Source organism: Streptomyces sp. NPDC003032 (genome assembly GCF_053591415.1).
Map to the genome: position 1 here is coordinate 1 of NZ_JBSFTT010000047.1, position 42,445 is coordinate 42,445.

Below are 42,445 nucleotides of genomic sequence, written 5' to 3' on the forward strand. Positions count from 1 at the left end.
CCACCATGCACAACCTCGCCCTCGCCGCATGAACCAGCAGACCAGCCGCCCACTTCGCGCTGGGTGACCACGGCCTTCTGCAACACCCTTTAGGCCGACGCGCGTTCAGAGGCCGCCAAGGCGGCGCTGGGCGTGCACGACACTCCGAGCTGAACATGGACGCCCGGCTGTGTTGAATGGAACCCGGAGCGTACGCACACGCGGAGGCCGAGATGTCCGAGTACCAGCACTATCAGTTCCTTGCCGTCGACCGGCCGTTGTCCGACGAGCAGGTCGCTGAGGTCCGCGAGTTGACCTCCCGCGCTGCTCTCACCCGCACCACGTTTGTGAACAGCTATCAGTGGGGTGACTTCAAGGGCAGCTGCGACCAGCTCATGGAGAAGTACTACGACGCCCACCTCTATTTCGCGAACTGGGGCTACCGCAAGGTCATCCTGCGATGGCCCGCCGAGCAGCTCCCCTTGCATATCGCCGAGCGGTACTGCACCGGCGCATCAGCTGACGCCCGCCAGCACGGCGGACACGTCCTCATCACGCTGGTCTCCGATGACGAGGACGGGGAGTTCGACGACTTCAACGACCTCTTCGACTTCGGCGACTACGCAGACACCGGCCGCGAAGAGCAATGGCTTCCCTCGATAGCCGAAGCGCGCCTCGACGTCGCGGCCGGGGACCTGCGTCTGCTCTACCTGGCCTGGCTGCTCTGCCTCAACAACAACGACCTGGACGACGACGATGTCGAGCCCGTGCTGCGGCGCACCTGATCGAGTACGGGCTCCCAGGCTGTGGCGCGCCGGCCTCCGGGGCCGCGTACGGGGCGGGCGGTGCGGACGACGAAGCGGGCGGCCTCCTCGAAACCGAGCGGCTGGATCTCGATGACCGCGGCCGAAGTGAGTACGTCGCCGGCCTCGACGACCTCGCCGTACACACGGCGCTGCGGCAGGTCAGCAGGAGCGGGGAGTCCGCGTCGAGTTCGGTGTTCAGGCGCCAGACGGCCTTGGCGCGCAGGGGCGGTGGCATTTCGTCGAGTCCGTCGACGACGGGAAGGATGCGGCCGGTGGCCACGAGATCCCGGGCGGGCACGGAACCCGAGGTTCCCTCGGTCCCCAGTGTGGGGTAGGCGGCGATGAGGTCGTCCGCGAGCCATTCACGCAGGCTCTGGCGGTCGGGCTGCCACGTGGACGCCTGGAAGAGAACAGGGACGGGATCACCGGTGCCGCGGCGTTCGAGCAGGTCGAGGGTAAAGCACATGGCGAACACGGTCTTCCCGCTGCCGGGAGCGCCGAGGACGACAAGGCGGCGGGAGGGCACAAGCTCGTACAGCTGGACGATCTCGGGGAGTCGCCCGAACAAGTCGGGGCGTCGGGCGTCGTCCTCGGGCGGTCGGCCGATGGTGTCGTCGAGGTCGGACAGCCACGCAGCGGCTGGGGCCCAGTGAATCGGGAGGGACTCGGGGTCCTGGAGCCGACGCAGCCGCCACTCCGACTGCCACTGCTCTCTCACGGCCCTGGCGAGAGCGTCGGCCGCCCGGTCCAATTGCTCGTCGGGCGGGGTCAAGCCGGGGGAGAAGCCGTGCTGTGGACAAGGCCCGCGAGTGCGACGAAGAAACCCAGGAGGGACACGAGCGGTCCCGTCGCATTGAGACCACCGCGTGCAGCGACCGCGGCGACGGCACCCGTGGCGATCACCGCGCCCACCCACAGCCCACGCCGCCAGTACCTCATCCGTCGCGTCCCCCATCCCGTGCTACATCGGTACGCGACATCGTCCCTGGGCAGTCACGCCACAGGGCGACCTTATTCCCCAACCGCCCCGGCTGCGGCGAGCACTCGTCAACGGGGGGATCCCTCATCGGAGGGTCCGGCTCACAACGGTCGAACCACTGCCGTACGTACTGTGCTGCTGCTGGCCCGGCTCGGGCCACTGCGAGTCCAGTGCCCTACGCACCAGCTGTCGGCGCAGCGCTGTTCACCCTGGCGTTCGTCGCCCAGGTGCAGCGCCTGGCCCACCGCCATCGACTGTGCGGGCGCGCGGGCGACAATGGCGTAGCTCGGGGGTCGGCCTGCCGGTCACGAGTTCGTCTGCGATGAGTCGTCCGACGGTGGGCGCCAGGGTGATGGCGGAGTGCATGACGGCGACGTAGACAGATCGATCGTGTGTCGCGTACCCGATGGCGGGTCCGTGCGCGGGCGTTGGGCGTGCGCCGGTGCGGTAGCCCAGCAGGCGGCACTGGTCGCTTCCTTGGAAGGCCGCTTTCAGGTGCTGGAGCGCGTCTTGAGCGGCCTGTGCTGATGATGTTGCTGTGCCTTCGGCGTGGGGCACGACCAGCAAGAGGTCGCCGTCCCGTACCTCTCGGACCTCGAAATCAGGATTTGCCACGATGGTCTTGACCAGGCCAGGCGGTGCTGTGACCCGCGCGAGGGTGGCCGGGGAGGCGGCGATGGCCAGGTCGGCCGATAGCGGCTCGCAGAGCTTGGGGACTCCTGTTCCGGCAGCGAGTACGACGGTTGCGGCGGCGTGGACTCCGGTCGAGGACAGCACTCCCTCGACGCGTCCGTTGGTCACGTGCAAGGAGGTGACCGCGGTGTTGTGGAGCACGGTTGCTCCGTGGGCGCCGGCGGCTGCCACGAGTGCGTGGGTCATGGCCGTTGGGTCGACGCCTGCGTCGCTCGGGGTGTGGATGGCGTGGTCGGGTGGGTGCCGGAGGTTGGGCTCCAGGGCTGCGATGTCGCTTCGTCCGATGCGCAACTGGCCTGGGCCCGGCCGTGAGTCCTGCGCCGGGGTGTCGGCCCAGGACAGCGAGCCGGTCCGGCGGACGGTGACATGGGGCAGTTCGTTCTCCAGGCGTCGGTAGTCCGCCAGGACGTGTTCGCGAAGGTCTTGAGCTCCGCCGGGCCAGTGGCCTCCCGCGCCGCGGACCCAGGCGAACGAGTCCTTGGTGACCCCGGTGGCCGACGCAGGGCCTTGCTCGATAGTTCCGCCGCGGTGCACTCCTTACCCTTCTGCGTAAGAATCTTGGCCAGCGTTTCCGTGGCAACGTTCGTCAGACGGCCCCAACAGAGTGCCTGCACAGGAGTCACCTTGGTTGAAATCAACCAGATCTCCTGAACATCCCCGAAATCGGGATAATCCGGGTCGCTTTTCACGGGGCCAAAGAGTTCGACAGCTGTCCGCTCTTCCAGTGCATCCGCAATGCACGCTAACGGAAGTCGCGGGATGCCCTTTAATGTCGCACGGTCCACGAGCGAGTAGGAGACGACGAACAGTAGCTACGCGAGGCGCCTTTTAAGTGGGCTCTCCTCGACGCCCCAAATCGTCCTTCCAGGCAGCGATCTTCGACTCATCCCGCTCGCCGGCTTGCGGGCCGGGGTGTACTCGACGCCGGCCACCTCCCGGCATCCCTCCGGCGTAGCGCGGCCGATACCAACCTCACGGCCCGACGTAACCCACGCGGTTAAAGATCGCTACGGGAAACCTTTAGTAGAGCAGGTTGAAGTATTCCTGCATGCCCGCCAGGCGGTCGCTGTCGAAACCGGCCCAGCAGAGGAGGACCTCGTCACCAGAGTGATAGTAGGTGCTGAACCCTACGGGGCCATTTTCGCCTTCTTCGCGGTAGCAAATATCCACGCGGTCTTGCTCGCAAGATCTCCACCACACGCTGGAGGACACGAGTTCGGTCTCCGGTGTGGCGTGATGGCCGTATTTCGTCACGGTGTCGCGCACATGGCCTTGGCCGACGGTTGGCAGAACCTGGGAGTCGCGGCAGCGCATGGGGCGGCCCTGCCCAGGCGTCAACCAGCACTTCCGTTGGTCCGTTGGGCAGGCGCACGCCGATTGGCCGGATCTGTGTGTTGAGAGAGAGGGGGGTGGTGTTCCGGTCAGTCGTGGAGTGGGCGAGCGATGCGGCGGTGGCGCGTAACCGACCGGGGCGCGTCGGCCGTGGATCGGATACGCCCACGGCGTGTTGAGCCACCGTCCCGTCCGCGGCGCCCGCAGTGTCCGCTGGCTGAATCATCACCCCAGATCGGGGGAGATCTCGGCCGAGATGCCGACGGTGCGGTGGAGCGTCGATCCGGTCCGGACCGGGCGTGTTCGGCGTGCCCGTACGCGCACTGGCCGCGTTCTTTTCCGCACAGTCCGGTTTGCGGCGGAGTTGCCGGGGCACACGCGCCGTTGCGGCATTTGGCGGTCGGCCTTGATGCGCGGTCGGCGGAGCGAAATGGCGAGCGGTGACGCAAAAGCACCGGCGGAGCACTCTCCGTGCAACCTCAGGGGGTTGCTTGCACGTGACTCGCCGTGAAGACTGTGGCCGAGTTCTATCGAAACGAAGATGTTCCGAGGGGGGCGCATCATGCCAATCGTGGCACGGCACGCGCTGCGATTGCGTACTCCCGCACACCCGTTTCGAACGGCCGGGACTGGAGGTCCGCTGTCCGTCCAGGAGCCGGGAGGGGCCCGCGCGTATCCGGTGCGCGGGAGGTATCGCCGAGGGGGATGGTTATGTCGGGTTGGCACGCCGCACGACGGGGCAGACTGCGGGGCCGTGGTCGACCGTGCAGCCGCGGCGGCATCCTGCACCGCATGTGCTGAGGCCCGGGAGTCCGTTTCGGTGTCGGACTGACGCCGATTGACCGCCCCGACGTACGAGGACGTACGAGGACGTACGAGGACCCCGCGGGGCACGTGCCGTTCTTGGTCATGTCCAGGCGACAGTGACACAGCCGTGTCCAGGGCTGTGCCGCCCCGGCCGACCCGGTCCACCACACCCCTGTGCGCGTGACTCCACCGTGCCCGCACGCGCCAAGCCGCTAGCAAGGGAGACAAGGTGATCAGCAAGCAACCGACGGGCGAGCGACCCCTCTTGGAGGAGTTACCCGACCGCTGGCGGGGCTTACGCGAGACCGGGCCGGTGCGGTACGACGAGACCCAGCGCGTCTGGCAGGTGCTTGACCACGAGACCGTCTCCGCCGTGCTCGCCGACCCGGCGACGTACTCCTCGGAGCTCTCCACTCTCGCACCCACCCAGTCCGACTTCGAGACCTTCACCCAGGGCAACTTCGTCGGCATGGACCCGCCGGAGCACCGGAAGCTCCGCGCCTTGGTGAGCCAGGCGTTCACTCCGCGCGTCGTACAAGGACTCGAACCCCGCATCGAGGCCGTCTGTGCCCGGTTGCTGGACGCCGTGGGCGATCGCGACCGGTTCGACCTGGTCGACGCGCTGGCCTATCCGCTGCCGATCATCGTCATCGCCGAACTCCTTGGCATCCCCGCGGAGGAACACCGGCTCTTCCAGGAGTGGGCCAGCGTGCTGTTCGGCGGCGACCAGCTCGGCGAAGCGCCCGACATGGCCGACCTGGAGCGGGCGCTGGAAGCCATCGCTCCCACCGTGCGCGAGATGAACGGTTACATGCTGGAGCACATCCGCGCCCGCCGCGCCGACCCCGGTGACGACCTCACCAGCAGACTCATAGCCGCCGAGGTGGACGGTGTCCGCCTCGGCGACCAGGAGATGGTCGGCTTCGTAGCCTTGCTGCTGGTGGCCGGGCACATCACCACGACCGCGCTGCTGGGCAACACGATCGTCACCTTCGACCGGTACCCCGACACGGATGCCGCGCTGCGCGCCGACCCCACGCGCGTCCCGGCCGCCGTCGAGGAGGTCCTGCGCTGGCTGCCGCCCTTCCCCGAACTGGGCCGCAGGGTCACCCGGCCCGTGGTCCTCGGCGGACACGAGATCCCGGCCGACACGATGCTGATGGCTCATCTCGGCGCCGCCAACCGGGATCCCGCCCGGTTCACCGCCCCCGACGTCTTCGACGCGGCCCGAAACCCCAACCCCCACTTGACTTTCGGGCACGGCATCCACTTCTGTTTCGGCGCGCCGCTGGCCCGGCTGGAAGCGCGGATCGCTCTTCACATGTTGCATGAACGATTCCGCAAACTGGTGATCCCCTCCTACGAGGACATCGTCTACCAGAACCCGGCCGTCCTCATCGGCGTACGACATCTGCCTGTAGAGGTCGGCAGACCGTAGTCCCCGGCGCACGCAGCGCCCCCCGGCCGGCCCGCACCGCTCGTTCCCGGGCTGGATCGGCACACCCCGCACATGAGACCCATCCAACGGGAGTCCCCTTCTCATGCCGTACACCATCCCCCCCGCCCCGGTCGCCTTACGGGCACCGTCCGTATTACGCCGTGAGCTGCAAGACCGTCTCGATGACCTGGCCCGGACCCACCGGGTGCCCGGCGCCCAACTGGCCCTGGACACCGGCAGCGACGTCGTCGCCGTGCACACCGGTACCGCCGACGTCACCACCGGCAGCCCCTTCACCGCGGACACCGCGGTCCCTCTGGGATCACTGACCAAGCCCTTCACCGCCGCGCTCGTCATGCTCCTGGCCGACGACGGAGACCTCGACCTGGACGAGCCGGCCGCCGAGCACCTGGTCGAGCTGGCCGACACCCCAGAAGTGACGATCCGCCAACTCCTTTCCCATACCGGCGGCTTGCCCACAGGGCCCGACTCCGACACCGCCGCCGCGACCACCCCCGCGCGCTATTTGACGGCCGTCTGCACCGCCCGCGATCTGCTGTTCACGCCCGGGACCGACTTCTCCTACTCCAACGCCGGCTACGTCGCCGCCGGACGGCTGGTGGAGACGGTCACCGGCATGCCGTGGCACGAGGCCGTGCGGGCGTTGCTTCTCGAACCCCTCGGTGTCCTGCCCGCGTTCGTCGGCGACGCCGCGCCCGTGCGTCCGGTGGCCGCGGGGCACGCCGTCAACACCGTCACTGGGCAGGCCGTCGCCGCCCGGCAGAACCTGGCGTCGCTGGAGGCACCGGCCGGCGCGCTGCTCGTGAGCGCCCTGGACCTGGTCGCGTTCGGCAACGCGCTGACCGGCCGCTCGGATCTGCTGCCGCCCGCCGTCGCCAAGGAGATGCGCCGGGCCGAGACCGCCGCCGATCCGGGGACGCTCGCCGACGGCTGGGGTGCCGGACTCGCCCTGTACCAGCGGGACGGCCGGGCGTGGTGCGGCCACGACGGCAACGCCCAGGGCACGTCCTGCCACCTGCGGGCCGACCCGGAGAGCGGAGTCGTGGTGGCCTTCACGGGCAACGCCGGGGGCGCCACCGCTCTCTGGCGCGACCTCGCCGAGTACCTGGACCAGCTCACCGGCATCCGGGTGCCCGCCGAGGCGCTCACCACGGACCGCGGCCGTCCCGTCGGCCTGCCCGACTGCGCGGGCACCTATCGCAACGGCACCATGACCTACCGCGTCGTGCCCGGACCGGACGGTACGCCGGCCCTGTCCGTCGACGGAGACCTGCCCCTTCCGCTGGTCTGCTACGCCGACCTGTCCTGCGATCTGCGAGATCCGGCCACCGGGCGTGTCGAACCCGGTGGCCGGTTCCACCGCGATCCGGCCACCGGCACGATCGACCGGGTGCAGATATCCGGGCGCACCGCGCGCCGCGCCGACGACGGCTGAGTACGGTCATCGCCGCCCCGGGCTCCGACGGGCACGGCTTCCGGCCGGGGGCGGGTTGCCGGCCGCCGCCGGTCTTCGGCCTTGGTCGGCACCGGTTCCGTCCGGTTCGGTTCGATCTGGTTCAGTCCGGTTTCGCACGATCCGGTTTCGCACGATCCGGTTTCGCACGATCCGGTTCGGTCCGATTCGGTCCGGTTCGGTTCGGTCGAGGACTGATGGCGCGTCGGTTCCGGTTGCCTCGGGGGCCGGCCGCGGGCCCAGCACTCGTCGCCTGGGGGCTGGTACGTGTAGCCGCCTTGCCGTGTGGCACCGGTTCCGGTGGCGGTTCGACGTGGCCGGTCCGGACCGGCGGGGCCCCGTCGCTGGACCACTGATCGACGGTTCGACCTTCGGGTTCGGTGGTTCGGCCTCCGGGCTTGGCGGTTCGGCCAACCGGCTCGGTGGTCCGGTTGTGGGGCCCGGTGGGCTCGGGCGTCGCCGGTGGTCGCGGTCGAGCGGTCAGCGGATGCCTTGGCTCGCCCGGCGGTCCCGGTGGTGGGGCGCTCGCCAGGGTGGCCCACCACCGGGACTGGTGAGCCGTTCGTCGGAGGCACGGCTCAATCGCCGGCCCACGCCCGTCGGTCAACGCACCACCCCGCCGTACGCCGTCCGCTCCGCACCAGGTCACCATCCCGTTCCACCGCACCGTCGCACCACCCCGTTCCACTGCATCACCGCATCACCGCGCACACCCGGTGTGTCACGTCCGATCCAGCGCACCGTCCACGAGGCGAGGCCGGGATCGTCCGCGTGGCCCGCGTCGCATCGCCCCGCTCTCCAGAAGGACTTCACCCATGACGGACCTGCACGACAAGCCCGCACCGGCGTCCTCCCTGCCGCAGGGCGGCCCCACCGCCGACGCGCCGGAGAACGCGGCGGCTTCGGCGTATCCGACGCTCGGCGAGCTCTTCACCGCCTGGGTGACCCGAACCCCGGACGCACCGGCCCTCACCGACGGCCGACGGACCTGGACCTACCGTGAACTGGCCGACCGTACCGACCGGTTGGCCGCGCACCTGATAGGCCGGGAAGCGGGGCCGGACCGGGTGGTGGCCCTGGTCCTGCCGCGCTCCATGGAGCTGATCGCGGCGGAGCTGGCCGTCGCTCGGGCGGGCGCCGCCTTCCTGCCCGTGGACCCGGCGTACCCCGCTGAGCGCCGTGCGCTGATGCTCGCCGACGCCGCGCCCGCGCTCACCCTGGACGATCCGCGCCAGGTGCGCGAACTGCTGGAGACCGGAGAGGTAGCGGGACACACGGATGGCCCCGGCGTGGACGCGGACCACGCGGCGTACGTCATCTACACCTCCGGTTCCACCGGCACCCCCAAGGGCGTGACGGTGACCCACCGCGGCATCGGCGGCTTCACCTCGGCCGCCGCCGAGCGGTACACGGTGGGTCCCGGCGACCGGGTACTCCAGTTCTCCTCGCCGAGCTTCGACGCCTCCGTCCTGGAGCTGTTCGTCTCCGTCCTGTCCGGTGCCACGCTCGTCGTACCGCCGAACGGGCCCTGGCTGGGCGACGAACTCGCCGCGGTCCTGGACGAGCACCGCATCACCCACGCCCTCATCCCGCCCGCCGCGCTGGCCTCTCTGCCTGACCCCGCGCTGGGCACCGCCCGCCACCTGCGCACGCTGATCGTGGGGGCCGAGGCCTGCCCGGCCGGGCTCGTGGACCGCTGGGCACCCGGCCGCCGGATGATCAACTCCTATGGCCCGACCGAAACCACCATCGTCGCCACGTGGACCGGACCGCTCACCGCGGGCAGCGGTACGCCGACGATCGGCGGCGCTCTGCCGCACACCCGGGTGTACGTCCTGGACGCCGCGATGCGGCCCGTGCCGCCCGGCGCCGACGGCGAGTTGTTCGTGGGCGGTGACGCGGTGGCCCGCGGCTACCTGGGCCGCCCCGGGCTGACGGCGGCGCGCTTCGTCGCCGATCCCTTCGGCGCGCCCGGAGCGCGTCTGTACCGCACCGGTGACCGGGTGCGGTGGACCGCCGAGGGCGAGCTGGAGTTCCTGGGCCGCCTTGACCGGCAGGTGAAGATCCGCGGCTTCCGGATCGAGCCGGGCGAGATCGAGGCGGCGTTGCGCCGGGCCGGCGACGGCGCCGTCGGCGAGGCCGTGGTCGTGGTACGCGAGGACGTGCCGGGCCATCAGCGCCTCGTCGCCTACGTCACCGCAACCACGCAGGCTGCGCCCGCCAGCAGCCCCGCCAGCAGCCCCGCCACGCAGGCTGCGCCCGCCCCCCAGGCTGGGCCCGGCCGCGCCACCCAGGCTGGCCCCGTCAGCCCCGTCAGCCCCGTCAGCCCCGCCAGCTCCGTCAGTCCCGTCAGCCCTGCCGGCCCCGTCGGCCCAAGCGGCACTGACGGCCCCATCGTCGCCTCGACCGCCTCCGCCGCGCACCCCATCGACCCGGTCGTCCTGCGCGCCGCCATCGGGGCCATGCTGCCCGGGCACATGGTGCCGTCCGCCATCGTGGTGCTCGACCGGATGCCGCTCACCCCGCAGCACAAGATCGACCGGCGGGCCCTGCCCGCGCCGGAGCGGTCGGTGGCGGCCGGTCATGTGCCGCCGCGGTCGGCCCAGGAGCGCGCCCTCGCCGGGATCTGGGCGGATGTCCTGGGCGTCGACGCGGTCGGGATCACCGACGACTTCTTCGAATTGGGCGGTGAGTCGATCCTCGCCGCCCGTGTGCTCGCCCGCGTCCGGGACGACCTGGGCGTCCGGCTGACCGTGCGGGACGTGTTCACCGCGCGGACGATCGCCGCGCTCGCGCCCCTGCTCGCCGACCCGTCGGCCGCCGCGCCGCCGGAGCCGATCCCGCCGGCCCCCCGCGAGGCCGGACTGCCGCTGTCCAGCGCGCAGCGGCGGCTGTGGTACCTGGACGACCTCACCGCGGGCGGCACCGAGTACAACACCGGCGTCTCCCTCAGGCTGCGCGGCGCCCTGGACCCGGACGCGCTGCACCGCTCCCTGCTCCGTCTCGCGGCCCGGCACGACTCCCTGCGCACCACGTTCCCCACGGTCGACGGCCAGGGCGTCCAGCGTGTCGCGCCGGAGCCGGACGTACCCCTGCGGACGGCCGATCTCACCGGCGTACCCGACGCACGGCGCGCCGAGGCCGCCGAGAAGCTGCTCACCGAGGAACTCGGCCACCCGTTCGACCTGGCGGCCGGGCCGCTCACCCGTGCGCTGCTCCTACGGCTCGCCGCCGAGGACCACCTGCTGCTCCTGGCCCAGCACCACATCGTCACCGACGGCTGGTCGGTCGGCATCCTCACCCGCGAACTCGCCGCCCTCTACCACGCGGAGGCCACAGGTGAGCCGGACGGACTGACGCGACCCGGTGTCCAGTACCCGGACTTCGCGGTGTGGGAGCGCCGACAGCGGGCCGGTGACGCGGACACCGCCGACCTGGCCTACTGGAAGCGGCACCTGGCGGGCCTCCAGCACCTGGAGCTGCCCACGGACCGGCCGCGTCCCGCCGAGCGCACCACCGTCGGCGCGACCCACCGGCACGTGCTGCCCGAGGAGTTGACGTCCCGGCTGCGGCAACTGGCCGCGGGCCGCGGCACCACGGCGTTCACCCTGTTCGCGGGCGCCGCCGCGCTGCTGTTCTCCCGCTACTCGGGACAGCGCGACATCGCGCTCGGCACCGTCACCAACGGGCGCGGTCGCCAGGACCTGGAGGACGTACCGGGCTTCTTCGCCAACACCGTGGTGCTCCGCGGCGAAGTGGACGAACGCGCGACCGTGGACCGGTTCGTGGAGACGATGCGGTCGACGGTGCTTGACGCCTTCGCCCATGACGGGGTTCCGTTCGACCGGGTGGTGGAGGAGCTGGCCCCGCCCCGCGACCCGAGCCGCACCCCGCTGGTGCAGGTGCTCGTCGTACAGCAGACCGCCTTTACCGCACCACCGCTCGCCGGTGGTCTGCGCGTCACCGAACACCCGCTGCCTCGCCCGGCCGCCCGCTTCGACCTGGTCCTGGAGTTCGCGCCGGAGGCGGACGGCGGCTGTGCGCTGACCGTGGAGTTCAACAAGGACCTGTTCGACGCGGCGACCGTGACCCGGATGACCGGTCACCTGCATCGGCTCCTCGAGGGCATGGCGGACGGCCCGGGCCGCACGCTGGCCGAACTGCCCATGCTCGCGGCCGAGGAACAGCGCGCGCTGGTGGAGAGCTGGAATCCGCCCACCCGCGCGGCGCGGCAGAACGAGTACGGCACGCTGCCCGCACTGCTCCACGCCCAAGCGGCCCGGACCTCGGACCGTACCGCCGTCGTCTGCGGCGAGGTCCGGCTCGACTACGCCGAAGTCGCCCGGCGCGCGTCCCGCCTTGCCCGACTGCTCGTCGCGCGCGGCGCTGGACCCGAGACGTTGGTCGCGCTCTGCCTGCCGCGCTCCGCCGACCTCGTGCCCGTGCTGTGGGCGGTGCTCGCCTCGGGCGCCGGCTACCTCCCGGTCGACCCGGCCTATCCCGCCGAGCGGGTCCGCCTCATGCTCGACGACGCCCGGCCCGCCCTCGTCCTCGCCACCCGGGAGACCGCCGCCGCGCTGCCCCCGGAGTGCGTACCGCTGCTCCTGGAGGACCACGCCACCCCGAACGCGCCCGACGCCCAGCCGACCGACGCCGAACTGACGGACGCCGACCGGCTCCGGCCGCTGTTGCCGGACCATCCCGCGTACGTCATCTACACCTCTGGTTCCACGGGCCGCCCCAAGGGCGTGGTGGTCAGCCATCGCAGTGTCGCCGCGCTGGCCGAGTGGACGGGGGAGCGGTTCGGGCCCGAGGGCCTGGCCCATGTGATCGCCTCCACCTCCCTCAACTTCGACGTCTCGGTGTTCGAACTGATCTGCCCCCTGGTGGCCGGCGGCACCGTCGAGGTGGTCGCCGACCTGCCGGCCCTCGCCGACGGCACCGGGCCCCGGCGCGCCACACTGCTCAGCGGCGTGCCGTCCGTCGTCTCCCGGCTCGTCGCGGGCGGTACGGCACCCCTGACCGCCGACACAGTCGTCCTCGCCGGCGAGGCCCTGTCCGCGCAGACCGCGCAGGATGTGCGGGCCGCCATGCCCGGCTGCCGGATCGCCAACGTCTACGGCCCCACCGAGGCCACCGTGTACGCCACCGCCTGGTTCGCCGGTGACCGGCTGCCGGAGCAGGCCCCGCCCATCGGCGACCCGGTGGCGCTCACTCGCGCCTACGTACTGGACACCTCCCTGCGGCCGCAGCCCATCGGCGTCCCCGGCGAGCTGTACCTCGGGGGCGGCGGCCTGGCCCGCGGCTATCTGAACCGGCCCGGACTGACCGCCGCCCGGTTCGTCGCCGACCCGTTCGGCGCGCCGGGAGAGCGCATGTACCGCACCGGCGACCTGGTGCGCCGCCGCTCCGACGGCGTACTCGAATACGTGGGCCGGACGGACCAGCAGGTCAAGGTGCGCGGCTTCCGCATCGAACTGGGCGAGGTGGAGGAGGCGCTGCGCGGCTGCGCGGGCGTGGCCGAGGCGGCCGCCCTCGCCGCCACCGACGGCGACGGCAACCGGCGCCTGATCGGCTACGTCGTCCCGGCCGCCGGGCAGCACACCGAACCCGATGCGGTGCGCCGGGACCTCGGCCGTACGCTGCCCGACTACATGGTCCCGACGACCGTCGTCGTACTGGACGCCCTGCCGCTCAACCCCAACGGCAAGCTCGACCGCGGCCGGCTCCCCGGCCCCGGCCCCGCCGTGCGCGCGGTCCGCCACGTCGCGCCCCGCACACCCACCGAGGCCACCCTCGCCGGGATCTGGGCGGAGGTGCTGCGGGAGGAACGCATCGGCGTCGACGACAACTTCTTCGAACTCGGCGGCGACTCGATCCTCAGCATCCAGGTGGTGGCCCGCGCCCGGCAGGAGGGCCTGCCGCTCACCTCACGGGACCTCTACCAGCACCAGACCGTGGCCGCCCTCGCGCACTGCGCGGACTCCGCGGTGGGCCCGCGCGAAGCAGCGCCCGCACCGCAGGCGGCCACCGGCACGGCCCCCCTGACCCCCATCCAGCACTGGCTGTACGACGCCGTCGGCGAACGCGCCGGCCACTTCTCCCAGGCGCTGTCCCTCCGGATGCCCGCCGATCTGGACCCGGCGGCGCTGGAGGACGCGCTGAACGACCTGGTCGCCCACCACGACGCCCTGCGCTCCCGCTTCACCGGCGACGAGTCGGCGGGCTGGCACATCGACGAGCGGACACCCCGCCTCCGACTGGCCCACCACACCGGTCCGGAGACGGACACCCCGCACCTCGGCCCGTTCGATCTCGCCCGGGGACCGCTGCTGCGGGCCGTGCTGCACGACCCAGGCACCGAACCCGGCACCGACGCGTCCCGCGTGCTGCACCTCGCCGTGCACCACCTGGTGGTCGACGGAGTCTCCTGGCGGCTGCTGCTCGAAGACCTGGACCGCGCCTACCGGGCCCGCCGCGCGGGCGAGGACGGCGCCGAGGCACTGCCCGCGAAGTCCTCACCGCTGCGCCAGTGGGCCCGCAGGCTGAACGCCCACGCGGTGGACGGCGGTTTCGACGACGAGCGCGCGTACTGGGCCGAGGCGGTCCCCGCCGCCGGGCCCGCCCTGCCCGCCGAACTGACGGGCGGCCCCGGCACCTACGCCGAGCAGAGGTCGCTCACCGTGCGTCTCGGCGCCGAGGAGACCTCTGCCCTGCTGCGCACCCTGCCCGACACCTACCGCACCCAGGCCAACGACGTCCTGCTCGGCGCGCTCGGCCGGGCGCTGTGCGGCTGGAGCGGCCGGGAGCGGGTGGTGGTCGACGTCGAGGGGCACGGCCGCGAGGAGCTCTTCGACGAACTGGACATCAGCCGCACGGTCGGCTGGTTCACGACCCGGCATCCCGTCGCGCTCGCCGTCCCCGAGGACGCCGGCTGGGACACCGTACTGAAACAGGTCAAGGAGCAGTTGCGCGCCGTGCCGCGCAACGGCCTCGGCCATGACGTGCTGCTCCGGTCGGCCGGTCCCGGGGCGTCGCCGCGCACCGCGGCCGCGCAGATCAGCTTCAACTACCTGGGCCGCATGGACACGCCGGAGGGCTCCGACAGCCTCTACCGGGGCACCGTACGCCCGTTGGAACTGGACGCCGACCCGGCGACCGAGCGGCCGCACGCCCTTGAGGTCGTCGGCCAACTTGTGGGCGACTCACTGGAGTTCACCTGGTTCTACGCCGACCAGCCGGGCCGCGAGGACACGGTCGCGGGCCTCGCCGGGCGCTTCACCGACGCGCTCACCGACCTGGCCCGGCACGCCACCCGGCCGGGCGCCGCAGGGCGTACCCCGTCCGACTTCCCGCTGGCCCGGCTCGACCAGGCCGCCGTGGACCGGATCACCGGTGCGGACCCGGCCGCGGTGGCCGACGTCCTGCCGCTGACGCCCACCCAGGCGGGCATGCTCTTCCACGGCCTGTCCCAGGACGACCGCGGCGTCTACGTCCAGCAGTTGACGTTCGTCCTGGACGGCGTGCCCGACCCGGCGGCCCTTGCCGAGGCCTGGCAGCACGTCACCGGCCGCACCGAGGTGCTGCGCGGCCGGGTCGTCTGGCAGGACGTACCCGAACCGCTCCTTGTGGTGGAGCGCCACGCGGCCGTGCCCGTCACCCACCTGGACTGGCGCGACCTCACGGAGGACGAGCGCCGTGCCCGCCTCGACGACCTGCTGGTCCGGGACCGCGCCGAGGGCATCGATCTCGAACGGGCCCCGCTCCAGCGCCTCCTGTTCGCCCGCGTCTCCGCCACCGCCGTGCGCGTGGTGTGGTCCTTCCACCATCTGCTGCTTGACGGCTGGAGCATGTTCCAGGTGCTCTCGGACGTCTTCGCCCACCACGCCGGACCCGACGCCGCCGCCCTCCCGCACCGCCCGTCCTACCGGGAGTACGTGTCCTGGCTGCGGCGGCGCGACCGGGAAGCGGCCGAACGGCACTGGCGGCGCAGGCTGTCCGGCCTGACCGAGGCCACGCCGCTGCCGTACGACCGCGAGCCGCGCGAGGCCCACCGCGCCGAGTCCACGCACGCGGTCCACGGCACGCTGCCCGCGGCCGCCACCCGGGCGCTGGAAGAGCTGGCCCGCACCTCGGGCCTCACCCTGAACACCCTGGTACAGGGCGCCTGGGCGCTGCTCCTCGCCCGGCAGGCGGGCCGCGACGAGGTGGTGTTCGGCACCACCGTGTCCGGCCGGCCGGCCGAGCTGCCCGGCGCCGAGGCCATGACCGGTCTGTTCATCACCACCCTGCCCACCCGGGTCACCGTCCCCGGCCACGGCTCCCTGCTCGACTGGCTGCGCGCGCTCCAGCACGACCAGAGCGAGGACCGGCGCTTCGACCATCTGCCGCTCACCCGGCTGAAGACGTACACCGAACTCCCGGAGCGTGTCGGGCTTTTCGACAGCATCGTCGTCTTCGAGAACTATCCGGTGGACGACGACCTCGCCGCCACCCACGGACTGCGCCTGAGCGGCCTGGAAGGCGTCGAGACCACCAACTACCCGCTGAGCCTCACCGCTTACCCGGGCGCGGAGCTGGGCCTGCGCCTCGGCTACGACCCCGAGCTGTTCGACGCCGACACGGCCGGGCGCATGGCCGAGTACCTCACCGTCCTGCTCACCGGCATGCCCACCGGTTCACCGCGCCCGCCCGCCCGGCTGCCGCTGCTCGGCCCGGACCGCCGCGAACAGGTCCTGCGCACCTGGAACGACACCGCCACCGACCTCCCCGACAGCACCGTCGCCGACCTCTTCGCCGCCCAGGTGCGCCGCACTCCCGACGCCGTGGCCCTGGAAGCCGGGGACGAGCACCTCACTTACCGCGAACTCGACGCCCGTGCCAACCAGTTGGCGGCACGGCTTGCCGGGGCGGGCGTACGTCCGGAACACCCGGTCGGCGTCCTCATGGACCGCTCCGTCGAACTGGTCGTCACCCAGCTGGCGCTCGTGCGCACCGGCGGCGTGTACGTGCCGCTGGACGGCAGGGCACCGGCCGAGCGGCTGCGTCGGACCCTGGCCGAGGCCGGGGCGGGCCTGCTGCTCACCGACGCCGCCTGGGAGGCGACGGCCCGCGAGGTACTGCCCGGCGACAACGTGCTGCGCGCCGACGCCGCCTTCGGGTCCGCCCGGTCCGCCCGGTCCGCCAGGTCCACCGGCCTCGCCGACCTCACCGGCCTCACCGGCTCCGCGCCCGACCGGACCTTGCACCCCGACAACATCCAGTACCTGATGTTCACCTCGGGCTCCACCGGCACGCCCAAGGGTGTCGCGGTACGCCAGCGGGACGTCGCCGCGCTCGCCCTCGACCGGGCCTTCGCCGGGCACGACCGGGTCCTCGTGCACTCGCCGCACGCCTTCGACGCCGCCACCTACGAGGTGTGGGTGCCGCTGCTGCGCGGCGGTACGGCCGTCCTCGCCCCGCCCGCCGACCTGGACGCCGCCCAGGTCCGGCACGCCGTCACCAAGCAGCGGGTGAGCTGCCTGTGGCTGACCGCGGGACTGTTCCGCCTGCTCGCCCAGGAGGACCCCGGCTGTCTGCGCGGTGCCCGCGAGGTGTGGACGGGCGGTGAGGCCGTGCCGGGCGCGGTGGTGCGCCGGGTCCTCGACGCCTGCCCCGGACTGACCGTCGTCGACGGATACGGCCCCACCGAGACCACCACCTTCGCCACCCGCCGCGCCTTCCGCTCCGGCGACCCGCTGCCCGCGGTGCTGCCCATCGGACGCCCGCTCGACAACACCCGCGTGTACGTCCTCGACGGCACCCTTCAGCCGCAGCCGCCCGGCATCCCCGGCGAGCTGTACATCGCCGGCGCCGGCCTGGCCCGGGGCTACGCGGGGCGGCCCGGCGCGACCGCCGCCCGCTACCTCGCCGACCCCTACGGCCCGCCCGGCACCCGCATGTACCGCACCGGCGACATCGTGCGCTGGAGCGCCGACGGCGAGCTGCACTTCGTCGGCCGCGCGGACGACCAGATCAAGATCCGCGGCTTCCGCGTCGAACCCGCCGAGATCGAGGCGCGGCTCACCGCCCACCCGGCCGTCGCCGAGGCCGTCGTATCCCTGTACGAGGACGGCGGACGCAAACGGCTTGCCGCCCACCTCGTGCCGGCCGGCGCCGCCGAACTGCCCTCCGCCGCCGGGTTGCGCACTCACCTGGCGGCCGGACTGCCCGACTACATGCTGCCCGCCGCGTTCGTCGCCGTGCCCGAGCTGCCCCTGACGGCCAACGGCAAGGTCGACCGGCGGCGGCTGCCCGCGCCCGACTGGGCGGCGGGCGGCGAACAGGCCCACCGCGCCCCGCGCACCGAGGCGGAGCGCGTCCTCGCCGGGGTCTGGGCCGAGCTGCTCGGCGTGGCACAAGTCGGCGTGCACGACAACTTCTTCATGCTGGGCGGCGACTCCATCCTCAGCATCCAGGTGGTCTCCCGGGCCCGCGCCGCAGGACTCGCGCTCAGCCCCCGTGACCTCTTCCGGCACCCCACCGTGGCCGAACTGGCCGCCGCCACCGAGGGCGCGTCGCGCGCCGTCGCCGGTACCGGACCCGTCACCGGAGCGGCGGGCCTCCTCCCGATCCAGCACTGGTTCCTCGACCCGCGCCCGGCGCACCCCGCCTTCTTCAACCAGTCCGTCGTCATCGAGACGCCCGGCGCCGTCGACCAGGACGCCCTGCGCACCGCGCTGACCGCCCTGTGGACGCACCACGACGCTCTGCGCGCCCGGTTCCACCTCGACGACGAGGGCGCCTGGCGCCAAGACATCGCCGCCGCCGACGGTCCGGTGCCCGACCTGCTCCAGGTGCACGACATGGCGGACGAGGAGCGCGCCACCGCGGCGGCGCACAGCGGACTCCGCCTGGACACCGGGCCGTTGTTCACCGCCCGCCTGTTCACCGCCGACGGCACCCGGCCCGCCCGGCTGCTGCTCGTCGCCCACCACCTGGTGGTCGACGGCGTCTCCTGGCGGATCCTCCTTGAGGACCTGGAGACCGCCTACCGGCAGGCCGCCTCCGGCGAACCCGTACAGCTGCCCGCGCGCACCACCTCCGTACGGGAGTGGGCCGATCGGCTGCGCGACGACGACCGCTTCGCAGCGCAGCTCGGCCGCTGGGAGCGCACCGTCCGGGCCTGCGCCGACCCGCTGCCGGTGGATCTCGACGGCGGCAACACCACGGCCGACGTCCGCGAGGTCACCGTCCGCCTCGACCGCGCACACACCGACGGCCTTCTGCGCCGCGTCCCCGGCGTCTACCGCACCCGCGTCGACGACATCCTGCTCACCGCGCTGGGCCGGGTCCTCGGCGACTGGACCGGACGCGACACCGTCGCCGTCGGCCTGGAGGGGCACGGCCGCGAGGACCAGCTGTTCGAGGACGTCGACCTGTCCCGAACGGTCGGCTGGTTCACCTCGCTCTTCCCCCTCGCCCTGTCCGTCCCGGCCGGCTCCTGGGGCACCGCGCTGAAATCGGTGAAGGAGCAGCTGCGGGCCGTACCCGACCGCGGAATCGGCTACGGCGTGCTGCGCCACCTCGCCCGCGAGGAACGCGAGGGACGCGAGGAACGGCTCACCGGCGCGCCCGAACCCGGCATCAGCTTCAACTACCTGGGCCGCTTCGACTGGTCCGCCGACGAAGGCACCCTCGTCGCGGCGGTGCCCGGCGGCCTGGGCGGAGCCGAGGCACCGGACACCGAACGGCCGCACCTGATGGACATCGTGGCCCGGGTCGAGGACGACCGCCTTGAGATCACCTGGTACTACAGCGCCGGACGGCACCGCGAGGAGACCGTCACCGCGCTGGCCGAGAACATGCTGCGGGCGCTCGGCGACATCGTCGCGCACTGCGCCCTGCCGGACGCGGGCGGCCGTACCCCGTCGGACTTCCCGCTGGCCCGCCTCGACCAGGCCGCCGTGGACCGTATCGTCGGGGACGGCCGGGACGTCGCGGACATCTACCCGCTGACGCCGATGCAGGCCGGCATGCTCTTCCACAGCCTGATCGACGCCGACAACCGCACGTACGTCAACCAGGTGCAGCTCGTGCTGTCCGGCGTCACCGATCCGCACGCGCTCGCCGAGGCGTGGCAGCACACCGCCGACGCCAACCCGGTGCTGCGCACCCACCTGGTGTGGCAGGAGACCGCGGAACCCCTCCAGGTGGTCCGGCGCCGGGCCACCGTGCCCGTCACTCACCACGACTGGTCCGGATGGTCCGCCGAGCGCGGCGCACGGGAGCTGGACCGTCTGCTCGCCGAGGACCGGGAGGCCGGCGTCGATCTGGGCACCGCGCCCCTGATGCGGCTGACGCTGATCCGGCTGGCGGCGGACCGGGTCCGGCTGGTGTGGACTTTCCACCACGTCCTGCTCGACGGCTGGAGCGCGGCCCAGGTCTTCGAAGAAGTATGCGAGCGGTACGCTGCCCTGACCGCGGGGCACCGCCCCCAACTGCCCGACCGGCGGCCCTTCGCCGACTACCTGCGCTGGCTGTCCGAGCAGGACACCGACCGCGCCGAACGGTACTGGCGCACCACCCTCGCGGGCTTCCAGGCGCCCACCGAACTGCCCCGCGACCGGCGGCCCGCCGAGGCCCACCGCGCTTCCTCCTCCGGGTCCGTGCGGCTGGCCCTCGGCGCGGACGCCTCGGCACGGCTGCGGGAGACCGCCCAGCGGGCCGGACTGACCCTCAACACGGTCGTCCAGGGCGCGTGGGCGCTGCTGCTGTCCCGTTACGGCGGTGGCGAGGACGTGGTGTTCGGTACGACCGTCTCCGGCCGGCCCGCCGACATGCCCGGCGTCACCTCGATGGTCGGCCTGTTCATCAACACCCTGCCCACCCGGGCCCGCGTCGACGGGCGGCGCGCGCTCCTCGACTGGCTGCGCGAACTCCAGGACGCCCAGGCGGAGGCCCGGCGCCACGACTTCGTGTCGCTGGCGCAGGTGCAGTCGTGGAGCGACGTGCCCGGCGGTACCAGCCTGTTCGACTCCATCGTGGTCTTCGAGAACTACCCCTTCGACGAAGGCGCCATGGCCCGGCACGGTCTGGCGATGGAGGCGGAGCGGGACCTGGAGCCGACGAACTACCCGCTCAGCGTGGTCGTCGCGCCCGGTGAGAACCTGGCCGTGAACCTGGACTACGACCCGGCCGCCTTCGACGCCGGCACGGTGGAGGCGCTCGGCGAGAGCCTGCGCACCCTGCTGACCGGAATGGCCGACGCGCCGGACCGCCGCCTGGCCGACCTGGCCCTCCTCGACCCGGCCGAGGGCCGCGATCTGGTGACCCGGTTCGGTGGACGGGTGGCCGAGGCGCCGTACGACACCCTGCCCGAGGCGTTCCGGCGGCAGGCCGAGCGCACTCCCGACGCCCCGGCCGTCCGCCACGCCGACACCTGCCTCAGCTACCGCGAACTCGACGCCCGCTCCAGCAGGCTGGCCCGGCTGCTCATCGCCGCCGGTGCCGGACCCGAGCGCTTCGTCGCACTCTGCCTGCCCCGCACCGCCGACCTGGTCGTGGCGCTCCTCGCGGTGCTCAAGAGCGGCGCCGGGTACCTGCCGGTCGACCCGCAGTACCCCGCCGAGCGCGTCGCGTTCCTCTTCGAGGACGTACGGCCGGACGCCGTCATCACCGTCGCCGAGACCGCGGGCCGACTGCCCGCAGGGCCGTACACCCGAATCTTCCTCGACGAGCAGCCCGGCACCGACCTGCCGGACACCCCCGTCGGCGACGCCGAACGCCACACCACCCTGCTGCCCGCGCACCCGGCCTACGTCATCCACACCTCCGGCTCGACCGGCCGCCCCAAAGGAGTGGTCGTCAGCCACGCGTCCGTGCGCGCCCTGACCGACTGGGCGGCGGCGGAGTTCACCGGGCGCGGCCTTGAGCACGTGGTGGCGTCCACCTCGCTCAACTTCGACGTGTCGGTCTTCGAGATCTTCTCGCCGCTCCTGGCGGGCGGCTGCGTGGAGATCGTCCGCGACCTGCTGGCCCTCGCCGAACGCCCAGGACCCTGGCGGGCCGGACTTCTCAGCGCGGTGCCCTCGGCCCTGGACCGGCTGCTCGCCGAGGACGCCGTCCACCTCACCGCGGACACCGTCGTCCTCGCGGGGGAGGGGCTGCCCGCCCGGACCGTCGGCCGGGTCCGCGCGGCTGTCCCCGGAAGCCAGGTGCACAACATCTACGGCCCCACCGAGGCCACCGTCTACGCCACCGCCTTCACCTGCGACCCCGCCGACCCCGACCGTGACCCGCCGATCGGCCGACCGCTCGGCGGCGCCCGCGCCTACGCCTTGGACGAGCGCATGCGCCCGGTGCCCGCGGGCGCGCCGGGCGAGCTTTTCCTCGCCGGAACCGGTGTCGCCCGCGGCTACCTGCGCCGCCCCGGCCTGACCGCCGCCCGGTTCCTGCCCGACCCCTTCGGCCCGCCCGGCAGCCGCATGTACCGCACCGGCGACCTGGTCCGCTGGACGGCCGACGGCGACCTCGTCTATCTCGGCCGCGGCGACGACCAGGTCAAGGTCCGCGGCTTCCGCATCGAACTCGGCGAGGTGGAAGCGGCGCTGGCCCGCCACCCGGGGGTGGCGGCGGCAGCGGCCCGCGTCGTCGAACACGGTGGGCACCGCCGCCTGATCGGGTACGTGGTGCCCCACGCGCGGGCTCTGCCGGTGTCCGCCGATGCGGCGGGGGCCGATGGTGACGCGGCGGCTCTGCCGGTGTCCGCCGACGAGGGGGGAGCCGTTGGCGATGCGATGGCTCTGCCGGTGTCCGCCGACGAAGCGGGGGCCGTTGGCAACGCGAAGGCTCTGCCCGGCTCCTCCGACAGGGCAGGTACTGCCGGAGGTACGGCGGCTCCGCCCGGCTCCTCCGACAGGGCAGGTACTGCTGGAGGTGCGGCGGCTCTGCCCGGCTCCTCCGAGGACGCAGGAGCCGTCGGCGATACGGCGGTCTTGCCCGTGCCCGCTGGCGATGCGGGAGTCGTCGGCGGCACGGCGGCCCTGCCCGCACCCGTCGGCGATGCGGGAGCCGCCCGGCCGGCCGGCAACCCGCAGGCGCGCCCCACGGACCACCCGGCCCCCGCCGGTCACGCGGCGCATCCCCCGGCCGCCCTCCCCGACACCGGTGAACTCCGCGCCTTCCTCGCCCGGAGCCTCCCGGACCACCTGCTGCCCGCCCTCGTCGTCCCGCTGGAGCGGCTGCCGCTCGGCGCCACCGGGAAGCTCGACCGGCGGGCGCTGCCCGTACCCGAGTGGGCGGCGCCGACCGCCGGCACGGGTGGCAGGCCGCCGCGTACCGAGGCCGAGCAGACCCTCGCGGCCATCTGGTGCGAGGTGCTCGGCGTACCCGAAGTCGGCGCCGACGACAACTACTTCACGCTCGGCGGCGACTCCGTCCTCGGCATCCAGATCGTCTCCGCCGCCCGGCGGGCCGGGCTCGCCCTGACCCCGCGGCACCTGTTCACCCACCAGACGCTCGCCGAACTCGCCGCCGTGGCCGAGCGGGTGGCCGACACCGCCGGAGCCGCCGCCGAGCAGGGGCCGGTGACCGGCGACGCCCCGCTCACTCCCGTACAGCACTGGCTCCTGGACACCCTCACGGGCGACCCCGCCCACTTCAGCCAGACGGTCTCCTTCGAGCTGGCCGCGGACCCCGACGAGGCACTGCTGCGCGCGGCCCTGTCCGTCGTACTGGAGCACCACGACGCCCTGCGGATGCGCTTCGAGCAGCTCGGCGACGGACGGTGGCGGCAGTACGGCACTCCGCCCGGCGACCACGACGTACACCTGGAGGTGCACGAGCGGACGGCCCCGGACGAGGTCGCCGGCGCGCTGGGCGCCGACTTCGACCTGGCCGGCGGACCGCTGCTGCGGGCCGCGCTGTGCCGGCCGGGCGACGGCGGGCGGCCGGTACTGCTGCTCGCCGCCCACCACCTGGTCGTGGACGCCGTGTCCTGGCGCCTGATCCTGGAGGACCTGGACGCCGCCTACCACGCGCTGCGGGACGGCGCACGGCCCGCCCTCGCCCCGAAGAGCACGTCGCTGCGGACGTGGGCGCGGCGGCTCGCCGAGCACACCGAGGCGGGTGGCTTTGACGGCGAACTCGCCCACTGGCGCAGCCTCGACGACGACGCCGCCGCGCTGCCCGCCGACCGTCCCGGCGGCGCGAACACCGTCGCCGACGAGGAGAGTGTGACCGTCGGCCTCGACGCCGAGGAGACCCGCCGCCTGCTCCAGGACGTGCCGGACGCGTACCGCACCCGCGTCAACGACGTCCTGCTGTGCGCCCTTGGCCGGGTCCTGGCCCGCTGGACCGGACAGGACCGGGTGGCGGTGACCCTGGAGGGACACGGCCGCGAGGAACTGTTCGAGGACACCGACCTCGCCCGGACCGTGGGCTGGTTCACCGCCATGTACCCCGTCGCCCTGGACGTGCCCCGCGCCGCGGACACCGGCACCGTGCTGAAGGCCGTCAAGGAGAACCTGCGGGCCGTGCCGCACGGCGGACTCGGCTACGGCGCGCTGCGCTTCCTGCACCCCACGGCAGGGCGCGAACTGCCCGCCCTGCCGCCGGTCTGCTTCAACTACCTGGGCCGGCAGGACCGTACCGGCACGCCGGGCGGCCTGCTCCACGCGCCCTACGGCGGTCTGTCCGGCGGCATGGACCGCTCGGCGCAGCGGCCGTACCTCCTCGACGTCCTCGGTCAAGTCGGCGCGGAACGGCTGGAGTTCACCTGGTCGTACTCCCGCGACGTGCACGACCGGGAGACCGTTGCCCGCCTTGCGGACGAGCTGACCGACGAACTGCGCGCGATCGTCCGGCACTGCGCCGAGCCCGGTGCCGGCGGCCGCACCCCCGCCGACTTCCCGCTCGCCCCGCTGGACCAGGCGGGCGTCGACCGGCTCGTCGGCGAGGGAGCGGGTGTGGCGGACGTGGTGGACATCTACCCGCTCACGCCCACCCAGACCGGCATGGTGATGCACGGCCTGGACGAGGCCGAACACGGCCTGTACGTCGAGCAGATCACGTTCGTGGCGGACGGCGCCCACGACCCGCGGACCCTGGCCGCCGCCTGGCAGCACGTCGTCGACCGCACCCCCGTGCTGCGCACCTCCGTCGCGCTGCGCGGCGTACCCGTGCCGCTCCAGGTGGTCCACCGGGACGTGACGCTGCCGGTCGCCGAGCACGACTGGAGCGCGGTCCCGGCGGACCGGCACGACGCGGAGCTGGAACGGCTGCTCGCCGACGAGCGGGCCCGGGGGATCGCCCTGGACCGCGCCCCGCTGCTGCGGCTCGCCCTGGTCCGGCTCGGCCAGGACGCGGTCCGCGTGGTGTGGACCTTCCACCACGTCCTGCTGGACGGCTGGAGCGTCTTCCACGTCCTGTCCGACGTCACGGCCGCGCACGCCGCCCTCACCCGCGGCGAGCGGCCCCACCTGCCCGAACGCAGGCCGTTCGCGGACTACGCCGGCTGGCTCGCCGCCCAGGACACCGGCCAGGCGGAGGCGCACTGGCGCACCGCCCTGGCCGGCCTGCGCGGCCCGACCCCGCTGCCGTACGACCGGCGTCCCGCCCCGGACGCCACGGCACGCTCCGGCACCTGGCTGTCCCAGCGGCTCGACACCGAACGGACCAGCCGGATCCAGGAGTTCGCCCGTCGCCAGCGCCTCACCCTCAACACCCTGGTACAGGGCGCCTGGGCGCTGCTCCTCGCACGGTGGAGCGGGGAACGGGAGGTCTGCTTCGGCACCACCGTCTCCGGACGGCCCGCCGATCTGCCCGGCGCCGACACCATCACCGGCCTGTTCATCACCACCCTGCCCGCCCGCACCGAGGTCGACGGTGGTACCGGCTGCGGCGCCTGGCTGCGTGCCTTCCAGGAGGCCCGCGCCGAGGACCGTCGCCACGACCACCTGCCCCTCACCACGCTGAACGCCCTGGGCGAACTACCCCCGGGGACCGCCCTGTTCGACAGCCTGGTGGTCTTCGAGAACTACCCCGTCGGCGACGCGACCGCGGGCGCGCACGGACTCGCCCTGCGTGACCTGGACGCCCGGGAGGCCACCAACTACCCGCTCACCGTGGTCGTCTCGCCCGGCGACCGACTGACCGTGGAACTCGGCTACGACCCGCGGTACTTCGAAGAGTCCAGCGCCGCATCGCTGGCCGGGCAGCTGCTGCACACCCTGGACGTCCTGGCCGCCTCGGACGGCACCACCCGCCTGGACGACCTCGACGTCCTGCCGCCCGCACAGCGCGACCGGCTGCTGCGCGGCCCGGCCCGCCCTGCGACCGGCCCGGTGGCCGCCACCACCTTGCCCGCCCTCGTCGAGGCCGCCGTCGACCGGTGGCCGAACGCAACCGCGCTCGAAGCGCTCGAAGCGGGCGGCTCGGGCGGCTCGGGCGGCGCGCCGCTGAGCTTCACGAAGGCCGAGGACCGGGCCAACCGCCTCGCGCACCGGCTCATCGCACGGGGCACCGGACCCGGCGACCTCGTCGCACTCCTGCTGCCCCGCTCCACGGACATGGTGCTCGCACAGCTGGCGGTGGCGAAGGCCGGCGCCGCGTTCCTGCCCGTCGACCCGGCCTACCCGAAGGAGCGGATCGCCCTGATGCTGAGCGACGCCGCCCCCGCCCTCACCCTCGACGCCCAGGAGGTCGCCGACCTGCTCGCCGCCGCGCCGGACGGCGTCCCCGGACACCGGCCCACCGACGCCGACCGGACCCGCCCGCTCGACCTGGACGACCCGGCGTACGTCATCTACACCTCCGGCTCCACCGGCACGCCCAAGGGTGTCGTCGTCACCCACCGCGGGCTCGCCGCGTTCAGCGCCGCCGAAGCCGCCCACTACCAAGTAGCCCCGGGTGACCGGGTGCTGGCCTTCGCCACGCCCAGCTTCGACGCCTGCGTCCTTGAGCTGTGCGCGTCACTGCCGCACGGTGCCCGTCTCGTCGTACCCCGGCCGGGGCCGCTGCTCGGCGCCGAACTCGCCGACGTCCTGCGGGCCGGGCGCATCACGCACACCCTGCTTCCGCCGGCCGCGCTCGCCACGCTGCCGCCCGACACCCCCGGCACGCTGCCGGACCTGAAGACTCTGATCGTCGGCGCCGACGCGTGCGGCCCCGAACTCGTCGCACGCTGGGCGCCGCACCACCGCATGGTCAACTCCTACGGCCCCACCGAGGCCACCGTCGTCGCCACCTGGTCAGCACCACTGGCCGCGGACGGCAGCGCACCGCCGATCGGCCGCCCACTGCCCGCCACCGGCGCCTACGTCCTCGACGCCCGCCTGCGGCCCGTTCCCGACGGCGTCACCGGCGAACTGTGGCTGAGCGGGCCGGCACTGGCCCGCGGCTACCTGGGCCGACCCGGTCTGACCGCGTCCCGCTTCACCGCCGACCCGTTCGGGCCGCCCGGCACCCGCATGTACCGCACCGGCGACCTGGTGCGCCGCGACAGCGTCGGCGAACTGCACTACCTGGGCCGCACGGACCACCAGCTCAAGCTGCGCGGCCACCGCATCGAGGCGGGCGAGGTCGAGACGACCCTGGTCCGCCATCCGGGCGTCCTTGACGCCGTGGTGACCGTACGCGAGGACGAACCGGGCCTGCCGCGCCTGGTCGCCCACCTGCTCACGGCCTCCGACGCGGAACCGCCAACCCCTGCGGAACTGCGGGAACTGGCCGCACGCTCGCTCCCTGGATACATGGTGCCGTCCGCGTTCGTGGTCCTCGACCGCTTCCCGCTCACCGAGAACGGCAAGACCGACCGGGCCGCCCTGCCCGCCCCGGCACCGGCCGACGAGCGGGGACGGCCCGAGTACGTGGCACCCCGCACCCCCACCGAGGAGGCGGTGGCGGCCATCTGGGAGGAGACCCTCCAGACGGCCGTGGGCGCCGAGGACGACTACTTCCTGCTCGGCGGCGACTCGCTGCGCGCCCTGCTCATCGCCTCCCGCGCCAACGACGCGTTCGCCATCACGCTCACCCCCCGCGACGTCCTGGTCTCCCGCACCGTCGCCGCCCTGGCGGAGCTGGTGGAGGAGCAGGTGCTGAGCGAACTCGAACAGAGCGCGTACGACGGAGATGCCGCGTATGGCGGCCACGACACCGAAGACGCCGCGTCCGGCGGCCCCGACACCGAAGACGCCGCGTCCGGCGGCCACGACCACGACCACGAACGGTGAGGATCCGACGACCATGACGTCTTCGACCCCTTCGAACCCCGCTTCGAACCCCGCTTCGAACTCTGCTTCGGACCCCGCCGACTCCGCACGGCCCTCCCAGCCCTCCCGCCCCTCCCGGCGGGACCGTGCCGAGGCCCTGCCCCAGGAAATGCGGGAGGCGCTGCGACGACGGCTCGCCGGCCGGGCGGCCGGTGGTGCCGCCCCCACCGCCCGGCAAGGCATCCCGCGCGCCGACCGGGAGCACCCCCTCCCACTGTCCTTCGCTCAGCAGCGGCTGTGGTTCCTGGACCAGTTGCGGCCCGGCGATGCCCGCTACAACAGCGCGGTAGCGCTCCGCCTCACCGGTGCGCCGGACCAGGAGGCCCTCGCCTCGGCCCTGACCGCCGTCGTGGCCCGGCACGAGGCGCTGCGCACCACCTTCGAGGAGACCGACGGCCGCCCGGTGCAGCGCGTGCACCCGGCGGGCCCGGTGCCGCTGCCCGTCCGGGACGCCGGCGACCTGGACAAGGACCTCCTGTCGGAGTACTCCCGGCCCTTCGACCTGCGCAACGGCCCGCTGCTGCGCGCCCTGCTGTTGCGTGAGTCCGCGACCTCACACGTCCTGTTGCTGACGGCCCATCACATCGTTACGGACGGCTGGTCGATGGGCATCGTCCTGGACGAGCTGTGCACCGCCTACGACGCCCTCGCGCAGGGCGGCACGCCCGGCCTCCCGCCGGTGGCCACGCAGTACCCGGACTTCGCGGTGTGGCAGCGTGCCCGGCTCTCGGGCGCCCGCCTGGAAAGTGAGCTCGCCCACTGGAAGCAGCGACTGGCCGGGGCGGTGGCGCCCGAGCTGCCCCTGGACCGGCCGCGGCGCGGCGAGGAGCCGGGCGAGGGCGCCGTGAGCGCCTTCGCCGTCCCGGCCCCGCTGACCGCGCGTCTGCGCGACCTCGCGAGAGAGCAGCACACCACCCTGCACACCGCCCTGGTCGCCGCCGTCCAGGCGCTACTGGCCCGCTGGTCGGGGCAGGACGACATCACCGTCGGCTCCCTCACCCCCGGCCGCTCCCGCACCGACCTGGAACGGACCGTCGGGTTCTTCGTGAACACCGTCGTACTGCGCACCCCGGTGGACGCGTCCGGGAGCTTCCGCGAACTCCTTGCACAGGCGGCCGAGACGGTGGGCGACGCCTTCGCCCACGGCGACACTCCGTTCGAGCGGATCGTGGAGGCGGTGGGCGCGCCCCGCGAGGCCGGCCGCAACCCGCTGTTCGACGTGCTGGTCCTGCTGCACCCCGAGCCGCCCGCCGCGACCGCCCCGCGCGGGCTCGCCACCAGCCCGGTCACCGTGCCCCGGCAGGCGGCCACCTTCGACCTGAGCGTCGAGTTCGTGCCGGACGGGGACGGCCTGACCGGCCTCCTCGAGTACCGCACCGACCTGTTCGACCCGGCCACGGCCCAGCGGATGACCGGACAGCTCATACGCCTCCTTGAGGGCGCCTGCGCCGCGCCGGACCGGGCGCTGGGCAGCCTGCCCCTGCTGTCCGATGAGGAGACCCGGCGCCTCGTCCACGACTGGAACCCCGCCCCGCTCCCCGTCACGGACACCACCTACCCCGAGTTGTTCGAACGCCGGGCGGCCCAGACCCCCGACGCCCTCGCGCTCGTCGCGGGCGGCGAACGGCTGGACTACGCCGCGCTCAACGCCCGCGCCAACCGGCTCGCCCACCACCTCATCGCCCGCGGCGCAGGACCCGAACGCCTGGTCGCACTGCGGCTGCCGCGCACCGCCGACATGATCGTCGCGATTCTCGCCGTGTGGAAGTCCGGCGCGGGTTATCTCCCTCTGGACCCGGCCCTGCCCGAGGAACGGGTCCGGTTCCTGCTGGACGACGCCCGCCCGGCCCTGGTCCTTGACGAACCGGCCCTGCGCGACGTGCCCACGACCGCCCCCGACACCGACCCCACCGACGCCGACCGGCGCGCCCCGCTGGCGGCGGACCACACCGCGTACGTCATCTACACCTCCGGCTCCACCGGCCGCCCCAAGGGCGTGACCGTCACCCACCGCGCAGCGGCGCACCTGTTGGCCGCGCACCGGGCCGGCTTCGTCGCCGAGGCGGGCGGCGGTCCGCTGCGGGTCGCGCTCACCGCGTCCTTCTCCTTCGACACTTCCCTAGAAGGCGTGCTCCTGATGGCCGACGGCCACCCGCTGCACCTGGTCGACGAGACCACCCGGATGGACCCGGCCGCGCTGGTCGAGTACGTCGTCGAGCACCGCGTCGACTTCCTCGACGTCACCCCGTCCTACCTGCGGCAACTGCTGCCCGCCGGACTGCTCACCGACCCTCGGCACCGCCCCCGTGTCCTCATGCTCGGCGGCGAGGCGGTCGGCCCCGCGCTCTGGCGCGAGCTGGCCGCCCACCCGGACGTGGCCGCCCACAACTTCTACGGCCCCACCGAGTGCACGGTCGACGCGCTGTCCTGCCGTATCGACGGCGGGGACCGCCCGCTGGTGGGCCGCCCCCTGCCCGGAGTACGGGCCTACGTACTGGACGACCGGCTCCGGCCGGTGCCGCCCGGTGTCGGCGGCGAGCTGTACCTCGCGGGCGCACAGCTCGCCCGGGGCTACGCCGGACGGCCGGGCCTGACCGCGGCCCGCTTCCTGCCCGACCCGTTCGGCGGGCCGGGGGAGCGGATGTACCGCACCGGAGACCTGGCCCGCTGGACCGCCGACGGCCGCCTGGACTACCTCGGGCGCGCCGACGACCAGGTCAAGGTGCGCGGCCACCGCATCGAGCCCGGCGAGATCGAGGCCGCCCTGCTCGCGCTGCCCGCCGTCGCCGCCGCCGCGGTCGTCGCCGTGCCCGACCCGCACGGCCACGCACGTCTGGCCGCCTACGTCGTCCCCGCGCCCGGTGTGCCCCGGCCCGCCCCCGCCGACCTGCGCACAGCCCTGCGCGAGGTGCTGCCCGACGCGCTGGTGCCGTCCTCCTTCACCTCGCTGGACGCGCTGCCGCTGACCACCAGCGGCAAGCTGGACCGCCGCGCACTGCCGACGCCGGAAAGCACCCCGGAGGAGCGGGAGTTCGTCGCCCCGCGCACCCCTGGTGAAGAGGCTCTCGCCGGAATCTGGGCCGAGGTGCTCGGTGTGGCCCGAGTGGGTGTCACGGACAACTTCTTCGAGCTGGGCGGCGACTCGATCCTGAGCATCCAGGCCGTCTCCCGCGCCCGCGCGGCGGGCCTGCACATCGGCTCGCAGGACGTCTTCCGCCACCAGACGGTCGCCGACCTGGCCGCCGCCGCGTCCCGCCGTACCGCCGCCGTGCCCGCGCCCCGCCGCCCGCACGAGGACGGGCCCGCCCCGCTCACCCCCGTACAGGAGTGGTTCCTCGCCACGCACGGGCCGCTGCGGCACTTCGCCATGTCGATGCTGCTCGACCTGCCCCGCGACCTCGACGAACGGGCTTTGGACCGGGCGCTGCACGCCGTGGTGGCCCGCCACCCGGCCCTGCGCACCCGCTTCACCCGCGCCGACGGCGCCGACGGCACCTGGCGGCAGCATCCCGGTACCGGCCCGGCGACCGGACTGCTCACCCGCCACGACCCCACGACCCCGCCCGCCGAGGCCGCGGACGCGGCCCGCGCGGCCCTGGACCCGGCCACCGGGACCTTGCTGCGCGCGGCCCTGCTGCCCGGCGGGGAACGGCCGCAGCTGTTCCTCACCGCCCACCACCTGGCGGTCGACAGCGTCTCCTGGCGGGTCCTGCTCGCCGACCTGGAGCACGCCTACCGGCAGGCGGCGGCCGGCGAGGAACCCCGGCCGGAGCCCGAGCACACACCGTTCGCCGACTGGGCGCGGACCCTGACCGAACGGGTCCGGGCCGGCGACCTCGACGACGACCTGCCCCACTGGACGCAGGAGGCGCAGGCGCCGCGCACCCCGCTCCCCGTCGACCTGCCCGGCACCCCGCTCGCCGGATCCGTGCGCACCGTCCGCACGCGAGTGGACCGGGAGACCACCGAGGCGCTGCTGCGGCGGGTGCCGGGCGCGTACCGCACCCAGGTCAACGACGTGCTGCTGAGCGCGCTCAGCCGCGTACTGGCCGACTGGACGGGCACCGACCGGGTGACCGTCGCCCTGGAGGGCCATGGCCGCGAGGAGGAACTGGACGAGGGCGCCGACCTGTCCCGCACGGTCGGCTGGTTCACCACCCAGTACCCGGTCACCCTGACCCCGGCCGGACCGGACGACTGGGGGACCACCCTCAAGTCCGTCAAGGAACGGCTGCGCGCCGTGCCCCGCCGCGGCCTCGGTCACCAGGCGCTCGGCCACCTCGGCTCACCCCGGCCCGAGGCCCGCGCGCTCGGTCGACTGCCGCTGCCTGATGTGTGCTTCACCTACCACGGGCAGTGGGAGGCGCCTGCCGGGGGCGACTTCGCTCCCGTCGCCGACGTACCCGGCCGGGACATGGACCCCGACGCGCCACTGGACCACCTCCTCGACGTCTCCGCCCTGGTGACCGACGGCCAACTGGAGATCACCTGGCACTACAGCGACCAGGTACACCGCGAGGACACCGTCCGGGACCTGGCCACGGGCATGGTGCGGGCGCTCGCCGCCATCGCCGACCACTGCGCCCGACCCGGCACGGGCGGGCGTACGCCCTCCGACTTCCCGCTGGCCCGCCTGGACCAGGCCGGTGTCGACCGGCTCGCCGGCGACGGCCGCGACGTCGAGGACCTGCTGCCGCTCACCCCGCTCCAGGAAGGCATGCTCTTCCACCGGCTGGTCGGCGAAGACGACGACGTGTACGTCGACCAGGCCGTGCTGCTGCTTGAGGGCGTGAGCGATCCGGACGCCCTCGCCCTGGCCTGGCAGCGGGTCACCGACCGCACCCCCGCCCTGCGCACCTCGGTGGTGTGGGAGGGCGTCCCGGTGCCGCTCCAGGTCGTGCACCGACGGGTCGAGGTTCCCGTCGTCCGCCTTGACTGGCGCGAACTGGACGCGGCGGAGCGGGCCGAGCGCCTCGACCGGCTGCGCGTCGACGACCTCGCCCGCGGCCTCGACCTCGGCACGGCACCCTTGATGCGGCTCACCCTCGTCCGGCTCCCCGACGCCCGGCTGCACCTCCTTTGGACCTCCCACCACCTGATCCTGGACGGCTGGAGCCTCGCCCAGGTGCTCACCGACGTGTCCGAGGAGTACGCGGCACTCACCACCGGCGCCGAGCCCCGGCCGCCCGCGCGCCGGCCGTTCGGCGACTACGTGCGCTGGCTGGCCGACCAGGACTCCGGCGCCGCCCACGCGCACTGGCGGACCGTCCTCGACGGGTTCGCCACCCCCACCCCCCTGCCCGTTGACCGCGTCCGGCGCCCCGGCCACGAGACCCGGTCCGCCGACGTGCACACGTGCGCGCTGTCCGACGAGGTCTCCGCCCGCCTTGCCCACACCGCCCGGACGGCCGGGCTCACCCTCGGCACCGTGGTGCAGGGCGCCTGGGCGCTGCTCCTTTCCCGCTACAGCGCCGAGCGGGACGTGCTGTTCGGGACCACCGTCTCCGGACGGCCCGACGACCTGCCCGGCGCCGAGTCGACGGTGGGCATGTTCATCAACACCCTGCCCACCCGCGTCCGCGTGGACGGCGGCCGCACGGCCGCCGCCTGGCTCAGGGACCTCCAGGAGGAACAGGCGCAGGCACGGCGGTTCGCGGCGGTGTCCCTCGCCGAACTGACCTCGCTGAGCGACGTGCCGGCCGGCAGCTCCCTCTTCGACAGCATGGTGGCCTTCGAGAACTACCCCTTCGACGAGGCGCGCTCGGCCACGACCGGGATTCGCCTGGCCGACGTCTCCTCCCGCGACGCCACCAACTTCCCGCTGGTGCTGCGGGCGTACCAGGGGGAGCGGTTCGGCTTCGACCTCGCCTACGACCCGGCACTGTTCGACGCCACGACCGTACGCGCCCTCGCCGACCGGCTCTGCTTGCTGCTCGCGGAGCTGGCCGACGACCCGGACCGGCCCGTGCGCTCCCTCGCCTGGACCACCGCCGAGGAACGGCGGCGGATGCTCGTCGACTGGAACGGCACCGAGGAGGGCAGGCCCGCCGACACGCTGGACGCGCTGTTCGCCGCCCAGGCCGCCCGCACCCCCGACGCCGAGGCGCTCACCTGCGGTGACGAACGGCTCGACTACGCCACCCTGGACGCGCGGGCGGGCCGTCTCGCCCACCGTCTCGCCGAACTGGGCGCCGGGCCCGAGACGTTCGTCGCCCTCGCGCTGCCCCGCTCCGCCGACCTCGTCGTGGCCGTCCTCGCCGTCCTCAAGACCGGCGCCGCGTACCTGCCCATCGACCCCCGTCTGCCCGCGGAGCGCGTCCGGCAGATGCTCGCCGACGCCGGGCCGGTCGCCCTGGTCACCACCCGGCAGACCGCGGTGGTCGGCCCGGACGTACCCCGTGTGCTCCTCGACGACCCGGAGGTGCGCGCCGACCTGGCCCGCCGCCCGGCCGCAGGACCGGCCGGGCGCGCGCTGCCCGAGAGCCCCGCCTACGCCATCTACACCTCCGGTTCCACCGGCCGTCCCAAGGGCGTGGTCGTCCCGCACGCCAACGTGGTCCGGCTGTTCACCCGTACCCGGCACTGGTTCGGCTTCGGAGCCGATGACGTGTGGACGCTGTTCCACTCGTACGCCTTCGACTTCTCGGTGTGGGAGCTGTGGGGGCCGCTGCTGCACGGCGGCCGGCTCGTGATCGTCCCCGAGGACACCGCCCGCTCCCCTGAGGACTTCCTGCGCCTGCTCGCCGACGAGCGGGTCACCGTCCTCAACCAGACGCCGTCCGCGTTCTACCCGCTGATCCGCGCGGACGCCGAACTGCCGACCGTGGGAGACCGGTTGGCGCTGCGCACCGTCATCTTCGGCGGTGAGGCGCTGGACGTGGGCAGGCTCGCCGACTGGTACGCCCGCCACCCGGACACCGCGCCCCGCCTGGTGAACATGTACGGCATCACCGAGACCACCGTGCACGTCACCTACGCGGGTCTCGACAGCTCCACCGCCCGCCCCGGTGCCGTCGCCAGCCCCATCGGCACCGGGATACCCGACCTGCGGCTCTACGTCCTCGACGACTCGCTCCAGCCGGTGCCGCCGGGGGCCGTGGGCGAACTGTTCGTGGCGGGTGAGGGTTTGGCGCGCGGTTACCTGAACCGGCCCGGGCTGACCGCGACTCGCTTCCTCGCCGACCCCTTCGGCCGGCCGGGCACCCGCATGTACCGCACCGGGGACCGGGCCCGCCGGCGGACCGACGGCACCCTGGAGTACCTGGGCCGCGCCGACCAGCAGGTCAAGATCCGCGGCTACCGCATCGAACCCGGCGAGATCGAGGCCGCCCTGCACGGCCACCCCGGCGTCGGCGCGGCCGCCGTCGGCGTGTACGAGGACACCGCGGGGACCCGCCGACTGGTGGCCCATGTTGTCGGTACGGGCACGGGCACGGGCACCGGCGCCGGCATGGGCACAGGCATAGGCACCGGCATAGCCATCAGCACCGGCACCGGCACGGGAACCGGCACTGGTACCGGCACTGGCACCGGCACCGGCACCGGCACCGGCACTGGCACCGGCACTGGCACCGGCACCGGCACCGGCGCCCGCGCCCGCGCCCGCGCCGGGGAGCGTGTCACGGCGCCGTCCGCCGCCGAACTCCGCGCGTACCTCGAAGCGCTGCTGCCCGCGCACATGGTGCCGGCCGCCTACGTGCCGATGGTCGCGCTGCCGCTCACCGCCAACGGCAAGCTCGACCGACGTGCCCTGCCCGCGCCCGGCCCCGACGGCTTCGCCACCGACGGCACGCGGACCCCGCCGCGCACCCCGGCCGAACGGCTCGTCGCCGCCGCCTGGACGGACGTACTGGACACCGGCGAGGTCGGCGCCGACGACGACTTCTTCGCCCTCGGCGGCGACTCCATCCTCGCCGTCCGCGTCACCTCCCGGCTGCGCGCCGCCTTCGGCACGGACGTCTCGCCCCGGCTGCTGTTCACCCACCCCACGCTCCGCGACCTCGCCGCCGCCCTGGGCGAGCCGGGCGGCGCGGACACCGCCGACGTCATGCCGGCCGCCGACCCGGACACCCCGGCGCCCCTGTCGTACGCCCAGCAGCGCCTGTGGTTCCTCGACCGGTTCGAGCCGGGCAGCACGGAGTTCACGACCCTGTCCGTGCTGCGGCTGCGCGGCCCGCTGGACCATGCCGCCCTGCGCACCGCCCTGGACGGCCTGGTCGCCCGGCATGAGGCGCTGCGCACCACGTTCGCCGAGCACGACGGCCAGGCCCGGCAGATCGTCCACCCGCCCCGGCCCGTGGACCTCCTGGTGACGGACCTCCCGGACGATGCCGCTCTCGACGTACTCGTGGACCGGGTCGCCGCCACCCCGTTCGACCTGGCCGTCGGCCCCCTGCTGCGGGCCCACCTGGCGCGCTTCACCGTGCACGAGCACGTCCTCGTCCTGGCCGTGCACCACATCGTCACCGACGGCTGGTCCGTCGGCGTACTGGCCCGGGACCTGGGCGAGCTGTACGCGGCCGCCCTTGAGGACCGCCGCCCGCAGCTGCCCACGCTGCCCGTCCGCTACAGCGACTACGCGGCCTGGCAGCGTTCCCGCGCCGACCGCTCCGAGGCCGAACTCGCCTACTGGCGCCGCGAATTGGATGGCGTGAGCCCGCTGGAGCTGCCCACCGACCGGCCGCGCCCGGCCATCCGCACCCGCGACGGCGCCCTGCTGACCTTCACTCTGCCCGCCGCGCTCACCGAGCGGCTGCGCGCACGGGCACGGGAGGCCGACGCCACCCTCTACATGACCCTGGTGACGGCCTGCCAGACCCTGCTCGCCCGGTGGGCGGGCCAGGAGGACGTCACCGTCGGCACCGTCACCGCCGGACGCGAGCGGGCGGAATTGCACGACCTGGTCGGCATGTTCGTGAACACCCTGGTGCTGCGCGCCCGGGTCCGCCCCGGTGTGCCTTTCCGGGAACTGCTCGCCGAGGTGCGCGACACCGTCCTGGAGGCGTTCGCCCACCAGGAGGTGCCCTTCGAGCGTGTGGTGGACGCCCTCCAGCCCGAGCGGGACACCAGCCGCACCCCGCTGTTCCAGGTCATGGTCGCCCTGCACAACCTCGGCGCCGAGCCGCTCCGGCTGCCCGGCCTGACGGCGGAGCCGGTGACCCCGCCGGTGCGCGTCGCCACCTACGACCTCGCCTTCGACTTCGTGGAGGGCGACGACGGACTCACCGGCCACCTGGAGTACAACACCGGTCTTTTCGACACCGACACCGCCGAACGCCTGGCCGCCCGGCTGCGCATCCTGCTTGAGGCCGTCGCCGCGGACCCCGGGCGGAGCGCGGACCGGCTGCCGCTGATGAGCGACGACGAGCGGCGCCAAGTACTGCGCCACGGGGAGGGCATGCGCCTGCCCGAGCCGGACACCACCTTCCCCGCCCTGTTCGAGGCCCAGGCCGCCCGCACCCCGGAGCACACCGCCCTGGCCGCCCGCGACACCACGCTTGACTTCGCCGCGCTGAACCAGCGCGCCAACCGGCTCGCCCACCACCTCATCGCCCAGGGCGCGGGACCCGAAGACGTGGTCGCCGTCCGGCTGCCGCGCACCTCCGACCTGATGGTGGCGGTGCTCGCCGTCCTCAAGGCGGGCGCCACCCTGCTCTGCCTGGACCCCGCACTCCCCGCCGAACGGCAGGACTTCCTCCTCGCCGACGCCCGCCCGCACACCCTGCTGACCGGCCTCGACACGGTGCCCTGGGACCGGCTGCCCGCCCACGACCCGACCGACACCGACCGCGTCCGGCCCCTGCTGCCAAGCAACACCGCCTACATCATCTACACCTCCGGCTCCACCGGCCGCCCCAAGGGCGTCGCCGTCGAGCACCGCAACCTGGTCAACCTCTGCCACGATCACCGCGCGGGCCTGCTCGCCCCGCACACCGCCGACGGACGGCGGCTGCGGGCCGCGCTCAGCGCCTCCTTCTCCTTCGACACCTCCTGGGAAGGACCGCTGCTCCTCGCCCTCGGCCACGAGGTCCACCTCATCGACGAGGACGTACGCCTGGACCCGCGGGCGTTCTGCGCCCACATCGCCGAACACCGCCTCGACCTGGTCAACGTCACCCCCTCCTACCTGCGCGAACTCACCGCCGCCGGACTGCTCGCCGCCGGCCGCCACCACCCGCGCCTGCTGCTCGTCGGCGGCGAGGCCGTCACCCCGGCCGGCTGGCGCGACCTCGCGCGCGCCGAACAGGACCTGGGCGTGGCGGTGTACAACATGTACGGGCCCACCGAGACCACCGTCGACGCCGTCTACGGCCGCTGCGCCGACCAGCCGCACCGCCCGGTCATCGGCCGCCCCGGCGGCAACCTGCGCGCGTACGTCCTCGACGCCGCACTGCGTCCGGTGCCGCCCGGCACGCCCGGCGAGCTGTACCTGGCGGGGGCGCAGGTGGCCCGCGGCTATCTGAACCGGCCCGGCCTCACCGCCGCCCGTTTCCTCGCCGACCCGTTCGGGGCACCCGGCGAGCGGATGTACCGCACCGGCGACCGGGCCCGCTGGGACCGGGACGGACTCCTTGAGTTCCTGGGCCGGACCGACGAGCAGGTCAAGATCCGCGGGTTCCGCATCGAACCCGGCGAGGTGGAGGCCGCCCTCCTGGACCACCCGGACATCACCGACGCCGCCGTCGCCGCCCGCGAGAACGCAGGCCGCCTCATGCTCGTCGGCTACGTCGTGCCCGCCGCCGACCACGTCCCCTCCGCCGACACCCTACGCCTCGCGCTGCGCCGCACCCTGCCCGACCACATGGTGCCCGCCGCGTTCGTCCCGCTGGCCCGCATCCCGCGCACCACCAGCGGCAAGACGGACCGGCGCGCCCTGCCCGCCCCGCCCGCGCAGCCCGACAGCGGCACGCCCTACGTCGCTCCCCGGGCCGGCACGGAGGAGCGTCTGGCCGCGATCTGGGCGGAGGTGCTCGGCGTCGAACGCGTGGGCGCCCGGGACAACTTCTTCGCGCTCGGCGGCGACTCCATCCTGAGCATCCAGATCGTCTCCCGTGCCCGGCAGGCCGGACTCGTCCTCGCCACCAAGGACGTCTTCCGCCACCAGACGGTCGCCGAACTCTCCCTGTGCGTACGGGAGTCCGCCCCGAAGCAGGACGCCGCCGAGGAACCGGCCGAAGCGCCGCTCACTCCGATCCAGCGCTGGTACCTGGACGGCCGCGAACCCGGGCAGCGGCTCCGGTTCACCATGACCCAGCGCCTCGAACTCGCCCCGGACGCCACCGGTCCGGCGCTGCGGGCCGCCACCGACGCCCTCGTACGCCACCACGCCGTCCTGCGTACGCGGTTTCGCCGCACCGCCGACGGCTGGCGCCAGGACGTCCTGACCGAGGCACCGGACGGCGTCTTCACCCGGCACGAAGCGGTTGGCCTGGACGACACGGCCTTGGAGTACGCCGTCCAGCGGCTCACGGACGAGGCGCAGGCCGCCCTCGACCCCACCGCCGGCCGGGTCGTCCGCGTGCTGTTCTTCGACCGTGGTCCGGGACGGCCCGGACAACTGGTCTTCACCGCCCACCACCTGGTCATCGACGGCGTCTCCTGGCGCATCCTGCTCGCGGACCTGGAGACCGCCCAGCGGGCGGCGGCGGCCGGTCGGCCCGTGGAGCTGCCCCCGACCGGCACGTCCTACGGCCACTGGGCCACCCGGCTCGACCGGCACACCCGCTCCGGCGCACTCGACGCCGACCTGCCGTACTGGACACGCACCGGCACGCCACCGGCCGCCCTGCCCGCAGGCCGTCCCGGCCCGAACACCCACGGCACCGCCGCCACCCTCACGGTCACCCTGGACGCGCGGACCACCGACGCCTTGCTGCGCAAGGTCCCCCCGACCTACCGCACCCAGGTCAACGACGTCCTGCTCGGCGCCCTCGGCCGCACCCTGGCCCGCTGGTGCGGACGCGACACCGTCCTCCTGGGCATCGAGGGCCATGGCCGGGAGGAGCTGTTCGCGGACGTGGACCTGTCGCGGACCGTCGGCTGGTTCACCGCCGAGTTCCCGCTCGCCCTGAGCGTCGCCCAGGACGCCGGCTGGCACGACACCCTCCGCTCGGTGAAGGAACAACTGCGCGCGGTGCCGCTGCACGGCCTGAGCCACGGCGCCCTGCGCCACCTCGTGCCCGGCAGCCCGCTCGCCACGGCCCCCGCCCCGCAGGTCGGCTTCAACTACCACGGCCAATGGGACACGGACACCGCCGGTGGCCTGCTGCGCGGCGCCCTGTCCCCGGCCGGCCGGGACACCGACCCGGACGAACCCCGGCCCTACCTCCTGGACATCACCGGTGTGGTCCAGGACGGGCGGCTCGAACTCGGCTGGACCTACCCGGCCTCCATCTACGACCAGGCCACGGTCGAGCGGCTCGCCGAGGACATGCTCGCGGCCCTGCGGGAGATCGCCGCGCACTGCGCCCGCCCCGAGGCGGGCGGCCGCACCCCCTCCGACTTCCCCTTCGCCGGCCTCGCCCAGGAGCAGCTCGACCGGCTCCTGGGCACCGGCCGGCACGTCGAGGACGTCCTGCCGCTCACCCCGCTCCAGTCCGGCATGCTCTTCCACGGCCTGGTGGACACCGAGCACGCCTACTTCGACCGCACCGCCGTACGGCTGTCCGGCGTGGCCGACCCGCGGGCCTTCGCCGCCGCCTGGCAGCAGGTCGCCGACCGCACCCCGGCGCTGCGCACCAGCGTCCACTGGCACGGCCTGCCGCACCCGGTCCAGGTGGTCCATCGCCAGGCGGAACTGCCCGTCCGCCACCTCGACTGGCGTACGCTCACACCCGCCGAGCGCGCCGAGGCCACCGAGCGGCTGCTCGCCGAGGACCGCGCCGCCGGCATGGACCTCGGCACGGCGCCACTCACCCGGCTCACCCTGGCCGCCCTGCCCGGCGACGAGGTGCTCCTCGTGTGGTCCACCCACCACATCGTCCTCGACGGCTGGAGCACCGGGCAGCTGCTCACCGAGGTGTGCGAACGCTACGCCGCGCTCACCGGCGGCCCCGACCAAGCGCCCCCGCTGCGGCGGCCCTTCGCGGACTTCCTGCACTGGCTGCGGGAACAGGACGAGACGGCGGCGGAGCGGCACTGGGCCGACGCCCTCGCCGGGTTCACCGCCCGGACCCCACTGCCGTACGACCGTACGCCCGCCGAGGCCCACCGCGCCCGTTCCGCCGCGGCCGTCCACCACGAGCTGGACGCCGGGGTCTCGCGGCGACTGCGGGAGACCGCCGCCCGCGCCGGAGTGACCGTGAACACGGTGGTCGAGGGCGCCTGGGCGCTGCTCCTCGCCCGCTCCGGCGGGCGCGACGACGTGGTCTTCGGCACCACCGTCTCCGGCCGCCCGGCCGAACTGCCCGGTGTCGAGGGCATGATCGGCATGTTCATCAACACGGTGCCGACCCGGGTCCGCATACCCGCCGGGCCGGTGCTGCGGTGGCTGCGCGACCTCCAGGAACGGCAGAGCGACGCCCGCCGCTTCGACTTCCTCGCCCTGTCCCGCATCCAGGCCGTGAGCGAAGTCCCGCCCGGTGAGGCGCTGTTCGACAGCATGGTGGTGTTCGAGAACTACCCGGTGGACGAGTCGGCGACGGCCCGCACCGGGATCCGGGTCGAGGAGGTCCGAGCCGACGACGCCACCACCTTCCCCTGGTGCCTCCGCGCCCACCTGGCCGAACGGCTCGGTTTCGACCTGGCCTACGACCCCGACCTGTTCGACACCGCCACCGCCGAGCGAGCAGCAGCCCGACTGGCCGGACTGCTCATCGCACTCGCCGACGGGTTCGACACCGACCTGACCGACCTGGACGGGCTCGCCCCGGCCGACCGCGAGCTGCTGGCCGCCTGGAACACCACCGCCCGCCGGACCGCGCCGCGCAGCCCCGTCGACCTGTTCACCGAGCAGACCCGGCGCACCCCGGACGCGCCCGCGATCGACGACGGCGAACGCCGACTGTCATACCGTCAACTCCACGACTGGGCCGGCTCGCTGGCCGACCGCCTGCGATCCGACGGCCTGGCCCCGGAGGGTCGGGTGGCGTTGCTGCTCGACCGCTCCGCCGAACTGGTCGTAGCCCAGCTCGCGGTACTCCTGGCCGGCGGCGCCTACGTCCCCGTCGACACCCGCGCCCCCGAGGAGCGCCGCCGCACCCTGCTCACCCAGGCTGGCGCGACCCTCCAACTCACCGCCCTGGACGTGGCGGCGACCCGCCCTGGGGGCATGGGGCTGTACGCAGAATCCGCCGGGTCGGATCCAGTGACTTCCACGCATGGCGCGGGAGCCGCGCAGGAGTCGGCGTCGCCCGTGGAGCCTGGTCGGGTGGGGCCCGTGATGCCGGGTGCGGACCGGTCGGCGTACGACGCCGAGGCCACGGAGCCGCACACGCCGCCCGCACGGCCCGTCGCGGCGGAGCCCCTGCCCCCCGTAAACCCCGACCGGCCGACGCACGCCGCCGGCGCCACGGACCGTCAGACCCCGTCGGCACCGCCCGTCGCGTCGCAGCCGCCGATCTCCGCAGACCCGAACCGGTCGGCGCACGGCACGGGAGCCGCGCAGGAGCCTGCCACGCCCGCCCAGCGCGGCCCGGCGGCGACCGTGGCGCCGGACGCGGACCGGTCGGCGTACGAGGCCGGGGTCAC

At 73.8% G+C, this 42,445-nt stretch carries 8 protein-coding genes; 5 read left to right on the forward strand and 3 right to left on the reverse strand.

The features are described from left to right. Positions 1-212 precede the first annotated feature (212 nt). On the forward strand, positions 213-764 hold the full coding sequence (locus tag ACWDZ7_RS37510) for a hypothetical protein (RefSeq protein ID WP_451803229.1): 552 nt from the start codon (positions 213-215) through the stop codon (positions 762-764). On the opposite strand, the gene ACWDZ7_RS37515 is transcribed toward ACWDZ7_RS37510, so the two are convergent. The 3 genes from ACWDZ7_RS37515 to ACWDZ7_RS37525 all read right to left on the reverse strand — a co-directional run bounded on the left by ACWDZ7_RS37515 (position 709) and on the right by ACWDZ7_RS37525 (position 3,771). Beyond that, complete coding sequence (locus ACWDZ7_RS37515) at positions 709-1,557, reverse strand: NACHT domain-containing protein (protein WP_451803230.1); 849 nt, start codon at positions 1,555-1,557, stop codon at positions 709-711. The genes ACWDZ7_RS37510 and ACWDZ7_RS37515 overlap by 56 nt on opposite strands. A 411-nt stretch (positions 1,558-1,968) precedes the next feature. Continuing rightward, positions 1,969-2,991: an NAD(P)/FAD-dependent oxidoreductase gene (locus ACWDZ7_RS37520; protein ID WP_451803231.1), complete on the reverse strand. Its 1,023-nt coding sequence runs from the start codon at positions 2,989-2,991 to the stop codon at positions 1,969-1,971. Between the two features lie 486 nt (positions 2,992-3,477). After that, positions 3,478-3,771: a hypothetical protein gene (locus ACWDZ7_RS37525; protein ID WP_451803232.1), complete on the reverse strand. Its 294-nt coding sequence runs from the start codon at positions 3,769-3,771 to the stop codon at positions 3,478-3,480. Between the two features lie 1,054 nt (positions 3,772-4,825). On the opposite strand from ACWDZ7_RS37525, the gene ACWDZ7_RS37530 reads away from it, so the two are divergent. The 4 genes from ACWDZ7_RS37530 to ACWDZ7_RS37545 all read left to right on the forward strand — a co-directional run. Continuing rightward, the gene (locus ACWDZ7_RS37530) at positions 4,826-6,034 is read left to right on the forward strand and encodes a cytochrome P450 (RefSeq protein ID WP_451803233.1); all 1,209 of its coding nucleotides are present in this window, start codon (positions 4,826-4,828) and stop codon (positions 6,032-6,034) included. A gap of 103 nt (positions 6,035-6,137) precedes the next feature. After that, positions 6,138-7,490, forward strand: coding sequence for a serine hydrolase domain-containing protein (locus ACWDZ7_RS37535; RefSeq protein ID WP_451803234.1), 1,353 nt, complete (start codon positions 6,138-6,140; stop codon positions 7,488-7,490). 833 nt (positions 7,491-8,323) lie between these two features. Beyond that, complete coding sequence (locus ACWDZ7_RS37540) at positions 8,324-27,718, forward strand: non-ribosomal peptide synthase/polyketide synthase (protein ID WP_451803235.1); 19,395 nt, start codon at positions 8,324-8,326, stop codon at positions 27,716-27,718. Positions 27,719-27,731: 13 nt separating this feature from the next. Further along, the coding region (locus tag ACWDZ7_RS37545; protein ID WP_451803236.1) for an amino acid adenylation domain-containing protein at positions 27,732-42,445 on the forward strand (14,714 nt) is incomplete at its 3' end.

Excerpts from the sequence above, each read along its gene's own strand:
- ACWDZ7_RS37510 (WP_451803229.1), top strand. The coding sequence starts at position 213 with ATGTCCGAGTACCAGCACTATCAGTTCCTTGCCGTCGACCGGCCGTTG.
- ACWDZ7_RS37525 (WP_451803232.1), bottom strand. The coding sequence starts at position 3,771 with ATGCGCTGCCGCGACTCCCAGGTTCTGCCAACCGTCGGCCAAGGCCAT.
- ACWDZ7_RS37535 (WP_451803234.1), top strand. The coding sequence starts at position 6,138 with ATGCCGTACACCATCCCCCCCGCCCCGGTCGCCTTACGGGCACCGTCC.
- ACWDZ7_RS37540 (WP_451803235.1), top strand. The coding sequence starts at position 8,324 with ATGACGGACCTGCACGACAAGCCCGCACCGGCGTCCTCCCTGCCGCAG.